Source organism: Agromyces sp. GXQ0307 (genome assembly GCF_044769845.1).
In the GTDB taxonomy this organism is placed as follows: Bacteria; Actinomycetota; Actinomycetes; order Actinomycetales; family Microbacteriaceae; genus Agromyces.
Window position 1 is genome coordinate 398267 of the sequence record NZ_JBIZVY010000001.1, and the last position, 56186, is coordinate 454452.

The following is a 56186-nucleotide window of genomic DNA, read 5'->3' on the forward strand; positions in this document are numbered from 1 at the left end:
CCAGCGCGCCGCGGACGGTCTCGGTCATCGCCGCACCCGCGATGAGGGGGAGCCAGCCGAGCGCATCGGGCGCGAGCGGCGCCCCGCCGAGCTCGCCGGGGCGGATGAGGACGGAGATCGCGAGGGTCTTCCCCGTCGGCGCGAGCCAGGTCCGCCCGAGCCGCCCGCGACCGCGCGTCTGGTCGTCGGTCACGACGGTCGAACCGTGGCGCCATCCCGCGGCATCCGGACCGGTGACCCCCTCGCGGACGACGTCGTTCGTCGACCCGACGGAATCGAGCCACTCGAACCTCGGCACCGCCCGGCGCGATCGCTCCCAGTCCATCCGACCTCTCCCCTCGTCGAGGATCAGGGTAGTGTCCGGCGTGTCCGCGGCGGTGGCGATCACCACCATCCGCCGACGGCTTTTTGTGGGAATCCGTCAACGAACCGGCCCGGATGGGCGCCGGTAGAGTGAACGGCGTGACCGAATCGACGAACGACGGCCCCGACCTCTCCACCACCGCGGGCAAGCTCGCCGACCTCAAGCAGCGCTACCACGAAGCCGTGACGGCCTCGGGCGAGGCGGCCATCGAGAAGCAGCACGCCAAGGGCAAGATGACCGCGCGCGAGCGCATCGACGAGCTCCTCGACCCGGGCTCGTTCGTCGAGCTCGACGAGTTCGTGCGGCACCGCACCCACGCGTTCGGCATGGAGGCCAAGCGCCCCTACGGCGACGCCGTCGTCACCGGCCTCGGCACGATCCACGGTCGACCGGTCGCCGTGTACTCGCAGGACTTCACGATCTTCGGCGGCTCGCTCGGCGAGGTGGCCGGCGAGAAGATCATCAAGGTCATGGAGCACGCGCTGAAGACCGGCGTGCCGATCATCGGCATCCTCGACTCCGGCGGCGCGCGCATCCAGGAGGGCGTCGTCGCACTCGGCAAGTACGGCGAGATCTTCCGCCGCAACACGGCGGCCTCCGGCGTCATCCCGCAGATCTCGATCGTGTGCGGGCCGGCCGCGGGCGGTGCGGTGTACTCGCCCGCCCTCACCGACTTCGTCATCATGGTCGACAAGACCAGCCAGATGTTCGTCACCGGCCCCGACGTGATCAAGACGGTCACCGGTGAAGACGTCGGCATGGAGGAGCTCGGCGGCGCGCTCACGCACAACACGATCTCGGGGGTCGCGCACTACCTCGCGAGCGACGAGTCCGATGCGCTCGACTACGCGCGCACCCTCGTGTCGTTCCTGCCGGACAACAACATGTCCGAGGCGCCGGTCTACGAGTCCGAGGTCGAGCTCGAGATCACCGACGACGACCGCAAGCTGAACGCGATCATCCCCGATTCGCCGAACCAGCCCTACGACATGCACTCGATCATCGAGGGCATCGTCGACCACGGCGACTTCCTCGAGGTCCAGCCGCTGTTCGCCCCGAACATCGTCGTCGGCTTCGCCCGTGTCGAGGGCCGATCGGTCGGCATCATCGCGAACCAGCCGAGCCAGATGGCCGGCACGCTGAACATCGCCGCGGGCGAGAAGGCGTCGCGCTTCGTGCGGTTCTGCGACGCGTTCTCGATCCCGATCCTGACCCTCGTGGACGTGCCCGGCTACCTTCCCGGCACCGACCAGGAGTGGACCGGTGTCATCCGGCGCGGCGCGAAGCTGCTCTACGCGTACGCGGAGGCGACCGTGCCGCTCGTCACGGTCATCACGCGCAAGGCCTACGGCGGCGCGTACATCGTCATGGGCTCCAAGCAACTCGGTGCCGACATCAACCTGGCCTGGCCGACCGCCGAGATCGCGGTCATGGGCGGCCAGGGCGCGGTGAACATCCTCTACCGCGGCGAGATCAAGCGCGCCGAGGAGGCCGGCGAGGACGTCGCGGCCGTGCGCACCAAGCTCGCGAACGAGTACACCTACAACGTGGCCTCCCCCTTCCTCGCCGCGGAGCGCGGCGAGCTGGACGGCGTGATCGAGCCCGCGGCGACACGCGTCTCGGTCACGAAGGCGCTGCGCGCGCTCCGCACCAAGCGGGCGAGCCTGCCGCCGAAGAAGCACGGCAACATCCCGCTCTAGGAGGCACGATGACCAGCGCATCCCCCGAGGGCGACGGTGAGGCCCTCGACCTCAGGTTCCTCACGCGCGACGTGACGGCCGAGCAGGCCGCCGCCGTGACCGCGGTGCTCGCCGCAACCGTCCGCGAGGCGCACGGCGACCACGAGCCGACCCCGCGCAGCGACTGGTCGCACCCGCGCAACGCCCTGCGCCCGCGCATCGAGGTCGGTCCGGGCCGCTGGACCTCGTCGGCACGCTGAGCGGCGCCCACGCCCGATCGGGGTCGACGTCCCCCACATTCCGCTCCGGATGGCTTCGGAGGCCGCTGCTCGCGCCCCTCGTGTCCCCCATGTCCCCCGAAATGCTGACTTCGCACGGCGCGCCGGATCCGTACGATGGGTCGTACGCACTCCATCGGAGTCGTATCCGTCACCGGCTGGGTAACCGGTGACGCTCTGGGGGCGAGTCAGGGCGATATTCGGGTTGTCGCCGTGACTCGGGCTTGCTGGGGGGTCGGTAGGGGCCGACCCCCCGCTTCCATGTCCGGAGGCACTCACCCGCCCGCGGCGGCGAGCCGCTCGCATCGTCGGTCGGGGTTCAGCCTCCGCGCGGGATCTCCAGCCAGAGCTCGACTTCCGCGTCCTCGGACTCGACCGTCTCACCGTTCCCACCGCTCAACCCGACGACCGTGACGGCGACCGGCGACCCCTCGGCGGCCGTGCGGGCGATGATCCGCTCCGCCCGCGTCGTCTCGACCACGTCGGCCAGTTCCGACAGGATCCGGTCTCGCTCGGCCTCGTCGAGCTCGTCGATCCCGCCCTCGTCGAGGAGCGTCACCGTGGCCCCCCGATCGCGCGCGTGCCGCACCGCCGCGCGAACGGCGTCGGTCAGCAGCATCCGCCCTCGGATCTCGTCGCGGATCGCCGCCTCGAGTGTTCGGCACTCCGCGCGTTCGGCATCGCTCAGCGCGTGGCTCGCGTCGGCGATGCGGCGCAGCATGGGTGCGGCGAGCCGCTGCGTCTGCGCGAGTCGCATGCGACCCTCGAAGAGGTGGGCGTCCTGTGCGGCCTGCCAGGCGGCCGCCTCGCGTTCGGCCTGCGCGTACCGCCTGGTCGCACGCGCGGCGCTCGCGAGCGCGGCCGAGAGCATGTGGGCGATGGCGACCCAGACGAGGCTGCCGATGACGCCGAGCTGGCCGAGCGCGAGCGGGCCGGCCCACAGCACGGTCTGCACGGCGAGCACGATGACCCCCGCCCACGCCACGACCAGCTGGCGTCGAGCGGCCGCGATGGTCATCAGGGTCCCGACCGCCGCGACGTACCAGGTCGCGTAGCCGTTGTCGCGCGACGGATCGAGCTGGCTCGTGACGAGCACCGGGAGCACGATCCCGACGGCCAGGTCGAGTGCGGCGAGCCAGTCCGGCATGCGCGCCCGTCGCGCAGGCCACAGGCTGAGGACCGTCGCGACCGCGTAGAGGACGAGCGCGACGATGATCGGCCACGGCGAGGCCGCCACATCGGTGGACAGGGAGGAGGCGCCGAGCACCACGTGGTAGCCCGAGAACATCGCCGCGAGCGCCATCAGCAGCCAGCGGGGCACCGAGATCATGCGGCGCTCACCTCCACACCCGCGGGCCAGGCGAGCGTGACGGTCGTCCCCTCTCCCGGCACGGAGTCGACCCTCGCCGAGCCGCCCTCGTTCACCATGCGCTCCTCGATCGAGACCCGGAGCCCGAGACGGCTCGGCGGCACGGCGGCGGGGTCGAAGCCCGAACCGTTGTCGATGACGCGGATGACGCATCCGCCCGCCCCGACCCCGCGGACCTCGAGCTCCCGACGGACCCGCCCGATCGGGCCGTCCGCGTGCTGCACGCTGTTCACCATCGCCTGCATCGCGGCCGACGACAGCGCGTCGATCGCCTCGACCGGCAGCTCGACGCCATCGGTGCCATCGACGCGGACGATGAACGGCGCGGAGAAGCCGGCGACGCCGGCTCGCAGGCGGCGAGTGAGCACGGTGAGGGCGACGCGGTCGTCGACACCCGGGACCTCCACGGCGGCCTCGTCGAGCCGGCGCACGGCATCCCCGGCCATACGTGCAGCGAGGGCTCGCTCGGCCGGCGAGCGGGCGGCCGCGGCGGAGAGCAGCGTGGTCAGCACGCTGTCGTGCACGAGGGCGTCGACCTTCACGCGCTCGATCTCCGTCGCGTGCCGTCGCGCCACCGCGTCGTAGCGTTCCAGCGCGGCCTCCTGCGCGGCGTCCACCGCGATCGCGGCCTGCCGGAGCATCGTGATGATCACGAGCACGACGATGCCCAGGATCACGGCGTACATGGTGTCGAGCACCGCCAGCAGTGGACCGGCACCGCCGCCGGACGGGCTCAGTCGCACGACGCCGTAGATCGCCGGAACCGCGCTCGTGTACGCGGCGGCCGGCGCGACCGGGAGCGCGAGCACCGCCGCCGTCGTCGCGACGGTGCACAGGTAGTAGAGCCACGGAGTCTGCCCGGCCATGCCGGCGGTGTCGACCATCAGGAACGGCCACGCCAGGAGCGCGATGACGTAGATCGTCGCGAACGCGAGCGCGGCCGCGCGCACCGCGACGCGGGTGAACGTCGCCGCCGCGAGCGCGGCGATCGCGCCGTAGACGACCGCCATCATCGCCACGCCCGCGCCGTCCGCCATGAGCGGCGCCTGGTCGATCGCCGTCGGCACCGTCTGCGCGCCGAACACGAGCCCGAACGCGCCCAACGCGCGACCGGCGACCGTCTCGACCTGGGCACGGCTCACCGCCGCGCGGCGCGGGACGAGCCGACTCGTCCGCCAGTCAGCGGCGGGCATCCCCGGCCTCGGCATCGAGCCCCGGGAGGATGCCGTCCTCGACCGCGCGCCTCAACAGGTCGACCTTCGTCGGCGCGGGGCGGCCGACCTCGACGTACTTCGCGCGGATGCGGTCGAGGTACTCGCGGGCCGTCGAATGCGCGATGCCGAGCTGCTGCGCCACGAGCTTCAGCGGGAGTCCCGACGCGTACAGGTGGAGCACGTCGCGCTCCCGGCGCCCGAGCTGGGCCTTCGCGAAGTCGCGATCGGCCTCGATGGCGCTCGCCCACTCCACGTTGTTCAGCGCATCGCCGCGTGCGACCGTGGCGATCGCCGAGATCACCGAGGCCGTCGGCGATGACTTCGGGATCACGCCGGCCGCGCCCGCCGCGAGCGCCTCGCGCACCGCGGCGACCCGGTCGGCGATGCTGTGCACGAGCACCTGGCTTCCCGTCGCGAGCACCGCTCGCACGTTGTCGGTCACGTTCGATCCGTCGCCCAGCGAGAGGTCGAGCAGCACGACGCGTGGCGGCTCCACGGCGGGGTCGTCAAACGCGGCGAGCAGCGTCGGAACGTCGGCGGTATCGGCGACGACCTCGTAGCCCGCGTCCCGACACGCGGCGCGGAGCCCGAGCCGCACGGCCTCGTGGTCGTCGACGATCGCCACCGTCGTCGTGGCCGTCGCCTCCGCCGCGTCGGTCTCCGTCGTCACGCGCACTCCCCCGTCACGCCGTCCTCCTGTCGTGGCGGCCTCTCGCGCAGCTCGACCACGCGCTACCCGCCGTCCTCACACGATAGCGGCGAAGCGGGCGACAGCCTCGACGTGATGGGTGTTCGGGAAGAGGTCGAAGGCGTCGAGGGTCTCGAGCTCGTACCCGTGCGTCCGGAAGGTCGCCACGTCGCGCGCCAGCGCGACGGGGTCGCACGCGACGTAGACGACCTGCGCCGGTCGCAGCTCGGCGAGCCGGTCGACCACCGCACGCCCAGCGCCCGCGCGCGGAGGGTCGAGCACCACGGTGGCGCCGCGGAGTCCCCGTGTCGCGGCATCGGGCGCCGCGGCGATCCGGTCGAGGTAGCGGTCCACGCGTTCGGAGACCGCGCGTGCGCCGATCCAGTCTGCGAGGTTCGAGCCCGCGTGCTCGGTGGCGCGCGCGTCGGCCTCGACGGTCGTGATGCGCGTCGACGGGCCGAATCGATCGCCGACCGCGGCGGCGAGCAGGCCGACACCGCCGTAGAGGTCTTGGTTCTCGGCGTCCGGGTCGAAGCGATCCGCGTCGATCGCCGCCTGAACGGCGAGGGTGAGCGTCCACGCGGCGCCCCGGTGCACCTGCCAGAAGCCGCCGCGGTCGAGGGTGAACTTCCGGTCGCCGACACGTTCGACGACCGTGGGTGGATGCGTCGGGCGGCGGTCGTGCGGAGCGTGCACCACGAGTTCGGCTCGACCGACCGATGGGGCGAGGAGGTCGATGGAGGACGCATCGGCGCCCGCTCCCGCGCGCGGGGCTCCTCCGCTCAACGGAGCGATCTCCTCGAGCTCAGCGACCGCGAGCGGCAGCGACGCGACGGGAACGACGCGGTGGCTGCGCGCCGCGTAGGGACCGACCGCACCGTCGGGGTCGACGTGCAGACGCACGCGCGTGCGCCATCCCGTTCCCGCCTCGACGTCGACGCCGGGCGCCAGCGCGGGATCGACCGCCCGCACCTCGACGTCCCGTTCGACGCCTCCCATGCGAGCGAGGGCGTCCCGGAGCACCTCGGCCTTCAGCTCGCGCTGACGCGGCATGGCGATGTGGCCGAACTCCGCACCCCCGGCCCGATCCTCGGGGGCCCGGTCGACCGACGCTTCGGCCCAGACGTGCGCGCGGCGGTCGGGCGAGGCGTCGAGCACCTCGAGCGTCTCGGCGCGCCAGAATCGGTCGCGCGCGGCATCCGTCACCTGCGCGCGAACGCGTTCGCCCGGTATCGCATCGGCGACGAAGACGACTCGGCCGTCGTGGCGGGCCACCGCCACGCCGCCGTGGGCGATGCGCTCGACCTCCAGTTCGAGCACCGGGCCGGGCTCGGCCGGGCGCTGCGGCGCAGCACGCCGCCGGACCTCGGGCGCCGGGCGGCGCGACGGACGACGACGGGAGCTGGCCATCGTCCGAGCATCCCACATCGACCCGAATGCGGGCCGGGAGCGGCACCGGCAGGATGGACGCATGCGCCTCTACCTCGCGTCGACCTCCCCCGCCCGCCGCCAGCTGCTCCGCCAGGCGGGGATCGAACCGGTCCTCGTGGCGCCGGGCGTCGACGAGGAGGCCGCGGTCGCCGCTCACGAGGCCGCGCACGGCCCGCTCGCGCCCGACCAGCTCGTTCAGCTGCTCGCGCAGCGGAAGGCCGAGGCGATCATCGGACGCGACGTCGACGGCGCGCCGATCGACGGGCTGATCCTCGGCGGCGACTCGGCCTTCCTCGTCGACGGCGTGCTGCACGGCAAGCCGCACCGCCCCGAGGTCGCCCGGGACCGTTGGGCCGGGCAGAACGGACGCTCGGGCGTGCTCTGGTCGGGCCACTGGGTCATCGACCACCGCGGCGGCTCGGCGCGCGCCGCCGTCGGCCGTGCCGCCTCCGCCGTCGTCGAGTTCGCCCAACTCGACGACGACGAGATCGACGCCTACATCGCGACCGGCGAACCGCTGGCCGTCGCCGGCGCGTTCACGGTCGACAGCCTCGGCGGGCCGTTCATCCGCTCCGTGTCCGGCGACCCGTCGACCGTCGTCGGACTCTCGTTGTCGACGATGCGCGACCTCGTGCGCGAACTCGGCGTGGCATGGATCGACCTCTGGGACCTCGGCGGGTGAGTCGCCTGCACCCGGCCCGGTCGGGCCCGGCGTCGACCGCGCCATCCGTTCGTTGTCGGTCACCGAAACACCTGCAGGGCTTTTTTGTGGGCACCGCCCAAAGGCGGCTGGGAATCCGCCAATAGGCTTGGTCATCATGCGTCGCATCTCCAAGGTCCTCATCGCCAACCGCGGCGAGATCGCCGTCCGCGTCATCCGCGCCGCCCGCGACTCCGGGCTCGCCTCCGTCGCCGTCTACGCCGACCAGGACCGCGACGCGCGTCACGTCAGGCTCGCCGACGAGGCGTACGCCCTCGACGGATCGACGAGCGCCGAGACCTACCTCGTGATCGACAAGCTGCTCTCGGTCGCCCGCCGCTCGGGCGCCGACGCCGTGCACCCCGGCTACGGCTTCCTCGCCGAGAACTCCGACTTCGCCCGCGCCGTCATCGACGCCGGGCTGATCTGGATCGGCCCGTCGCCCGAGGCCATCGAGCGACTCGGCGACAAGGTCTCGGCCCGGCACGTCGCCGAGAAGGTCGGCGCGCCGCTCGCGCCCGGCACCCTGAACCCCGTCGCCGACGCCGCGGAGGTCCTCGAGTTCGTCGACGAGCACGGGCTGCCCGTCGCGATCAAGGCCGCGTTCGGCGGCGGCGGCCGCGGGCTCAAGGTCGCGCGCACGCGTGACGAGGTGCCCGAGCTGTTCGAGTCGGCCACCCGCGAGGCCGTGGCCGCGTTCGGCCGCGGCGAGTGCTTCGTCGAGAAGTACCTCGACAAGCCGCGTCACGTCGAGACCCAGTGCCTCGCGGACGAGCACGGCAACGTCGTCGTGGTCTCGACGCGCGACTGCTCGCTGCAGCGGCGCCACCAGAAGCTCGTGGAGGAGGCGCCGGCGCCGTTCCTGACGGAGGAGCAGAACCGCCTGCTGTACGAATCGTCGAAGGCGATCCTCAAGGAGGTCGGCTACTTCGGCGCGGGGACCTGCGAGTTCCTCATCGGCCAGGACGGCACCGTCTCGTTCCTCGAGGTGAACACCCGACTCCAGGTCGAGCACCCCGTGTCCGAGGAGGTCACCGGCCTCGACCTCGTGCGCGAGCAGTTCCGGCTCGCCGAGGGCGGGGTCCTCGACTACCCCGACCCCGTGACGACGGGTCACTCGTTCGAGTTCCGCATCAACGGCGAGGACCCGGGCCGCAACTTCCTGCCCGCGCCCGGTCCGATCCACCAGCTGCGCTTCCCGGGCGGCCCCGGCGTGCGCGTCGACTCCGGCGTCACGAGCGGCGACGAGATCTCGGGCGCGTTCGACTCGCTGCTGGCCAAGCTCATCGTCACCGGCGCGACCCGGAAGGACGCGCTCGAGCGCGCGCGGCGCGCCCTCGACGAGTTCGACGTGGCCGGCCTGCCCACGGTGCTCCCCTTCCACCGCGACATCGTCCGCAACGCCGCCTTCGCGCCGGACGGCGACGAGCCGTTCTCCGTGTACACGCGTTGGATCGAGACCGAGTACGACAACCGCCTCGAGCCGTGGACCGGTGAGCTCGCCGAGACCAAGGGCCCCGGTGCCCGCACGGCGCTCGTGGTCGAGGTCGACGGACGACGCATCGAGGTCTCCCTCCCGAAGCGCCTCGCGGGCGCACCGTCGACGAACGGCACGCGCGGCCCGGCACCGCGCCGCCGCGCCGCGCACCACTCCGTCGACACGTCGACGGGCGACGCGGTGACCGCCCCGATGCAGGCGACGGTCGTCAAGGTCGCCGTCGCCGAGGGCGACAAGGTCGTCAAGGGCGACCTGGTGCTGGTGCTCGAGGCGATGAAGATGGAGCAGCCCATCGTCGCCCACAAGGACGGCGTCGTCGGCCTGGTGAACGCCGAGCCCGGCTCCACGGTCTCGAGCGGCCACCTGCTCCTCTCCATCGCCGACGCCTGACCGGGTGGTGCTGCTTTTCTCAGGAGTTTTTCGGCGTGTCGCGGCTTTCTGCGGCGTGTCTTCCTGAGAAGCGCGTGGTTGCGGGTCGGGTTCCTGAGAACGGTGCAGGCCGATGCCCGCCGGGCGCTGCCGAGCCGGTCCGGCCCTGCTGAGTACACGGGCGAGCGGATGCCGCGGGGTCGGCAGATCAGTCCAGCGCGGCGAGCGCCTGGACCACGCGCAGCGCCGCCGCCTTCGGGTCGGCGAGGACGTCGCTCGCCGCGAGCCGCAGGGTCGGAATGCCTCGGCGCAGCAGCTCCTCGTCGCGACGCCGGTCGCGGACGAACGCCTCACGGTCTCCGTGGTGGGCGAATCCGTCGGTCTCGACGGCGAGCCGGCCAGCCACGAGGAAGTCGACGAATCCGACCCCGTCGAAGGGCACCTGCTGGATGAACGGGACGCCGAGCTCCCGCAGTTCGGTCGCGAGCAGCGTCTCGATTCCCGACCCGTCGCGACCGCTGAGCCCGAGCGGCCGGATCCGCTCCGGTGCCGCGTCGTCGAGGAAGCGCTGGGCGGCGCCGATCTCCAGGAATCCGAGCGTCACCGCGGATTCGAACGCGGCGGCGACCTCGGATCGCGGTCGGCAGCGCGCGACGTCGGCGAGCGCCCGCTCGACCGGAACGCGCCAGACATCCTCGGCGTCACGTGCGCCGAACGCGATGTCGCTCCAGTGGAGGCGAACCTCGGTCAGGTGACGGTCCGGAGTGAGCGGCTCCTCGCTCGGGACGAGCACCCGGTTGGTGCGGAGCCGGGCCGCGTTCGCCGGGAGCGCGACGTGCACCGTCGGCGTCCGCTCGGTCCAGATCCCGTAGCTGGCGGCCGCACTCACGCAGCCGAGCCGACCGCCGACTCGAACCGCGCTCACGGCTGCTGCGGATGCCTCGGGCCCGGCGTAGTGCGCACGTCGGACCCGCGCGAGCTCGCCTGCCCGCACGGCTCGCAAGAGGTCGACGCCGCGCACGCCGGCGGCGAGGATCAGGTCGCGTGTGGCGATGCCGCCGTGCGAGGCGACGACGTGGGCGGGCGATGCGGTCACGCGGTCGAGTGTCGCGCCGTCCTCCCCGGTCGAGCGGCGACAGGCGACGACGCCGTCACCCGAGCACGGTCGGTGAGCCTGTGGAGGACGGCTGGCGTCGAGGCGGCGCACCGCGACATCCGCTCGCCGACCGCAGGATGCAGATCAGCGCGCGGCGCTCCGGACCCGCCGACCGGCTCGGCACCCTCGCACACACCCCCGCGCCGCCGATCCCGTTCTCAGGAACGCGGCGCGCGCCATCCTCGCTTCTCAGGAAGACACGCCGCCGAAAACGCCGACACGCCGAAAAACTCCTGAGAAAAGCAAGAGCAGCGGGGGTCAGCGGACGACGTGCATGGCGCGCGCGGCGTCGGTGAGCGAGCCGGTGAGCGAGGGGTAGACCGGGAACGCCTCGGCGAACTGGTCGACCGTGAGCCGATGCTCGACGGCGAGCGCGAGCGGGAAGATCAGCTCGGACGCCTTGGGCGCCACGATGACGCCGCCGATGATCGCGCCCGACCCGGCCGAGGCGAACAGCTTCACGAAGCCGTCGCGGATGCCCATCATCTTCGCTCGCGGGTTCGACGCCAGCGGGAGCTTGTACACGGTTCCCGGCACGACGCCCTCGTCGATCTCCTTCTCGGTCCAGCCGACGGTGGCGATCTCGGGCTGGGTGAAGATGTTCGAGGTGATGTTGCGGTTCTCGGGTGGGTTCACGATGTCGCCCATCGCGTGGAACACGGCCGTCCGGCCCTGCATCGAGGCGACCGAGGCGAGCGGCAGGAACGTCGTGCAGTCGCCCGCCGCGTAGATGTTCGGCATCGACGTGCGCGCGACCCGGTTGACGCGGATGTGCCCCGACTCGGCGAGCTGCACGCCGGCCTCCTCGAGCCCGAGGTCGGCCGTGTTCGGCACCGAGCCGACCGCCATGAGGCAGTGCGAGCCGCGCACCTCGCGACCGTCGGAGAGCGTGGCGAGCACGCCGTCGCCGTCCACCACGACCGAGTCGGCTCGGGACTTCGAGAGCACCTTCATGCCGTTGCGCTTGAACACCTTCTCGATGACGGCGGCCGCGTCCGCGTCCTCGCCGGGCAGCACGTGCTCACGGCTCGAGATCAGCGTCACCTTCGCGCCGAGCGCACGATACGCCGACGCGAACTCGGCCCCGGTCACCCCGGAGCCGACGACGATGAGGTGCTCGGGCACCTGCTTCAGCGCGTAGAGCTCGGTCCACGTCAGGATCCGCTCGCCGTCCGGCACCGCCGACGGGAGCACGCGTGGGGTCGCACCGGTCGAGATGACGAGCGTGTCGGCATCGATGCGATCGAAGTCGGTGCCGCCCTTCGCGGTCGCCACGATGATCGCGTTCGGGCCGTCGAGCCGGCCCTCGCCCTGCACGAGTCGCACCCCGGCGTCGAGCAGGTTCGTGCGCATGTCCTCCGACTGCTGCGCGGCGAGGCCGAGCAGGCGCTTGTTCACGGCCTGCAGGTTGATCGCGACATCCGGCTTGACCGCCTTCTCGGACCCGTCGCGTGCGAAGAACTGCACGCCGAGGTCGGCAGCCTCCTTCACGGCGTTCGAGGCCTCGGCCGTCGCGATGAGCGACTTCGAGGGCACCACGTCGGTGAGCACGGCCGATCCGCCGACGCCCGCGCGCTCGATGAGGGTGACCTCTGCCCCGAGCTGCGCGGCGGCGAGGGCGGCCTCGTACCCGCCGGGACCACCTCCGAGTACGGCGATCCTCTGGGTGCGCTCGAAGGTGGTGTGCATGGCGACCATTCTCGCGCACGCCCGGGCGAGCGCGCGAACGCGGGAGGTCGAGCGGATGCCGCGCGCAGGCGAGCACACCCGCGCGCACCCGTGCCGCGACATCCGCCGCGTGCGTACGATGAGGGGATGCAGCAGCAGAATCCGCTCGACGACCCAGCCGCAGACCCGTTCGCCGTCGCACGCGACGCGGCCGCGCGCATCGCGGAACTCACGGGCGTGGAACGCCATGACGTCGCGCTCACCCTCGGCTCGGGCTGGGGGGCCGCCGCCGACCTCATCGGCGAGACCACGCACACGATCGCCGCGAGCGAGGTCCCCGGGTTCTCGAAGCCGGCGCTCGAGGGCCACGTCGGCACGCTCCGTTCGGTCGCTCTGCCCGACGGCAGGCGAGCGCTCGTGATCGGTGCGCGCACGCACTACTACGAGGGCCACGGCGTGCGCCGGGTCGTCCACTCGGTCCGCACCGCGGCGGCCGCGGGTGCGACGACGATGATCCTGACCAACGGTGCCGGGGGCATCAAGGAGCACTGGTCGCCGGGGAGCCCCGTCCTGATCAGCGACCACATCAACCTCACCGCCGACTCGCCGCTCGAGGGCGCGACGTTCGTCGACCTCACCGACCTGTACTCCGCACGCCTGCGCGACATCGCGAAGGGCATCGACTCATCGCTCGACGAGGGCGTCTACGTGCAGTTCCGCGGCCCGCACTACGAGACGCCGGCCGAGGTGCAGATGGCGAAGGCCATCGGCGGGCACATCGTCGGCATGTCGACCGCGCTCGAGGCGATCGCGGCACGGCAGGCCGGCATGGAGATCCTCGGCATGTCGCTCATCACGAACCTCGCGGCGGGCATCCAGACCACTCCGCTCAGCCACGAGGAGGTCATCGAGGCCGGCCGCGCCGCCGAGTCGAGGATCTCCGACCTGCTCGCGAAGGTCGTCGCGGCCATCTAGCACGGCACCCGACGTCCGCAGAACCGAACACCGGAACATCCCCGCGGCGGACCGCAGCCCGCCGCAACCGAGAGAGAAGGCAACGGATGCCAGAGCTCACCGACGCCGACCGCATCGCCCGCGCCGAGGCGTGGATCGCACAGGATCCCGACCCCGAGACGCGCGAGGAGCTCGCCGCGATCGTCGCGCGCGTCCGCGAGGGGGATGCCGCGGCATCCGCCGACCTGGCGAGCCGATTCGACGCCCGGCTCGCCTTCGGCACCGCGGGCCTTCGCGGTGAGATCGCCGCGGGACCGAACCGGATGAACCGAGTGCTCGTATCGCAGGGCGCGGCGGGCCTCGCCGCCCACCTGCTCGAGCGGGCGACGGATGCCGCGGCCGCGAGCGTCGTCGTCGGCTACGACGGCCGGCGCAACTCCGAGGCGTTCGCGCGCGACGTCGCCGAGGTCATGGCGGGTGCGGGGGTGCGCGCCATCCTGCTTCCCCGACTCCTGCCGACGCCGGTGCTGGCGTTCGCCGTCCGACACCTCGACACGAGCGCGGGCGTGATGATCACGGCGTCGCACAACCCGCCGAACGACAACGGCATGAAGGTCTACCTCGGCGGAGCCGACCACGGCTCGCAGATCGTCGCACCGGCCGACGCCGAGATCGCCGCGCAGATCGACCGGGTCGCCGCGTCGACGACCGTCCACGAGCTCCCGCGCGGGGAGTTCGAGACGGCGGACGAGTCCGTCGTCGACGCGTACGTCGCGGCGACGGCGGCCGTGGCGGCCACCCCGGCCGCGCAGCCCCGCGTCGTCTACACGGCCATGCACGGCGTCGGGTGGGAGACGATGCGCCGCGTCCTCGAGACCGCCGGATTCGATGCGCCCACGCTCGTGACGGAGCAGATCGAGCCCGACGGCCGTTTTCCGACCGTCTCGTTCCCGAACCCCGAGGAGCCGGGGGCGATGGACCTGTCGTTCGCAGCGGCACGCGCCGCGCGCGCCGACCTCGTCGTCGCGAACGACCCCGACGCCGACCGCCTCGCGGTCGCGATCCCCGATCCCGATGCATCCGAGGAGTACCGACGCCTCACGGGCAACGAGGTCGGGCTGCTGCTCGGCTGGCAGGTCGCCGAACGGGTGGCGGCCGAGGTGGAGCGCCGCGATCCGACGGATGCCGCGGGCGCACGCGGCACGCTCGCATGCTCGATCGTCTCCTCCCCCGGTCTCGAGGCGGTGGCACGGGCTCACGGCCTCGACTTCCGCGCGACGCTCACCGGCTTCAAGTGGATCTCCCGGGCGCCGGAGCTGAGGTTCGGCTTCGAGGAGGCGCTCGGGTACCTCGTGAACCCCGAGACGGTCCGCGACAAGGACGGCATCTCCGCCGCGGTCGCCTTCCTCTCCCTCGCTGCCCGGCTCGCAGCAGAGGGCCGCACGATCGCCGATCACCTGGACGAGTTCGCCATGCGCTTCGGGTGCTTCGACTCGACCCAGGTGTCGATCCGCGTGACCGAGCTCGCCCGCATCGCGGAGGTCATGGCGCGGCTGCGCGCCGAACCGCCGGTCGAGGTCGGCGGCATCCGAGTCGAGCGCATCGACGACCTCGCGGACGGTGTCGACGGGTATCCGCCGTCCGACGTGCTCCGGCTCGTGCTCGAGGGCGGTGCGCGCGTGATGGTCCGCCCGAGCGGCACGGAACCGAAGCTCAAGGTCTACATCGATGCGGCGGCAGTCGAGGGGACCCTCGCGGAGCGTCGCGCCGCCGCGTCCGACACCGTGAAGCGGCTCGAGACGGGGATGCGCGCACTCGTCGCCTGACTCGAGACGAGCCGGCGTCGATCAGCCGAGCGACGCGTCGAGCTTGCGCCCGATCTCCTCGACGTCGAAGTAGTTCTCGACCTCGATGATCTCCGCCCAGGTGCGACCGAGCGCCTCGCGGACGCGGTCGGCGAGCTCCGTGGAGGTCAGTACCACCTGGGCGTCGGCCGCCGCCTCGCGAACGCCCGCGAGGTCGCTCGCCGTCACGTCGGCCGCGAGCCCGAGCCGGTCGAGGGCGCGCTCGGCATTGCCCTTCAGGATGGCCGAGGTGCCCACGCCGACGCCGCAGACCGCCACGATCCTCATGAGGGCGCCCCCGCGGCATCCGTCGCCGGACGCCCCTCGCCGGCGACCCGCAGGACCCGTCGCACCTCGTCGGGGGTCGCGGCGTCGGCGATCCGATCGGTGGCGTCGCGCTCGTTGAACACGTTCGCCAGGTCGGCGACGCTGGCGACGTGCTCCTCGGCGCTCGAGACCGCCAGGCCGAGGACGACCCGCACCGGATCGTTGTGCGGATGGCCGAACGCCACCGGCTCGGCGAGCGTCACGACCGACAGGCCGCTCCGGCGCACGTCAGGACCCGGGCGCGCGTGCGCGAGTGCGAGCCCGGGAGCGATCACGATGTACGCGCCGAACTCCTCCAGCACCTCGATCATCCGATCGGAGTACCCCGGCAGCGTGGCGCCCGACCGGGTCAGCGCGTTCCCTGCGGCACGGACGGCGTCTCGCCAGTCGGCGACCTCGGCGCGCAGCAGGATCGCGTCGTCGGGGAGCGGAGGGAGGGTCATCGAAGTCCGTTCGGCGGGTGGTTCTGGTGGTCCGGGGTTCGTCGCGAACCCTCTGGGAGGTCGGGCGGCCCGATCGGTCTCTCGAACGACGAGGGCGGCCCGGCCGACCCGGGATCAGGCTTCGTCGAAGCCGTCCTGGATCTGCTCGACGAGGTCCTCTCGCTCGTCGAGCGGGAGGAACGCCGCCGCTGCGGCGTTGAGCTGGAACACCTCGAAGTCGTCCAGGTCGTAGCCGAACGCGTCGGACAGCAGCGCGAGCTCGCGCGTGAGCGACGTGCCCGACTGCAGCCGGTTGTCGGTGTTGACGGTGACCCGGAATCCGAGCTGGTACAGCAGGTCGAACGGGTGGTCGACCAGCTCGTCGCCCCACGCCGCGATCGCGCCCGTCTGCAGGTTCGAGGACGGGCTCGTCTCGAGCGCGATCTCGCGATCGCGCACCCACTGCGCGATCGGGCCGAGCGAGACGTAGGTGTTCTCGTCGTCCTGACGCTCGATCGTGAGGTCCTCGGCGAGACGCACGCCGTGGCCGAGTCGGAGGGCCCGGCCGTCGAACAGGGCACTCCGGATCGAGTCGAGCCCGTCGGCCTCGCCGGCATGCACGGTCACGGGCATGTAGCGGGTCGCGAGGAAGTCGAACGCCGTGCGGTGGCGGCTCGGCGGGAACCCGGCCTCGGCGCCCGCGATGTCGAACCCCACGACCCCGCGGTCGCGGTGGCGCACCGCGAGCTCGGCGATCTCGAGTCCGCGGTCGGCGTGCCGCATCGCGGTGATGAGCTGACCGACCCGGATGCGGCCGCCCTGCCGGCGCACATCGTCGAGACCCTCCTCGAGGCCCGCCTGGACGGCCTCGACGGCCTCGTCGAGCGAGAGCCCACGGCTCAGGTGCTGTTCGGGCGCCCAGCGGACCTCGCCGTAGATCACGCCGTCCTCGGCGAGGTCGTTGACGAACTCACGCGCGACGCGCGCGAGACCGTCACGGGTCTGCATGACCGCCGTGGTGACGTCGAACGTCTTGAGGTACTCCACGAGCGAGCCGGAGTCGGACTGATCGGCGAACCATCGGCCGAGATCGTCGGCTTCGGTCGCGGGGAGCTCGAGCCCGATCTCGTCGGCGAGCTCGATGACGGTCTGCGGCCGCAGTCCGCCGTCGAGGTGATCGTGCAGCGAGATCTTCGGCAGCGACCGGATGTCGGTGCCGTCCCCCTCGATCCGGTATTCGGTCGCGTGCGTGTCCACCCCACCACGATAGCGGCGCGGCCCCTCGCCGAGGCAGGGAAATCCCTGCGTACGACGGCGTGCGACGCAACGGACGTGCGCGGCGACCCGGCTAGCGTCCGATGCGCTCCGCGATGAGGGGTCCGCCGTCCTGCACGGCGGAACCGGCGTCACCGATCTCCCACGCGCCCTCGACGGCCTCGAGCGCGCGGGCGAACCGGGCGGGCTCATCGGCGTGGAGGGTGAAGAGCGCCTGGCCGGCGCGCACGACGTCTCCGGGCTTGGCGTGCAGGTCGATGCCCGCCGCGTGCTGCACCGGGTCCTCCTTTCGTGCACGGCCTGCGCCGAGCCGCCACGCGCCGATCCCGAACGGCAGCGCCTCCTGGCGGACGAGCACGCCGTCGCGGTCGGCGGTGACGACGTGCTGCTCCTTCGCGACCGGAAGCGGGGCGTCGGGGTCGCCGCCCTGCGCACGGATCGACGCTCGCCACGTGTCCATCGCCCGGCCGTCGTCGAGCGCGGCCTCGATGTCGGCGTCCGTGACGCCGGCGAGTTCGAGCATCTCGCGGGCGAGGGCGACGGTGAGCTCGCGGATGTCGGCGGGGCCGCCGCCGGCGAGCACCTCGACGGATTCGCGGACCTCGTTCGCATTGCCGATCGTGAGCCCGAGCGGGACGTTCATGTTCGTCAGCAGCGCGGAGGTCGCGACGCCCGCGTCCTCACCGAGTTCGACCATCGTGCGCGCCAGCTCGCGCGAGCGCTCGATGTCCTGGAGGAACGCTCCCGAGCCGAACTTCACGTCGAGGACGAGTGCGCCGGTGCCCTCCGCGATCTTCTTCGACATGATCGAGGACGCGATGAGCGGGATCGCCTCGACGGTCCCGGTGATGTCGCGCAGCGCATAGAGCTTCTTGTCGGCCGGAGCGAGCCCTGCCCCCGCCGCGCAGATCACGCCTCCAACGTCGCGCAGCTGCGCGAACATCTCCTCGTTCGAGAGCTCGGCGCGCCACCCGGGAATCGACTCGAGCTTGTCGAGCGTGCCGCCGGTGTGGCCGAGGCCGCGCCCGGAGAGCTGGGGCACGGCGACGCCGAACGACGCGACGAGCGGCATGAGCGGGAGCGTGATCTTGTCTCCGACCCCGCCGGTCGAGTGCTTGTCGGTCGTGGGCTTTCCGAGCCCGGAGAAGTCCATCCGCTCGCCCGATGCGATCATCGCCATCGTCATGTCGCGGACCTCGCGACGCGTCATCCCGTTCAGGAAGATCGCCATGGTCATCGCCGACATCTGCTCGTCGGCCACGTACCCGCGGGTGTAGGCGTCGACCAGCCAGCCGATCTGGTCGGTGGTGAGCTCGCCGCGATCCCGCTTGGTGCGGATCAGGTCGACGGCGTCGAAGGCTTCGACGGCGTTCATTCGGTCTCCCCCCGGTACTCGGCGAGTTGGCGCGGACCGAACGCATCGGGCAGCACCTCGTCGATGGTCTTCAGGCCCGACACGGTCTCGAGGACCATCCCCTCCGCCGAGTGCTCGTAGAGCAACTGCCGGCAGCGGCCGCACGGCATGAGCACGTTGCCGTGCCCGTCGACGCACGTGAACGCGACGAGCCTGCCGCCGCCGGACATCACCAGCGCCGACACGAGCGAGCACTCGGCGCAGAGGGTGACGCCGTACGAGGCGTTCTCCACGTTGCATCCACTCACCACGCGACCGTCGTCGGCGATGGCCGCCGCGCCCACGGGGAACTGCGAATACGGGGCATAGGCCTTCGCCATCGCCTCACGGGCGATCTCGCGAAGGTGGTCCCAGTCGATCGACTGCTGGTCGGTCATCGGGCCTCCTCGATCAGGACTTGATGTAGGGCTTGCCGGCTGCGGCGGGCCCGCGGACCTTGCCGACGAACCCGGCGACGGCGAGGATCGTGACGACGTACGGCAGCATGAGCATGAACTCGCTCGGGACCGGGGCGCCGATCACGGAGAGCGTGTTCTGCAGGTTGGATGCGAAGCCGAACAGCAGGGCTGCGAGGGTGGCCTTGATCGGGTCCCACTGTCCGAAGATGACGGCGGCGAGGGCGATGAAGCCGGCTCCGGCGGTCATCTCCTTGTTGAACGCGCCGACGGCGCCGAGGGTGAAGAACGCGCCGCCCAGGCCCGCGATCGCGCCGGCGAGGGAGACGTTCCAGAACCGGGTGCGCGCGACGTTGATGCCGACGGTGTCGGCCGCCGTCGGGTGCTCGCCCACCGAGCGGAGCCGCAGGCCCCAGCGGGTGTGGAAGAGCCCGATGTACACGGCGGCGACGATGACGTACATCACGTAGATGATCAGCGTCTGGCGGAAGAACATCGGCCCGATCAGGGGGATCTCGGAGAGGATCGGGATCGGCAGGCGCGGCAGGCGCGGCGGCGAGTTCAGCAGGGCCGCGTTCGGGGCGAGGACCTGGGAGAACAGGAAGCTGGTCAGGCCGATCACGAGCACGTTGAGCACGACGCCGACGATGACCTGGTCGACGAAGTACTTGATCGCGAACGCGGCGAGCACGAAGGCGACGAGCACACCCGAGATCGCGGCGGCGGCCAGGCCGACGATCGGACCGAGCCACTGCTGGCCGATGATCGAGGCGACGACGGCGGAGGTGAACGCACCGGCGAGCAGCTGGCCCTCGATGGCGATGTTGATCACGCCGACCCGCTCGCTGATGACGCCGCACAGGGCGCCGAAGATCAGCGGGACGGACAGGCTGAGCGCGCCGGCGAGCAGGCCGGGCAGCGGGATCACCGGGGTGCGGGCGCCCGCGGCGGCCCAGGTCAGGAACGCGACCAGGCCGATCACGGCGAAGATCACGACCAGCCAGAGCGGGACCCGGCGCTTGGCGCGCACCATCGCCGCGGAGACGACCGTGATCGCCGTCAGCAGGACGATGCACGTCCAGGTGGTGACCGGGCCGCTGAGGGTGATCTCGGGGATCTGGATGAGGTCGTTGCCCGACGAGAGCCGGAAGGTCGCGTCGCCGGAGTGCCGTGTCGCGAGGAACAGCACGGCGAGCAGCGCGGTGATCACCGCGAAGGAGATGGGCGCCTTCCAGCTGACGACGACGGTCGTGTCGAGCGTCTCGGTCGGGGCCGCGGCGGCGTGGTGCTGGCTGGGAGCGGTCACTTCGCCGCCACCTCCTCCTTGCGGGTCGTGCGGGTTCGCTTCTTGGGCTTCGAGCCCGGTTGCGGGAGCCGGAAGATCGCGCGCACGAGCGGCGGCGCCGCGATGAACAGGACGATCAGGGACTGGACGACGAGGACGATGTCGATCGGCACGCCCTCGGCGGCCTGCATCGCGAACCCGCCGGCCTTGAACGCGCCGAACAGGACGCCGGCCGCGAGGATGCCCCACGGGTTGGACCCGCCGAGCAGGGCGACCGTGATCGCGTCGAAGCCGATGCCGGCGTCGATGCCGGACGAGAAGCCGGTCGTCACGGTGCCGAGCACCTGGTCGACGCCGGCCAGGCCGACGAGCGCGCCGGAGATCAGCATCGCGTAGACGTACATCGAGTTGACGTTGATGCCGGCCACCCGGGCGGCCTTCGGGTTCAGGCCCACGGCGCGGAAGCGGAAGCCGAGGCTCGACCGGTCGAGGATCCACCACACCAGCACGACGCAGCCGAGCGACAGCAGGAAACCGAGGTGCAGGTTGAACCCGGACCCGAGGAGGTCGGGGAAGATCGCGGTGTCCTTCATCGGCGGCGTCTTCGGGTTGTTCGTGCCCGGCGCCTGCAGCAGGCCCTGGGTGCGCAGCATCCACGAGACCAGGTAGAGCGCGACGTAGTTCAGCATGATCGTCACGATCACCTCGTGGGCGCCGGTGCGGGCCTTCAGCAGGCCCGCGATTCCGGCCCACAGGGCGCCGGCGACGATGCCCGCGATCACGGCGATGATCATGTGCAGCGGGAACGGCAGGTCGAACGAGAACGCCACCCACCCGGCGGCGGATGCCGCGAGCAGCATCTGGCCGCGACCACCGATGTTGAACATGCCGACCTTGAAGGCGAGGCCGACACCCAGGCCGGCCGCGATCAGCGGGGTCGCGAAGTTCAGCGTCTCCGTCAGTGGTCGGATCCCGGACGCGAAGTCGGGTCGGCGGAAGTTGTAGACCGCGCCCTGGAAGAGCGCCGAGTACGCGCCCGCGACCGAGTCCCAGATCGCGGCGAACGTGTCGCCCGGGCGGGCGAAGAAGTACCCGGATGCCGCCTGCACGCGCTCGTCGGTGAACGCGATCATGACGGCGCCCACGACGAGGGCAAGCAGGACGGCCAGCACCGAGATGATCGCGTTGCCGGTGGCGATCTGGCGCAGCGCCTGCTGCCAGCGCGAGCCCTCGGGCTCCGGCTCCGGCTCGATGACCGGTTCGTCGGGCTGGACCTCGTCGTTCGTCTCGAGCGCGACGTCGGGGTCGTTGCGGTCGCTCATGCGGCGGCTCCTTCGGGGGTCGGGGCGTCACCGGACGCTCCGGGGCTCTCACCGGCCATCATCAGGCCGAGGACCTCGCGGGGGGTGTCGCCGGGAACGATGCCCACGACCTTGCCCCGGTACATCACCATGATCCGGTCGGCGAGGGCGGTGACCTCGTCGAGCTCGGTCGAGACCACCACGACGGGCACGCCCGCGTCACGGGTCTCGATGATGCGCTTGTGGATGAACTCGATCGACCCCACGTCGACGCCGCGCGTCGGCTGGGCCGCTACGAGCAACCGCAGGTCGCGGCTGAGCTCGCGGGCGAGCACGACCTTCTGCTGGTTGCCGCCCGAGAGCCTGCCCGCCTTGGTGTCGATGCCCGGGGTCCGGACGTCGAACTCGGCGACCTTCTCCGCGGCGAACTCCGCCAGGAACCCGCGCTGCACGTTGCCTGCTCGGACGAACGGCATGCCGCCGGATCGATCCAGCATGAGATTCTCCGCGACCGAGAACTCGCCGACCAGGCCGTCCTCGGTGCGGTCCTCGGGCACGAAGCCGACGCCCGCTTCGAGGATCCGCCGCACCGAGTGCCGCGTGATCTCCTCGCCGTCGAGCCGGACACTGCCCTCGACCCGCGGCTGCAGGCCCATCAGCGCCTCGGTCAGCTCGGTCTGCCCGTTGCCCTGCACGCCCGCCACGGCGAGCACCTCGCCCCGGCGCACCGCGAAGCTCACGTCGTTGACCACGAGCTGGCCGATCGGGTCGACGACCTTGAGGTGATCGACCTGCAGGGCCTCCTCGCCGAGCGTCGGCTCCTCCTTCCGGACGGTCAGCTCGACCGCGCGGCCGACCATCAGCGAGGCCAGTTCGGCGTTCGACGCCGACGGGTCGGCCTCGCCGACGACCTTGCCCAGCCGCACCACCGTGATCCGGTCGGCGACCTCGCGGACCTCGCGGAGCTTGTGCGTGATGAACACGATCGACGCACCCGACTCCTTCAGCTGGCGCATGATCGACATCAGCTCGTCGGTCTCCTGCGGCGTGAGGACCGCGGTCGGCTCGTCGAACACCAGCACCCGCGCATCGCGCGAGAGCGCCTTGATGATCTCCACGCGCTGCTGCACGCCCACCGGCAGGTCGTCGACCAGCGCGTCGGGATCGACGTCGAACCCGAACCGGTCGCTGATCTCCCGAACCCGCTGCCGCGCCGCGGCGATGTCGAGCAGCCCGGCCGTCCTGGTCTGCTCGTGGCCGAGCATGACGTTCTCGGCGACCGTGAACACCGGGATCAGCATGAAGTGCTGGTGCACCATGCCGATGCCCGCGCGCATCGCGTCGCCCGGCCCCGAGAAGTGCTGTACCTGGTCGTCGAGGAGGATCTCGCCCTCATCCGCCTGGTACAGGCCGTACAGGACGTTCATCAGCGTCGACTTGCCGGCCCCGTTCTCTCCGAGGAGGCAGTGGATCTCCCCCGCCTCGACAGTGAGGTCGATGTGGTCGTTCGCCACCAGGGAACCGAACTTCTTCGTGATTCCTCGGAGTTCGAGTTTCATGCCACCGATCCTAATGATCGCGCCGGGTTTCGCAGCGGTCGTGCGCCGAAGTGCGCCGATGAGCGTCCCGAACTGCTCAGATGTTGGCGGGCGTGCGCAGCAGCGCCCGGAAATGCCGGAAGGGAGGCCGGTGCAGCACCGGCCTCCCTCCGCGAACGGGCTCGGCTCAGCCGGCCAGGTAGGACTCGACGGTGATGTCGCCGTCGATGATCATCTGCTGGAGCTCGTCGAGCTTCGAGGCCAGGTCGGCCGGAACCGCGTCCTCGAAGTCGTGGAACGGCGCGAGGCCGACGCCCTCGTTCTCGAGCGTGCCGATGAACGGCGCCGGGTCGAACTCGCCGTTGCCGGCCGAGACGATCGCGTCCTCGACACCGACGTCGATGCCCTTGCGGATCGAGGTCAGGAGCAGGTCGCCGACCGACGGGTCGGTCTCGTACACGTCGGCGTCGACGCCGAGCAGCATGATGTCACGGCCGGAGTCGCGGATCGCCGCGGCGCCCGACTGGTAGATCGGGCCGCCGACGGGCAGCAGCACGTCGATGTTCTGGTCGATGAGACCCTGGGCGACCTGGCGGGCGGTGTCGTTCGCCTCGAAGCCGCCGGTGAACGAGCCGTCCTGCGCCTCGCGGTCCCAACCGAGCACCTTGACGTCGGTGCCGTTCTCGTCGTTGTAGTACTCGACGCCCTGGGCGAAGCCGTCCATGAAGATCGACACGGTCGGGATGTTGATGCCGCCGTACGTGCCGACGGCACCGGTCTCGCTCATGCCGGCCGACAGGTAGCCCGCGAGGAACGCCGCCTGCGCCGTGTCGAAGATGATCGGCTTGATGTTCGGCGCGTCGGTCTCGCCGTTGAAGTCCTGGTCGACGGTGTCGTCGATCGAGACGTACTCGAGGTCGGGGTTCGCGGTCGCCGACTCGAGGGCCGCCGGCGCGAGCAGGAAGCCGACCGTCACGATCGTGTTGCAGCCCTGGTCGACGAGGCTCTGAAGGTTCGAGGCGTAGTCGGTCTCGGCCGCGGACTCGACCTTCTTGGCCTCCACGCCGAGCTCCTCGGCCGCGCGGTCCAGGCCCTCGGCTCCGAGCTGGTTGAACGACTTGTCGTCGAAGCCACCGGCGTCGGAGACCATGCAGGGCAGGTAGTCGAGCGCCTCGCCGCCGCCGCCGTCGGTCTCCTCGGGAGCCGACGCGCAACCTGCGAGCAGTGCGACCGCGCCGATGGTCGCGAGGCCGCCGACGGCGGCCTTCTTGAACGTGAACGTCACAGTGTCCTCCAAAAGACAGTGCACCCCGAACGATCGCGGGGACCGTGAGGTCACGTTACCCAATGTTTCGATCGGCGCCATCGGCCCTCCGACCCGGATCGGGCAAAGGTTATGAACCCGCGACATTCTGCTCATATGAGCACTCGCGAGGCACCCCCGAGCAGGGGTCGCTCACGGCGCCGACGGCGAGTCCACCACCAGTTCCCCCGCGATGATCGCCTGGCGCAGCCCCTCGATCTCGCCCTGCAGGTCGGGCGTGACGAGCGACTCGAGATCGTGGTACGGCGCGATCTCGACGCCGCCGTTCTCGAGCGTGCCGACGTACGGTTCGCTCGTGAAGGCGCCGTCCTGGACGGCGCCGACGATCTCGACCATCGCCTGCTGCGTGTTCTTCAGCACGCTCGTCAGGATCACGGGCCGGAACTCCGCGGGCAGCGTCTCGTAGCCGTCGCTGTCGACCCAGATGACCGACGTCGACCCGTGCTCGACCGCGGCGGCCGCCGCGCCCTCGCCCACCTGTCCCGCGACCGGGAGGATGACGTCGGCGCCCTGGTCGATGAACCCCTCGGCGAGCACCTTGCCCTTGTTGATGTCCTCGAAGTCCCCCGTGAACGAGCCGTCCTGCTCGTCCGTGTTCCAGCCCAGCGCCCGCACGCTCGTGCCGTGCACCTCGTTGTACCTGGCGACGCCGTCGACGAACCCGTCCATGAAGAGGGTCACCGGCGGCTGGTTCCCGCCCCCGAAGGTGGCGACGACCCCGGTCTTCGACACCCCCGCCGCGAGGTAGCCGGCGAGGAAGGACGCCTGCGCGGTGTCGAAGACCACGGGCTTGACGTTCTCGGCGTCCACCGTCTCGTCGACGATCGCGAACGAGACCTCGGGGTTCGACTCGGCCTCCGCGAGCGTCGCCTCGGCGAGTTCCCACCCCACGGTGACGACGAGGGCGCACCCGGAATCGACCGCCTGGCGGACGTTCGGTGCGAGGTCGGTCTCGCTCGTCGACACGAGGGCCTCCGCCTCCACGCCGAGCTCGTCCTCGGCCTGCTGGAGGCCCTCCCAGCTCGACTGGTTGAACGAGCGGTCCTCGAGTCCGCCGGAGTTCGTGACCATGCGCACGCACCCCGCGGCATCATCGACGCCTCCGACCTCGGGTGCCGGCGCGCAGCCGGCGAGCAGTGCGGATGCCGCGACCAGTGCGGCCCCGAACGTGACGACCCGTCGCAGCGACATCCGCCCGACCACCCTTTCCGTGCCTACAGCACGTCGCTCGACCCGCCGAGGCGCAGCGCGTCCACGACGGCCTTCACCCGCTGCGCGTGCTCGCTCGTCGTCACGAGCAGTGCGTCGGGCGTGTCCACGACGACGATATCCTTGACACCGATCAGGCTGATGACCCGGTCGGCGCGGCTGACGACGATCCCGCTGGACGCGTCCGAGAGGACCCGCGCGTGCTCTCCGAGGATCGCGAGCTCGCCGGAACGTCCTGCGGTGTTCAGCTTCGCCAGCGAGGCGAAGTCGCCGACGTCGTCCCACTGGAAGTGGGCGCGCACGACCGCGAGGCGACCGCGGGCCGCGGCCGGCTCGGCCACCGAGTAGTCGATCGCGATCTTCGCGAGCGTCGGCCAGATGCGGTCGACCGCCGGGCCACGCGCCTCGGGGTCGTCCCACGCCTCCGCCAGCTCGACGAGGCCCGCGTGGAGCTCGGGCTCGGTGCGCGCGAGCTCTTCGAGCAGCCGGTCGGCGCGGGCGATGAACATGCCGGCGTTCCAGAGGTGGCGTCCGCCCTCGAGATAGGCGCGCGCGGTCTCGAGGTCGGGCTTCTCGACGAAGCTCGACACCGACGTGACCTCGCCCGCGCCCGGGACGTCCAGCGGATCGCCGCACTCGATGTACCCGAACCCGACGGCGGGCTCGGTCGGCGTGATGCCGATGGTGGTGATGTAGCCCGCATCGGCGGCGGCGACCGCCGAGGTGACCGCATCGCGGAAGAGCGCGGAACCGGAGATGACGTGGTCGGCGGCGAACGAGCCGACGATCACGCCCGGCTCGCGTCGTTCGAGGATCGCCGCGGCCAGGCCGATCGCCGCAGTGGAGTCGCGAGGTTCGCTCTCGAGCACGATGTTCTCGTCGGCGAGCTCGGGCAGCTGCGCCTCGACCGCCGCGCGATGGGCTCGGCCCGTCACGATCATGATCCGCTGATCACCCGAGAGCGGCACCAGCCGGTCCCACGTGTCGCGGAGCAGCGTCTGCCCGGAACCGGTGAGGTCGTGCAGGAACTTCGGCGCGTCGGCCCGCGAGAGCGGCCAGAGCCTGGACCCCACGCCGCCGGCGGGGATGACGCTGTAGAAGCGGTCGAGTGGAGCCTGTCGCATCCGATCAGGATAGCCGCGGGCCACCCCGGACAACCGTCCGCGGTTCCCTCGCCACGACGGCGAACCGGAGCACGTCCGCGGGCGCACTAGACTCGGACCCGGGCCATCGGTCCCGTCATGCCCGCAGTCGGGCGACGCACACCGCCAGGAGGGACGTCCATGTCAGCAACGACGACACGGACCCCGATCGCACCCGAGAAGCCGGCGAAGCAGAAGCCGGGCGGCACGCTCTATCGCGGCCGCGAGGGCATGTGGTCGTGGGTGCTGCACCGCATCACCGGGGTGGCGATCTTCTTCTTCCTCCTGGTGCACATCCTCGACACCGCGCTCGTGCGCTTGAGCCCCGAGGCCTACAACGCCGTCATCGGCACGTACCAGACGCCGATCATGGGCCTCGGCGAGGTCGCACTCGTCGGTGCGATCGTGTTCCACGCGTTCAACGGCCTGCGCGTCATCCTCGTCGACTTCTGGTCGTGGGCGACCCGCAACCAGAAGGTCCTCTTCTACGTCGTGATCGCGCTCTGGGTCGTCACGATGCTCGGCTTCGTGCCCCGGCACCTCATGAACGTCTTCAGCCACTAGGAGCGCAGAGATGACCGTCATCGAATCCCCGCGCACCCCCGCTCGCCCCGCGTCCAAGCGCGGCGTCAACCTCGAGAAGTGGGGCTGGATCTACATGCGCGCCTCCGGCGTCGTGCTGATCGTCCTCGTCTTCGGCCACCTCTTCGTCAACCTCATGGTCGGCGAGGGTGTGAAGGCTATCGACTTCGGCTTCGTCGGCGGCAAGTGGGCCGACCCGTTCTGGCAGTGGTGGGACGTGCTGATGCTCTGGCTCGCGCTGATCCACGGCGCGAACGGCATGCGGACCATCGTCAGCGACTACACGAACCCGGGCACCGTTCAGCGCATCCTGAAGGGCGCGCTGCTCCTCTCCACGATCGTGCTGCTCGTCCTCGGCACGCTCGTGGTCTTCACCTTCGACCCGTGCCCCGCAGGCTCGCCCGCCGAGCTGCTCCCCTCGTTCTGCCCCGCCGCATAGGAGACACGTGACCAGCGAGAACCACGTCGAGACGACGGTCGTCGACGGCGTCCACTACCACCAGTACGACATCGTCATCGTCGGCGCCGGCGGCGCGGGCATGCGGGCGGCGATCGAGGCCGGGCCCGGCGCCAAGACGGCCGTCATCTCGAAGCTCTACCCGACGCGGTCCCACACGGGCGCGGCGCAGGGCGGCATGGCCGCGGCGCTCGCGAACGTCGAGGAGGACAGCTGGGAGTGGCACACCTTCGACACGATCAAGGGCGGCGACTACCTGGTCGACCAGGACGCCGCGGAGATCCTGGCGAAGGAGGCCATCGACGCGGTCATCGACCTCGAGAACATGGGCCTGCCCTTCAACCGGACGCCCGACGGCAAGATCGACCAGCGACGGTTCGGCGGGCACACGCGCGACCACGGCAAGGCGCCCGTGCGTCGCGCCTGCTACGCGGCCGACCGGACCGGCCACATGATCCTGCAGACGCTGTTCCAGAACTGCGTGAAGCTCGGCATCGAGTTCTACAACGAGTACTACGCGCTCGACCTCGTCATGACCGAGGTCGACGGCGTTCAGAAGCCGTCGGGCGTCGTCGCGTACGAGCTCGCAACGGGCGAGCTCCACGTCTTCCAGGCGAAGGCCGTGATCTTCGCGACCGGCGGATTCGGCAAGATCTACAAGACGACCTCGAACGCGCACACGCTGACCGGCGACGGCGTCGGCATCATCTGGCGCAAGGGCCTCCCGCTGGAGGACATGGAGTTCTTCCAGTTCCACCCGACCGGCCTCGCTGGCCTCGGCATCCTGCTCACGGAAGGCGCCCGCGGCGAGGGCGCCATCCTCCGCAACGCCTCCGGCGAGCGGTTCATGGAGCGGTACGCACCGACCATCAAGGACCTCGCGCCTCGCGACATCGTGGCGCGGTGCATGGTGCAGGAGGTCGCGGAGGGCCGCGGCGCCGGCCCCGACAAGGACTACGTCCTGCTCGACTGCACGCACCTCGGCGCGGAGGTCCTCGAGACGAAGCTCCCCGACATCACGGAGTTCGCACGCACGTACCTGGGCGTCGACCCGGTGTACGAGCCCGTGCCGGTCATGCCGACGGCGCACTATGCGATGGGCGGCATCCCGACGAACGTGAACGCCGAGGTCCTGAGCGACAACACGACGGTCGTCCCCGGCCTCTACGCCGCGGGCGAGTGCGCGTGCGTCTCGGTGCACGGTTCGAACCGCCTCGGCACGAACTCGCTGCTCGACATCAACGTCTTCGGCAAGCGCGCCGGCCGCAACGCGGTCGAGTACGTCAACTCGGGCGTCGACTTCACTCCCCTGCCCGACGACCCGGCCGCCGGCGTGCGCCGCCTGCTCGAGACGCTCCGCGACTCGAACGGCACCGAGCGGATCGCCGCGATCCGCAAGGAGCTCCAGGACGAGATGGACAAGGGCGCGCAGGTGTTCCGCACGAGCGAGTCGCTCGACCACGTCGCCGAGGTCATCGCGGGCCTCCGCGACCGCTACCGGAACATCGCCGTGCAAGACAAGGGGAAGCGCTTCAACACCGACCTCCTCGAGGCGGTCGAGCTCGGCTTCCTCCTCGACCTCGCCGAGGTCGTCGTCGCCTCCGCCCGCAACCGCGAGGAGAGCCGCGGGGGCCACATGCGCGACGACTTCCCGAACCGCGACGACGAGAAGTTCATGCAGCACACGATGGCCTACCTGTCGGGCGACGCCCACTCGTCGGTCGCCTCCGACCACATCCGGCTCGACTGGAAGCCGGTGACGATCACCCGATACCAGCCGATGGAGAGGAAGTACTGACGTGACGACCGCCACGCTCGAGACGACGTCGACGGATGCCGCGACGAAGTCGTTCACCGTCACCTTCCTGATCCGCCGCTTCGACCCCGAGGTCGACGCCGAGCCGCGCTGGCAGGACTTCGACGTCGAGATGTACGCCACCGACCGCGTGCTCGACGCCCTCCACAAGATCAAGTGGGAGCAGGACGGCTCGCTGACCTTCCGCCGTTCGTGCGCTCACGGCATCTGCGGGTCCGACGCGATGCGCATCAACGGCCGCAACCGGCTCGCGTGCAAGACGCTCATCAAGGACCTCGACATCACGAAGCCCATCTACGTCGAGGCGATCAAGGGCCTTCCGCTCGAGAAGGACCTCGTCGTCGACATGGAGCCGTTCTTCGCGAGCTACCGCGAGGTGCAGCCGTTCCTCCAGGCCGGCTCAGCCCCCGCCGCGGGCAAGGAGCGCGTGCAGTCGGTCGCCGAACGCGCCCGCTTCGACGACACCACGAAGTGCATCCTCTGCGCCGCGTGCACCTCGTCGTGCCCGGTGTTCTGGACCGACGGCCAGTACTTCGGCCCGGCGGCGATCGTGAACGCGCACCGCTTCATCTTCGACTCGCGCGACGAGGAGGCGAAGGTGCGCCTCGACATCCTGAATGACAAGGAGGGCGTCTGGCGCTGCCGTACGACCTTCAACTGCACCGACGCGTGCCCCCGCGGCATCGAGGTGACCAAGGCGATCGCCGAGGTCAAGCAGGCCATCATGCGCGGCAAGCCCTGACAGGGGGCCGTGAGGCGGAGGGGCCGGTGCGCGAGCGCCGGCCCCTCCGCCGTCCCGGTGCGGATTCCGCGGCGGCGCGCCGGATTCGGCGCCGACGCACCGACTCGCGGCGCGGCATCCGGTCGCTAGGGTGAGCGTGTGAGCGATCGCGATCGGGGGCGCGGCACCGCGTCGGCGCGCACGGACGTCGCATCGGTGGCCGACGGGCCGTCCGTGCCCGAATCGACGGCGACGGCGCGCGTGCGCGAGCGGTTCGAGGCAGCGAGCGCACCGCTGCGCGAACGGTTCGACGAGCCGATCACGCGCATGGAACGGCTCACCCAGCGCACGATGGCGCTCTTCCCCGTGCGCGTGTGGCGGCACTTCCTCGCCCGCAACGGCTTCCTGTTGACGGCGGGGATGAGCTACCAGTCGCTCTTCGCCGTGTTCGCGGCGGTGTACATCGTCTTCGCCGTCGCGGGCATCTGGTTGCTCGGGAACACGGAGACGCTGAATGCGCTGCTGCTGCTCATCAACACCTACGCGCCCGGCCTCGTCGGCCCCGACGGGGTCATCAGCACCGAGGACCTCCAGGCGGCGGCGACCGCGAGCACGAGCCTGTTCGGCTGGACGGGCGCGGTCGCGCTCGGCGGCCTGATCTGGACGGCCATCGGCTGGGTGACCTACGCCCGCATGGCCGTGCGCAGCATCTTCCTGCTGCCCAAGGACGACCGGGCGTACCTGTACCTGAAGGCGCGGGACTTCGCCGCGGCGTTCATGTTCGGCGTCGCCATCCTCGTCGCGGCGGTCCTCTCCATCGTCGCCACCGGATTCCTCGACTGGATCTTCGGCCTGCTGGGCATCGACCTCACGACGGAGTCGCCGGCGGTCCGGGTCGGGCTCCAGTTCGGTGCGATCGTCATCGTGTTCGTCATCGACACGCTCGCGCTCGCGGTGATGTTCCGCTTCCTGTCGGGCGCCGAGATGCCGTGGCGTCGGATGTGGACCGGCTCGCTGCTCGGTTCCGCCGCGCTCAGCGTGCTGCAGATGCTCGGCGGGTGGGTGCTGTCGTGGGCCGGCAGCAACCCGCTGCTCGCGACCTTCACGGTGATCGTGGCGCTGCTGCTGTGGTTCCGCATCGCGAGCATCATCATCCTGGTCGCCGCCGCCTGGATCGCCGTCGAGGCCGCGGACCGGAACGAGTCGTTGCGTCGGGTGACCGCCGCACAGCTCGAGGCGGAGCGTCGCCAGCGCGAGTACGAGGCGCTCCTCACCGCGGCGCGGGTGCGCGTCCGGCAGTCGCTCGCGGCGGCCGAGTCGGCGCGCTGGTTCGAACGGATGCCTGCCGGCCGCCGCCTGGCGAAGGCTCGGCGCGACCTCGACGAGCTCGAGGCATCCGCCCCGCCCCTGCCGCCGACGAAGCCGCACCCCTGGCTGAGCGGGAACGGCCGTGGGGGTGGCAGCACCTAGGATCGTAGGCATGCCCTCGCCCTCCCCGCTCCGGATCGTCAGCGCCAATGTGAACGGGGTCCGGGCGGCGTTCCGCCGCGGCATGGGCGCCTGGCTGGCCGCGCGCGACGTCGACATCCTCGCGATGCAGGAGGTGCGGGCGTCGACCGACGACCTCGCGGCGCTGCTCGGCGACGAGTGGAGCATCCTGCACGACCCCGCGACCGCGAAGGGCCGCGCGGGCGTCGCGATCGCGAGCCGTGCGGGTGCGAGCATCCACCGCGTCGAGCTCGGCGCGGAGGACCACGACACCGCCGGCCGTTGGCTCGAGGCCGACTACGAGGTGAACGACCGGATCGTCACCGTGGTCAGCTGCTACGTGCCGTCCGGCGAGGCCGAGACCGAGAAGCAGGTCGAGAAGTACCGGTTCCTCGATGCGATGAGCGAGCGGATGTCGGAGCTCGCGACGCACGAGCTGGCCGTGGTCGTCGGCGACCTGAACGTGGGCCACCGCACGCTCGACATCAAGAACTGGAAGGGCAACGTCAAGCGCGCCGGGTTCCTCCCCGAGGAGCGCGCGTACTTCGACCGGTTCATGGGCGCCGAGGGCGAGGAGGGCTACAACGCCGGCGCCGGGTTCGGCTGGGTCGACCTCGGCCGCCGCGCCGCGGGTGAGGTGCCCGGGCCGTACACGTGGTGGTCGTGGCGCGGCAAGGCGTTCGACAACGACACCGGATGGCGCATCGACTACCAACTCGCGACCCCGGCGCTCGCCTCCGCGATGGTCTCGTACGCCGTCGACCGGGCCGACGCGTACGACGAGCGATGGTCCGACCACGCTCCCGTCGTCGTCGACTACGCCATCTGAGACCGAAGGACCTCAACACCACGATGAACACCGCACGCCCCGTCGTCTTCTCCGGCATGCAGCCGTCCGGCGAGTCGCTCCACCTCGGCAACTACCTCGGCGCCCTGGTGAACTGGGTCGCGCTGCAGGAGGACCACGACCCGATCTACTGCGTCGTCGACCTGCACGCGATCACGGTGACGCAGGACCCTGCGACGCTGCGCGAGGCCACCCGCCGCACCGCCGCCCAGTACCTGGCGGCGGGCGTCGACCCGGCACGGTCGACGCTGTTCGTGCAGTCGCACGTGCCCGCCCACACCGAGCTCGCGTGGGTGCTCGGCAGCCTCACGGGCTTCGGCGAGGCGAGCCGCATGACGCAGTTCAAGGACAAGTCGGCGCGCTACGGGGCCGAGTCGACCACGGTCGGGCTCTTCACCTACCCGGTGCTCATGGCCGCCGACATCCTGCTCTACGGCACGCACCTGGTGCCCGTGGGCGACGACCAGCGCCAGCACCTCGAGCTCACGCGCGACCTCGCCGGTCGCTTCAACTCGCGGTACGGCGACACGTTCGTCGTGCCCGAGGCGATGATCCCGAAGGAGTCGGCTCGCATCTACGACCTCCAGGAGCCCACCTCCAAGATGTCGAAGTCGGCCGTGAGCCCCAACGGACTCATCAACCTCATGGACGACCCGAAGGTGATCGCCAAGCGCATCCGGAGCGCGGTGACCGACACCGAGCGCGAGATCCGCTACGACCCGAAGGCCAAGCCCGGCATCGCGAACCTCCTCGACATCTACGCGACGGTCACGGGCCGCTCGATCCCCGAGCTCGAGGCCGAGTACGACGGCAAGGGCTACGGCGACCTGAAGAAGGACCTCGCCGACGTCGTGGTCGAGCGCGTCGCCCCGATCCGGGAACGCACGCTGGAGCTCATGCAGGACCCGGCCGAACTCGACCGGCTGCTCGCGATCGGCGCCGGGAAGGCGTCGGAGCGCGCCGAGCGCACGCTCGCGACCGTCTACGACCGGGTCGGATTCCTGCGCCGGGCGTGACGGCCGTGGAGCGTCACGAGGCGGTCGCCGGTCGCCCGGTCGTGCTGTTCGACCTCGACGACACGCTCATGGCGCACCGCGAGGCGGTCGCCGCGGGCATCGTGCTGCACCTGCGGGAACGCGGCTACCCGGCGGACGCGGACGGCGTCGTCGCCGCGCAGGCGCTGTGGCACGAGCTCGAGGAGCGCCACTATCACGCGTACCTCGCGGGCGAGCTGACGTTCGAGGGGCAACGGCGGGCGCGCGCGGCCGAATTCGCGCTCGCGCACGGCGACCCGCTCGACGACGAGTCGGCCGGCGCCTGGTTCACTCGCTACTTCGAGCGGTACCGCGAGTCCTGGGCCCTGCACGATGACGTCCTGCCCGCGTTCGACGCGATCGAGGCCGCGCTGCCCGGCGTGCGGTTCGGCATCATCACGAACGGCGAACCCGACTTCCAGCTCGCCAAGCTCGTGCGGCTCGGGCTCGAGGTCGGACATCCGGGCCGGATCGAGCACCTCGTGGCATCCGGTGCCGAGGGAGTGACCAAGCCCGACCGGCGCATCTTCGAGGTCGCGGTCGCGCGCTTCGCGGCCGACGCCGCCGTCTCGCGGGCGGCGTACATCGGCGACCGTCTCCGCACGGATGCGATCGGCGCGGCGGAGGCAGGGCTCGTCGGCGTCTGGATCAACCGGTCGGGCGAGCGACCGGACGAACCGGAGGCGACGGATGCCACGGCGGCGGGCGTGCTCGAGATCCGCACGCTCGCCGAGCTCGCGCCCCTGCTCGCGGAACGGCTGGCGGTCGAGTAGCCCCGAGCACGGAAGCGGGCCGGGCGCCGTCCCGCGCGCCCGGCCCGTGTCATCCCGCTCGCGTCAACGCACGTCGTCGTCGACCCAGTCGAGGGTTTTCGTGACGGCCTTCTTCCAGTTGCGCACGAGGCGCCCCTGCTCGGCCTCGTCCATCGCCGGCTCCCAGCGACGGTCCTCCTGCCAGTTCTTCGCGAGGTCGTCGAGGTCGGCCCAGAAGCCGACCGCGAGTCCCGCGGCGTAGGCCGCGCCGAGCGCGGTCGTCTCGGCGACGACCGGGCGCACGACGGGCACGCCGAGGATGTCGGCCTGGAACTGCAGCAGCGTGTCGTTGGCCGTCGCGCCGCCGTCCACGCGCAGCTCCGTGAGATCGATCCCCGCATCGGCGTTCACGGCTTCCACGACGTCGCGCGTCTGGAACGCGATGGCCTCGAGCGCCGCCCGCGCGATGTGCCCCTTGTTCACGTAGCGGGTCAGGCCCACGAGCGCACCGCGCGCGTCCGGACGCCAGTACGGGGCGAAGAGCCCCGAGAACGCCGGCACGAAGTACGCGCCGCCGTTGTCCTCGACGGACTTCGCGAGCTCCTCGACCTCGGGGGCGGAGGAGATGATGCCGAGGTTGTCGCGCAGCCACTGCACGAGCGACCCGGTCACGGCGATCGAGCCCTCGAGGGCGTAGTGCACGGGCTGGTCGCCGAGCTTATAGCCGACGGTCGTGAGCAGGCCGTTCTTCGAGTGGACGATCTCCTCGCCCGTGTTGAAGATCAGGAAGTTGCCCGTGCCGTACGTGTTCTTCGCCTCGCCGGCCGCGAAGGCGGCCTGTCCGAACGTCGCGGCCTGCTGGTCGCCGAGGATGCCGGCGATGGGCGTCTCCCGGAGGAGGCTCGACGACTCGACGGCGCCGTAGACCTCGGAGGAGGACTTGATCTCGGGGAGCATCGAACGCGGCACACCGAAGATCCCGAGGATCTCGTCGTCCCACTCGAGGGTCTCGAGGTCCATGAAGAGCGTGCGGCTCGCGTTGGTGACATCCGTTGCGTGCACGCCGCCGTCGACGCCGCCGGTGAGGTTCCACAGCACCCATGTGTCGGTGGTGCCGAAGATCAGGTCGCCCGCCTCGGCCTTCTCGCGAGCGCCCGGCACGTTCTCGAGGATCCAGACGATCTTCGTGCCCGAGAAGTACGTCGCGAGCGGCAGGCCGACCTTCGCCTTGAAGCGCTCGACCCCGCCGTCGGCCGCGAGACGGTCGACGATGTCCTGGGTACGCGTGTCCTGCCAGACGATCGCGTTGTAGACCGGCTCGCCGGTCGTGCGGTCCCACACGACGGCGGTCTCGCGCTGGTTGGTGATGCCGACCGCGGCGATGTCGTGGCGGGTCAGGTCGGCCTTGCCGAGTGCCTGCCCGATCACCTCGCGGGTGTTGGCCCAGATCTCCTTGGGGTCGTGCTCGACCCATCCGGCCTTCGGGAAGATCTGCTCGTGCTCGAGCTGCCCGGTCGAGACGATCGAGCCGGACTTGTCGAAGATGATCGCGCGCGACGAGGTCGTGCCCTGGTCGATCGCGAGGACGTAGTCAGCCATCTGAGAACTCCGTTGCTGTCAGTGTGGTGGGTGGTGGTGAGCTGGCCGGATGCCGCGGCTCAGCCGAGGACCGGGAGCGCGACGAGCGCCGCCCGGCCGGCGAGCACGCCGCCGATGATCGGGCCGACGATCGGGACCCAGGAGTAGCCCCAGTCGCTGCGGCCCTTGCCGGCGATCGGGAGGATGGCGTGCGCGATGCGCGGACCCAGGTCGCGGGCCGGGTTGATCGCGTATCCGGTCGGGCCGCCGAGGGAGGCGCCGATACCGATGACCAGCAGGGCCACGGGCAGTGCGCCGAGCGCCGCGAGGCCGGACGCGTCGCCGTTGCGGCCGAAGCCGATGACGACGAAGACCAGCACGAAGGTGCCGATGATCTCGGTCACGAGGTTCCACCCGTACGAGCGGATGGCGGGACCGGTCGAGAAGACCGCGAGCTTCGTCGCGCTCTCCGGCTCGGCGTCGAAGTGCTGCTTGTATCCGAGCCAGACGATGATGGCACCGAGGATCGCGCCGATCAGCTGCGCGCCGATGAACGTCAGGACGCTGACGATCGTGACGGGCACGGTGGTTCCGAACGCCGGGTTGCCGAACTCGGTCGCGCCGTTGGCGACGAGCCCGAGGGTGACGGCGGGGTTGATGTGCGCGCCCGATGCGTAGGCGACGATGACGCCGGCGAAGACCGCGAGGCCCCAGCCGATGTTCACCATGAGGAACCCGCCGTTGAAGCCCTTGTTCTTCGCCAGGGCGACGTTCGCCACGACGCCGCAGCCGAGCAGCACGAGCATGGCGGTTCCGACGAGTTCCGAGAGGAACAGCACTCCGAGATTGTCCACGTTGACCTTTCTGGGTAGGGCCGGGCGGCCCGGGGGCGGGTCGCCCGGGTGGGCCGCAACGGAGCGGCCCGGATGAAACGTACCCGCGGAATCCGCCGATCATCGGCGGATCCGCGTGCACATCCGTGCAGATTTCAGCGGGCGGCGAGCTCCCCCAGTCGGACGCCGTGACGCTCGACGAGCACGGTCCGCGCGTCGCGGACCTCGGCGGCGCGGGTCGCGGCATCCCAGCCGAGGACACCGCCGACGACGTCGGCGAGCTCGTCGAGCAGCGGCCCGGTCACTGCGCCCGTGAACGCCAGGCTCGTGCGGCGGAGCACCACGTCGATGAGGTGCACGACGCGCTCGTTCGCGGCGAGCCAGGCGATCTCCTCGCGTGAGTACCCGGGCGCGTCCGCGAGCGGCGTCTCGGCGGCATCCTCGATCGCCTCGATGATCCGCTCCGCGCGGGTGCCGTAGCGCTCCAGCAGTTGCTCGGCCCGCTCCCGCCCCACGCCGTCGCCGTGTCCGACGATCCACACCAGCCGCGCGGCATCCGTCGTCGGGTACCCGGCGCCGCCGCCGATCGGCAGGCCCTTCGTCGACCGGACGCGATCACGGCCGACGAGTTCGAGCACGTCGTCCGCGAGGTGCTCGGCGAGCGCGCGGAACGTGGTCCACTTGCCGCCGACGAGGCTCAGCAGGACCGTGCCCGGGCGCTCGGGGACATCCGCCCGTTCGATGCGGTAGTCGCGGCTGACGAAGCCGGGCTGGGTGTCGTCGTGGCGCGGCAGCGGCCGCACCCCGGAGAACCGGAACACGATCTGCGAGCGGTCGACCCGGATGCCTGGGAAAACGTGCGCGACGAGGTCGAAGAAGTAGTCGACCTCCTCCTCGGTGCACACGGCCGGCGTCCGCATGTCGTGCTCGAGGTCGGTCGTGCCCACCATGACCCGGCCCTTCAGCGGGTAGATGAGCACGATGCGGCCGTCCTCGTGCTCGAAGAAGATCTCGCGGCCGCCGGTGGCGGCGAGGAGCTCGTCGTTCTCGAGCACGATGTGCGAACCCTTGGTTCCGCCCATGAAGCGCGTGTCGCGGCCGAGCTGCGCGTTGGTGAGGTCGGTCCAGGGGCCGGACGTGTTGACGACGACGTCAGCGGCGATGTCGAACTCCTCGCCCGTGAGCCCGTCCCGCACGCGGACGCCGCCGGCGCCGAGCCCGACCGCCTCGAGCGCGTTCGCAGCCCGTGCGTGCGGGCCGGCGGCGAGCCCGTCGTGCAGCACGTCGAGGGCCAGGCGCTCAGGATCGTGCATGCTCGCGTCGTAGTAGGTGGCGGTGTACTTCAGGCCCGGATTCAGCGCGGGCAGTTCGCCGAGCGACTTCTTCGCACCGAGGAAGCGGTGCCGCGGCACCGAACCGCCGTCACGGGAGAACGCGTCGTAGATCGTGAGGCCGGCCTTGATGAGCGCGGCGCCGCGTTCCGTGGGCGCGCCCTGCTTATGGGTGAGGAAGCGCAGCGGCGCCGAGAGGATCCCGGAGAAGGTCGAGAAGATCGGGACGGTCGTGCGGAGCGGCTTGACGTAGTGCGGGGCGATGCGGAGCAGGCCGTTGCGCTCCTGGACGGATTCCTGCACGAGACGGAACTCGCCGTTCTCGAGGTAGCGGATGCCGCCGTGGATCATGTGGCTCGACGCCGAGGATGCGCCCGACACGAAGTCGTCGCGCTCGACGAGCACGACGTCGACGCCCTGGAGGGCGAGGTCGCGGAACGTGGCGATGCCGTTGATGCCGCCGCCGATGATCACGACCTCGGCGGTGGGTCGGGCGCGCAGCGCGGAGATCTCCGCACGAGTGCCGGGAGCGGGCGTGGGGCGGTTCGTCGTCGGCGACGTGGTGGGCGACATCGCTGTCCTTTCGAGCTGGTCACGCCGGGTTGCGTGGAGTCCCCGGCTGTGGATGAATACATCGTGGCAGCGATGAACATGTTTGCAAGCCACATGAACAAACGTGCAAGAGGAGACGAGATGGTCGTGACGGATGCCGCAGGCCCGACGACGGGGCACGAACTGCCGACCGGGAAGACGCGGGACGCGCTGCGCGCGGCCCACCTGTACTACCTGCAGGACCTCACGATGGACGCCATCGCGAAGGAGCTGCACACCTCGCGATCCTCGGTCTCGCGCCTGCTGAGCCACGCCCGCGCGACCGGGCTCGTGGAGATCTCGATCCACTCGCCGCTCGACCTGCCGAGCCGTCTCGAGCAGGAGATCCTCGAGCGGCACGAGGTCTCGGCGCACGTCGTGCCCGTGCCCGATCACGCGAGCGACGTCGATCGGCTCGAGCGCGTCGCCCTCTCGGCTGCACGGATTCTCAGCCGGTTCATCGACTCGAACCAGACGATCGGCGTCGCGTGGGGCTCCACCATGAGCGCGATGAGCCGCCACCTCGCCCCGAAGGCGACCCACAACTCCGAGATCGTGCAGCTGAACGGCGCCGGCAACCTCCGGACGACCGGCATCCTGTACGCCTCGGAACTGCTGCGCCGCTTCGGCGACGCGTTCGGCGCGCGCGTCCAGCAGTTCCCGGTACCGGCGTTCTTCGACGACCCCGACACGAAGGAGGCCTTCTGGCGCGAACGCAGCACGCGTCGACTGCTCGACCTGCAGGCGTCGATGGACGTGGCGATCTTCGGCATCGGCTCGCCCTTCGCCGAGGTGCCGAGCCACGTCTACCAGGGGGGCTACCTCGAGCGCGCCGACTACGAGGCCCTCTCGCGCGACGGCGTCGTCGGCGACGTGGCCACGGTCTTCTACCGAGCGGATGGCTCCACCGACGGCATCGCGCTGAACTCCCGCGCGACGGGGCCCGACTTCGGTACGCTCCGCCGCGCCCCGAGGCGGATCTGCGTGGTCTCGGGCCGAGCGAAGCTGCCCGGACTCACGGGGGCGCTCGCGGCGGGGCTCATCACCGACCTCATCGTCGACGAGGGCACGGCGCGTCGACTGGTCGAGGGGGTCGCCGGGATGGAATCGTGATCCCGCGCTCGCACTCGTCGCGGTAGGTTTGCCCTCGTGCCCGCCGGCGCGGGCGGGCGAGGAGACCTGATGCACGACCCCGACCAGACGACGACGCCCGGACCGGCCGTGCTCGCCGAGTCGCCGGTCGAGTTCGTCAGGGTCCCGACCCCGCCGATGGCGCCCCGTACGCCCCGCCGAGTCGGCGGGCTCGCCGGAGCGATCATCATCGCGGCCGTCGTCGCCGGGTGGGCGGTCGGTCACCAGCTCATCGCGAGCGCCGTCCACGCCGAGGCGTGGCCCGCCTGGGTCGCCGCCGACGCCGCGTTCGACGAGGCCGCGACCGACTACCGCGAGACCGCCGAGCGCGCGGAGAGCGCGATCGACCGCGGCGACGCCCTGGTCGGCATCGCCGTCGGCGACCTCGTCGCCGAGGAGGATCGCGCGAGTCTCCAGGCGAGCATCGACGAGGCCCGGGAGGTCATCGCCGACCGGCCTGCGAGCCCGGGAATCGCCGCGCTGGGCGACCCGGCGTCGTTCGCACCGGCCTGGGAGCGCTACGCCGACCTCGTGAGCATGCTCGAACTCGTTCCCTCGCGAGAGGCGGCCGCCGCTCGATATGCCGACGCGCGCGACCTCGTCGCCGAGGGCAGCCTCGCGATCGCCGACGCCACCGAGGCGCTCATCGCCGGAACCGAGGCGCGCGCCGCGAGCGCCGTCGAGGAGAACCCCTCGGCGACCGTCGCCTCGCGCGTCGCCGTCGAGGAGGCGATCGCCGCACTCCGTCATTCGCCGACGATCTCGTCGGGCGACTCGAGCCGCTACGCCGACCTCACCGCCGCGGTCGACGAGATGCGCGCCTCGCACGCCGCCGAGGTGGCACGGCTGGCCGAGTTCCCGATCCGGAGCGAGATCGAGGCGTTCGCGAGGTCGATCGCGTTCGGCGTGCCGTTCGACGTCGAATGGGCGGAGGAGGTCGGCGGCTACTCCAGCGACGGGTACTACTCCGGCACGGCGGAGTTCTTCCAGGACGTGGACGGCGACGGATGGGGGCTCATCTCGCTGACCCACAGCATCGAGGACGCGTGGTCGTTCGACGAGAACGCCGAGGCCGTCGTCGTCCACGAGGTCGGCCACCTGCAGGTCCTTCGCGAGGCGTGCGCGACGATCTTCGACGGGCCCGAGTTCTCGGGCGACCACGAGGTCTGGGCCACCGCCTGGGCCATCGGCATGGGCTACGACCTGCCCGGTGCCGGCATCGAGGCGTACGGCCGGCCGAGCGACGCGCAGATCCAGGCCTCGACCGCCTGTCGCTGACGCCCCGGCGCACCGCGGCCGGTGCACGGGACGCGGGGAATATCCGCCGCACTCGGGCGTTGACCTACAATCGAACACGTAACGTGCTCCGGGGTCGGTGCAAGTCCGAACCGGCGGTGAAAGTCCGCGAGCCGCGAGTGCGTGACCAGCCGGTCGCGCGCGAACGGTTGATCCGGTGGAATTCCGGTACCGACGGTGAAAGTCCGGATGGGAGGCAGCACGTGTCGGCGACGCCATGCGCGTGGTCGACCGGTCCGGCGATGCCCGGGCGCCCCGGAGCCTGGAAGGCAGGCGACAGGCGATGACCACGGCCACGCACGCGGCGACGGATGCCGCGATCATGCGTCGTGCGCTGGAGCTCGCGGAACGCGGCCCGGCGAAGGGCGTGAACCCGCGGGTCGGCTGCGTCATCCTCTCGCCCGACGGCGACGTGCTGGCCGAGGGGTGGCATCGCGGGGCGGGCACGGCCCACGCCGAGGTCGATGCGCTGTCGAAGCTCGCCCCCGGGGTCGCGCGTGGCGCGACCGCCGTCGTCACGCTGGAGCCGTGCAACCACGTCGGCCGCACCGGGCCGTGCGCGCAGGCGCTCGTCGACGCCGGCGTCGCACGTGTCGTCTACGCCGTCGACGACCCGGGCCGGCATTCCGCCGGCGGGGCGCGCACGCTCGAACAGGCCGGCGTCGAGGTCTCGGGCGGCGTGCTCGTCGACGAGGTCGAGGCGTTCCTCGAGGACTGGCTCTTCGCGACCCGTGAACGGCGCCCGCGCGTGACGCTGAAATGGGCGTCGAGCCTCGACGGCCGGGTCGCCGCCGCCGACGGCACGAGCCGCTGGATCACGGGCCCTGAGGCGCGGGCCGACGTGCACCGTCGCCGGGCGAGCGCCGACGCGATCGCGGTGGGCACGGGCACGCTGCTCACCGACGACCCCGCCCTGACGGCGCGCGACGACGACGGTGCCCTGCTCGACGACCAGCCGGTCCCCGTCGTCTTCGGCCGGCGCACCATCCCCGCCGATGCGGCCGTGCTGCGGCATCCGATCGAGCCGATCACGCTGGCGGGCGCCGACCTCGCCGACGACCTCGAGCAGCTGCAGCGACGCGGCATCCGCTCGCTCTTCGTCGAGGGCGGGCCGACGCTCGCGAGCGCCTTCCTCGCAGCGGGACTGGCCGACGAGCTCCTCGTCTACCTCGCGCCCGCCGTCATCGGCGGACCGCGCACCGCGATCGGCGCCGTCGGCGTCGGCACGATCGCCGAGGCGCTGCGTTTCGACTTCACCGATCTCGTGCGGCTCGGCGACGACCTCCTCGTCGTCGCCCGGCCGGGCACGGAGCATCCCGACACCACCCGAGAGAGGGTCTGACATGTTCACCGGAATCATCGAGGAGCTCGGCGAGGTCACGCGCGTCGAGCCGGCGGCCGACGTCATGCGCGTGACCGTCCGCGGCCCGAGGGTCGTGGAGGGCGTCCGGCACGGCGACTCGATCGCGGTCTCGGGCGTGTGCCTCACCGTCGTCGACGCCGATGCCGAGACCTTCACGGCCGACGTCATGGCGCAGACGCTCGCGATGTCGACGCTCGACACCGTCGAGGCCGGCCGCCGCGTCAACCTCGAGCGCGCGGCGCTCGTCGGCGACCGGCTCGGCGGCCACATCGTGCAGGGCCACATCGACGGCACGGCCGAGGTGCTCCAGGTCACGCCCGGCGAGGCGTGGCGCGTCGTCCGGTTCTCGCTGCCGACGTCGCTCGCCTCGCTCGTGGTCGACAAGGGATCGATCGCCGTCGACGGCGTCTCGCTCACGGTCAGCGGCGTGCGCGACGATCCCGACGGGTCGTGGTTCGAGGTCTCGCTCATCCCCGAGACCCTCGCGGCGACGACGCTCGGTGCGCTCGAGCCCGGCGACCGGGTGAACCTGGAGACCGACGTGCTCGCACGCCACGTGCAGCGGATGCTGCGCCTCGACGCCCACCGCGCCCTGCCGTCCTCGCTCGCCGAACCGGGCGGTTCCGGGTGGTCGGTGCGCGCCGACGACCCGGCCTCCTCCTCGATCGGAGGCGACCGATGAGCCTCGCCACGATCCCCGAGGTGCTCGACGCACTCCGCGCCGGCAAGCCGGTCATCGTCGCCGACGACGAGGCGCGCGAGAACGAGGGCGACGCCATCATGGCCGCCGAGTTCGCGACCCGCGAGTGGATCGCGTGGATGGTGCGCAACACGAGCGGCTACCTCTGCGCGCCCATGCCGAACTCGTTCGCCGACCGGCTCGGCCTGCCGCTCATGGTCGAGCGCAACGAGGATGTTCGCGGCACCGCGTACACCGTCTCCGTCGACGCCGCCGACCGCACCTCGACCGGCATCTCGGCCTCCGACCGCGCGCACACCCTGCGCGTGCTCGCCGATCCCGACTCGACCCCCGACACGCTGATCCGGCCGGGTCACATCCTGCCGCTCCGCGCGGTCGACGGTGGCGTGCGCGAACGCGCGGGTCACACCGAGGCCGCCGTCGACCTCATGCGCCTCGCGGGGCTCTCGCCCGTCGGCGTGATCGGCGAGCTCGTCGCCGACGACGGCGAGATGATGCGCCTGCCCGGACTCATCGAGCTCGGCGAACGGGAGGGCCTGCCGGTGACGACGGTCGCGGCCCTCGTCGACTGGCTCCGCGACCGCCACAGCGGACAGGACCTCGCTGCGGGCGAGACGCCCGCCGCGATCGACGAGTCGCCCCGGGTGCAGTTCGAGGTCGAGACGAACCTCCCGACCATGCACGGCACGTTCCGCGTCCGCGCCTACCGTGACCGCAACACCGGGGCCGACCATCTCGCGATCATCGCGGGCGACCCGTCGGCCGATCCTGCGGGCGCGATCGCGCGCGTGCACTCGGAGTGCCTGACGGGCGAGGCGATCGGCTCGTTGAAGTGCGAGTGCGGGCCGCAGCTCGACGCGGCGCTCTCCACGATCGCGGACCGCGGCGGCGTCGTCATCTACCTCCGAGGCCACGAGGGTCGCGGCATCGGACTCATCAACAAGCTCCGGGCGTACCGGCTCCAGGAGGGCGGCCTCGACACCCTCGACGCCAACGTCGCGCTCGGTCTCCCCATCGACGCGCGCGACTACACCGCCGCGAGCGCGATCCTCGCCGACCTCGGCATCGAGCGCGTGCGCCTGCTCACCAACAACCCCGAGAAGGTGCACCAGCTCGAGGCGCACGGCATCCGGATCGCCGACCGCCTCCCCCTCGTGGTGGGCGTCGGTGCGGTGAACGCCGGCTACCTCGAGACCAAGCGCACCCGCATGGGACACGCCATCGACGACCGGCAGCTGACCGAGGCTGCGGCGGAGGAACTGCTGAAGGGACACGCATCATGAGCGGAGCCGGATCACCTGAACTCGACGTCGACGGCGAGGGCCTGAACGTCGTGATCGTCGCCGGGAGCTGGCACGACGAGATCTCCGACGGCCTCATCGCGGGCGCGACGCGCGCGCTCGAGGCGGCGGGTGCGTCGTTCGAGCTGGTCCGCGTGCCGGGCAGCTTCGAGCTGCCCGTCGTGTCGAAGGCCGCCCTGGAGGCCGGCGCCGACGCGGTCGTGGCGCTCGGCGTCATCATCCGCGGCGGCACGCCGCACTTCGAGTACGTCTCGTCGGCCGCGACCGACGGGCTGACGCGGGTCGCGCTCGACACCGGCAAGCCCGTCGGCTTCGGCGTGCTCACCCTCGACGACGAGCAGCAGGGCCTCGACCGGGCCGGTCTCCCCGGCTCGAAGGAGGACAAGGGCCGCGAGGCGGCCGAGGCTGCGATCGCGACGGCGAACACGCTGCGCGCCATCCGCGGCTGAGCGCCCCGCGGCCTCACGCCGCGGCGCGGGTCCGCTGCCGTCGACGGCGGCCGAGCCATCCGGTCGCCCGACCCCACGCCCACCAGGCGGCGAGGCCGACGGCGAACGAGGCGACGATCGCGAGCGGCGGCGACCACTCCTCGATGGGCGGATAGACCTGCCAGTGGGTCAGGTAGACGAACATCGAGGCGGATGCCGCGGTGCCGACGGCTCCGGCGAGTGCAGCGGGGACGGGCAGGCTCGTCACCCAGATGAGCAGGCCCAGCCCGCCGATCACGATGCCCTCGCGCACCGGGTCGCCGAAGAAGCCCGGCACCGTCGCGAGCGCGACGGCGCTCGTCGCCGCCCTGCGCGTCAGCGTCGTCGAGCGCGCGACGAGCCAGCCGAGGGCGATGAGCCACGCGATGGCGGGCAGTGCGTAGCGCATCGGCGACGGGGGCGTGATTCCGCCCGAGACCACGTAGCGCACGACGAGCGCGATCGCCAGCACGGCGAGGGCGGACGCATACGGGTACCGCCGCTCGAGTCGCGTGACGCCCGGGACGGCGAACAGCACGGCGAGCCCGACGATCGACCAGATGAGCGCCTCGAGGAACCAGAACTGCCACTGCTCGCTCCATGCGGTCGCGCCGGGGACCATCCAGTTCGACAGCAGCACCGTCGCGGGGTCGTAGGTGCGCGCGACGAGCGCGACGCCGCCGATCCACAGCACCGCGGGCACGGCGATGAGCGCCGCACTGCGGAGGAGTCCGCGCACGCGCCTGCGGCGTTCGTGACGCTCCTCGGCGGCGCTCACGGCCGGGCCCGAGAACCGGAACCGGGCGAGGTTGAACCCGGCGACCGCGAGGAGCAGGTGCGCACCGCCCTTGAGCTGCACGACGTCGGCGTGCGTGGCGACGATGAGCACGATCGCGACGGCGCGCAGCACCACGGACGTCTCGAGCCGGGCGATCCGTCGACGCGGAAGCGCCCCGACGGTGTCGGCGGCGCGCCGCGCGCGGGTGCGGGTCCGTCCGCCCTGCGGCGAGGCGTCGTGGGCCTCGTCGCTCGGCTCGCCGGGTGGGGTGCGCGACGCCGCCGGGGCGAGTGAGCGGATGCTGCGGCTCGGCCAATCTGCGGGCAGCGCGCCGATCCGCTCCTCGAGTCGGAGCGCGACCTCGACGTAGTTGAGCGAGTCGCCGTCGAGCGAGGCGAAGCTGTCGTCCACGGTCGCGTCGGGTCGGCCGAGGAGTTCGGCGTAGAGGTCTCGGAGGTCCTCGGCGGAGGGGATGAGGACCGGCGAGTCGCCGGCGGCGGCGTCCGCATCCCACCTGCGAGTGGCATCCGTCGCCCGCAGCAGCTCCGCGTGCGCGCGGAGCGCGGCGTGGTCGGGCTTGCCGTTCGCGGTGCGCGGGAACTCGGCGATCGCACGCACGTCGAACGCGTGGGCGGGCAGGCCCGTGTGCCGCCCGATGGCGGCGCGCGCGGCATCAGCGAGCCGGTCGTTCAGGACGAATGCGATGAGCCGCTCGCCCTGCGCGACCGTGCGCGCCTCGAGGCCGTCGTCGGCGAGCAGCCGCTCGATGCGGTCGAGGTCGAGGCGCAGCCCGAAGCTCTTCACGAAGCGGCTCAGGCGTCCGGTGATCTCGATCAGCCCGTCCTCGCGGCGGCGGGCGAGGTCGCCCGTGCGCAGCTCGGCGAGTTCGGGTCCGCGTTCGAGGTCGGCCGACGTCTCGGCGTAGCCCATCATCACGTTCGGGCCCGAGTAGACGAGCTCGCCCTCCCCTGGTGCGCCGCCGCCGACGCGTTCGTCGATGCGGAACGAGCCGCCGGGGATCGGCACGCCGATCGCGCCGGCGGCCGTCTCGGCGAGCGCGGGCGGCAGGTACGCCATGCGCGCCGTCGCCTCGGTCTGGCCGTACATGACGACGACGTCGAAGCCGCGCTCGCGCCCGAGTCGCGCGAGCGCGCGGACCCGCTCCGGCGCGAGGCGGCCGCCCGCCTGCGTCACGTACCGAAGGTCGGGCAGGTCGCGCGCGGCGAAGTCGGTCGTCTCGAGCAGTTCGAACGTGTACGGGACACCCGCGAAGGAGGTCGCGCCGACTGCGGCGAACTCGCTCCAGAACTCCGGCTCGACGATCGACCGGTCGGTGAGCGACACGCTGGCACCCGATCGGAGGTGGCTGTTCACGACCGAGAGGCCGTAGCAGTACCCGAGCGGCAGCGTCGTCGCGGCACGATCGTCCGGTGCGAGCCCGAGGTACTCCGAGATGCTTGCCGCGTTCGAGCGCACGTTCGTCCGCGAGAGCCGGACGAGCTTGGGCGAGCCGGTCGAGCCGGAGGTGCTCGCGAGCAGCGTGAGCTCGGGGTGGAAGTCGTGCGGCGCTCCGCCGGAGACGTCCGTCAGCTCGAACCCGGTCGAGTCGCTGCGGACCACCACGTCGGGCGCGTACCGGCCGACGAGCGGCTCGAGCGCCGCGCCGTCGATGCCGGGCGGCAGGAGCAGCACCGGGTGGCCGCCCGCGAGCGCGGCCAGGTAGGTGACGACGGCCTCGACGGTGTTGCCGCCCGACAGGAAGACGAGCCGCCGGCCTGCGCCGAGTGCCGCCCGGCGGTCGTCGATCCGGTCGTGCAGCTCGGCGTAGTCGATGCGGGTCGTGGGCGTCACGAGCGCCGGGGCGCCGGGGTCGCCGCGGAGCAGGTCGAGCGCGGGCTCGGTCCTGGTCAGCAGCGTGGGCATGGCACCTGTCCGGTTCGGGAGGGCTGAACCGCCGGATCGGCGGAAAGGTAAGGCTTACCTTACGCGACGCGTGCGGAGCCCCGAAATCGGTGACGAGACGTGACGCGCGAGCGCGCGGCATCCGGCACCGACCGGCGCCTCGCACCGGCGCCACCGCTCGTCGCACGAGCGCCACCGCTCGTCGCATCCGGTTCGTCCCGTCGGAGACCGCCCGCGTAGGTTATGCAGGTTGCCACAAGCAGCGGATCCACCCGACCCGCGCGGTGCGGCGCCCGATCGACGCGCCCCGCGAGGGCCTCGCACTCCATCGGAAGTTCCCGCACCGCAATGACCGCAACCCAGTCCCCCGCCGACGCCTCGGCCACCGCCCCCGCCACGCCCGTGAACTCGCGCGGCCGGGTCATCCTCGCCAGCCTGGTCGGCACGACGATCGAGTTCTACGACTTCTACGCGTACGCGACGGCCGCCGTCCTCGTCTTCCCGATCCTCTTCTTCCCGACCGGCAACCAGACCACGGCCCTCCTCGCCTCGTTCGGCGTCTTCGGCGCAGCGATGATCGCGCGCCCGATCGGCGCGATCGTCTTCGGCCACTTCGGCGACACGCACGGCCGCAAGGCGACGCTCGTCGCGTCGCTGCTCGTCATGGGCATCGCGACGTTCCTCATCGGACTGCTGCCCACGTACGGGCAGATCGGCTGGTTCGCCGCGCTCCTGCTGCTCGTCCTGCGACTCGCGCAGGGCTTCGCGCTCGGTGGCGAGTGGTCGGGCGCCGCGCTCGTCGCGACCGAGAACGCCCCGGCCGGCAAGCGCGCCTGGTACGGCACGTTCCCGCAGCTCGGCGCCCCGCTCGGCTTCATCATCGCCAACGGACTGTTTCTCGCCATCAACCTCGCCGCGCCGTCGCGCGAATGGTTCTTCGAGTGGGGATGGCGCGTGCCGTTCCTCTTCTCGGCCGTCATGGTCGTCGTCGGCCTCTGGGTGCGCCTCCGGCTCGTCGAGTCGAGCGCGTTCACGAAGGCGAGCGAGACGGGTGCGATCCGCAAGCTGCCGCTCGGCACGGTGTTCCGCCACAACTGGCGCGAGCTCGTCCTCGGCACGTTCTTCATGCTCGCGACCTACGTGCTGTTCTACCTGATGACGAACTTCACGCTCTCGTACGGCACGAAGGCCGCCGACCTCGAGACCGCGAGCGCCGCCGCGCAGGCCGCGGCCGAGGCATCCGGGACCGACTTCGACGCGAGCGCCTTCGCCGCGCAGTTCTACCCCGGCCTCGGATTCGGCTACGCGGACTTCGTGACGATGCAGATCATCGGCGTCGTGTTCTTCGGCGTCTTCACGCTGTTGTCCGGTCCCATCGCCGACGCGATCGGCCGCCGGCGCCTGCTCATCTGGGTCACCTCGGCGATCATCGTGTTCGGCCTGACGTTCAACCTGTTCCTGCTGCCGCAGCTCGACCCGAAGTTCACCGGTGCGCTCACGCAGGCGTTCCTCGTGTTCGGGTTCATGCTCATGGGCGCGACCTTCGGCCCGATGGGCGCCCTGCTGCCCGAGCTCTTCCCGACGAACGTCCGCTACACGGGCTCGGCGATCGCGTACAACGTCGCGTCGATCCTCGGCGCCGCCGTCGCACCGCTCATCGCCGTCGCACTCTGGGCCGCGGCCGGCGGCGAACCGTGGCCGGTCGGCATCTACCTCTCCGCCATGGGGGTGCTGACCCTCGTCGCGCTGCTCGTCTCGAAGGAGACCAAGGACGTCGACTACGAGGCCGCCGGGGTTCCGGCCGACGGCCGCCTCGCCGAGGGCGAGGCCGAGGCCGCGTCGCTCTAGCAGCGCCCGTCGCGCACCACCGACGGGGCGGATGCCGCGGGCTCGAGCGGCACGCGGCATCCGCCCTGTTGCAGGCTCGTGACGGCCGGCTCGACTCCCTTCTCGGCGCGGGGCGCGCGGCGTAGCATTCGGCTCGACAGGGTCGCCGGGTCCCAACGCCGGCACCACCGGCACCCGGCTCCCTGGGACGGCGAGGTGCGGGATGAACATGACGATGGACATGATGAAGGGCGCCATGTCGGCGTCGGACATGCCCATGCAGGACATGGACATGTCGATGATGCAGGAGTGCATCGAGGCCCTCTCCGCGTGCATGCAGGCGTGCGTCATGTGCGCCGATGCCGACGCGGGCGAGGGCATGGGGCGGTGCGCGGCGATGTGCGCGAACTGCGCCGACGTCTGCGACACGATGATGCGCATGATGCTCCGCACCACCGGCTACGACCTGCAGGTCATGATGTCGATGATGGAGGCCTGCGTCACGATGTGCCGCGCCTGCTCGGCCGAGTGCATGATGCACGCCGAGATGAGCGAGCACTGCCGCATGTGCGCCATGGCCTGCGACCAGTCCGCCATGGCCATGGAGAAGATGATGGGCGCGATGAAGGAGATGATGCCGGCGAGCTGACGGCGCGTCTCAGACCGCGGCGACGCTGAACCGCTCGTCGCCGCGAGCGAGCACGCCGTACACCGGGTGCAACGCGACCGGGTCGCCGACCGCGATCTCGCCGCGCAGCGCCCCGTGGTGCCAGACGCGGTGCACGCCGCCGTCGAGGTCGAGCAGCTCGACGAAGCCGTCGGCGCCCGACGCGGTCACGACCGCGTCGAGCCATCGGCTCGCGACGATCCGCGAGAGCCGGTCCTGGATGGCGTTCAGGCCGTGACCCGGCCGGTCGCTGGAGCACGCCTCGCCCTCGACGCAGCCGCGCATGCCCATCGCGAGGCCCGTGCGGGACTCGGCGGCGGCGTGCGGCTCGTACGGCGACATGGCGGGCTCCTCGATGGGCGGGATCGGTCGGTTCGGTGGAGGCGACGATACGCCGGGGCGTGGCGGATGTCGCCGCCCGTCGTCACACGCGGACACACGTGGCATCGAGCGCCCGCCGGGCCGGCCGGCGACGCACCGGCGCGACGCCGCGACCGCCGCATACGATGAGGCGCATGCAGCCCGACCGCTCCCCCGCCCTGCGCGTGGCCGATCGCGTGCGCGACGCCGTCGCCGCCGGGCGGCCCGTCCTCGCACTCGAGTCGACGATCCTCACGCACGGGCTGCCGCGGCCTCGGAACCTCGAGGTCGGGCTCGCGACCGAGGCGCTCGTGCGTGATGCCGGAGTCGAGCCCGCGACGATCGGCGTGGTCGACGGCGCGGCGGTGGTCGGGCTCGACGAGGCCGAGATCGAGCGACTCTGCACGGCGGAGGGCGTGGTCAAGGCCAGCACCCGCGACCTTCCCGTCGCCCGCGCCGCGGGCCTCGACGCGGGCACGACGGTCGCGGCGACGGCGTGGCTCGCGCACCGCGCCGGCATCCGCGTGTTCTCGACGGGTGGCCTCGGCGGCGTGCATCGCGGGGCGAGCGACACGTTCGACGAGTCGACCGACCTGCCCGCGCTCGCCGCGACGCCCATCGTCGTCGTGAGCGCGGGGGTGAAGTCGATCCTCGACGTGGGTGCGACGCTCGAACGCCTCGAGACGCTCGGGATCACCGTGCTGGGGTTCCGGACCGACCGTTTCCCCGGCTTCTACGTCGCCGACTCGGGCTTCCCGGTGCCGGCGCGCGTCGAGTCCGCATCGGAGGCCGCCGCGGTCGCGCGCGGACGCGACGAGCTCGGCCTGGCCTCGTCGGTCCTCGTCGCGAACCCCGTCGCCGAGGCCGACCAGCTCGACCCCGAGGTCCACACTCGCGTGCTCGCCGAGGCGCTGAGGGCGGCGGAGGCCGCGGGCGTGAGCGGCCGCGACACGACCCCGTTCCTGCTCGACTTCGTCCAGCGCGCGACCGGTGGCCGGAGCCTCGAGGCGAACCTCGCCGTCTACCGAGGCAACGCCCGCCTCGGTGCGGAGATCGCACGTGAGCTCGCCGGCTGAGTCGTCACGCCCGGATGACGCGGGAGGCGCGTCACCGCCGGGCGTCCTCGTGGTCGCCGGCGACCTGCTCGAGGACGTCGTCGTCTGGGCGACCGAGCCGATCCGCGCCGCGACGGACTCGGCGGCGCGGGTGTTCCGCTCGCGCGGCGGCAGCGCCGCGAACGTGGCCGCGCACGCGGCCGCGCGCATCACGACTCGCTTCATCGGACGGGTCGGCGACGACGGCGCGGGTCGCACGCTGGTCTCGGCCCTCGAGGCGAGCGGCGTCGACGTGCGCGTACAGCAGGCGGGGCGGACCGGCGCGGTCGTCCTCATCGTGGCGCCGGACGGCGAGCGCACGATGTTCCCCGATCGCGCCGCGGCCGCCGAGCTCGCGGCCGTCGACCCCGCATGGCTCGACGGCATCGCGTGGCTGCACGTGCCGAGCTACGGATTCGAGCACGAGCCGATGCGGAGCGAGGTTCGTCGCCTGGTCGCGCTCGCGCGCGAGCGCGGCGCACGGGTCTCGATCGACGCGTCGTCGACCGGGCTGCTCGAGACGCTCGGCGTCGAGCGCGTGCGCCGGTGGCTCGCCGAGGTGCGGCCCGACGTGCTGTTCGCGAACGAGACGGAGGCCCTGCTGCTCCGCATCGCCGACGGTGCGACCGCGGCCTCCGTCGCCGACCGCGTCGTCGTCAAGCACGGACCTCGGCCGACCGAGGTGTTCGGCGACGGCGCGCGTCTGGCACGCGTTCCGGTCGCCCCGGTCGCCGACGTGCGCGACCTGACCGGGGCGGGCGACGCGTTCGCAGCCGGGTACCTGGCCGCCGCGATGGGCGGAGCGGATGCCACGGCGTGCTGCCTCGCCGGGCACGCCGCCGCGGCATCCGTCATCGCCTCACCCGGCGGCGACGCCGTCAACCCTGGTTGACGCCATCCCGCACGTCAACTACGGTTGACGACATGGACGACGGCACCCTGAAGACCGCCATCGCCGCCGCCGACGGCGACGACCCGTATCGCGCGCTCCGCGACATCCGCACCGCACGCGTCGCACTCAACCTCGAGCTCGACCGCGCCGAGGCGCTCGCCGTCCGACGCGCCCGAGCCGCCGGGTCGAGTTGGCAGCTCATCGCGCTGGCACTCGAGGTCAGCAAGCAGGCTGTCCACAAGAAGTACGGACGGGCCTGATCTCCCAGCCGGGCGACGTATGCTGCAAGGCGGCCCGCGCATCCCCGACGGGGGATGCCGCCGCGCGCCGCGAAGGACACCTCATGAGCGACACCGAGATCACACCAGGCACCCGAGCCGCCGCGCGCGCCGCCGAGCGCGCGGCCGAACGAGCGGCCCGCACCGGCAGCATTCCACTCGTCGGCCGACGCGACGCCGCCGGCCGTCGGCCCGACCGCGGCACCGACGCGGGTACGACGGCGTCCGCAGCGAACGCCCCCGAACCCACGCGGCCCGTACGCCGCAGCCCGTTCGGCCGCCGCGGCGAGACCCCTCCCGGCCCGCGCGCGACGTTCCGCCAGCTGCTGCCGTTCCTGTTCGAGCACCGGCCCGTGCTGATCCTCGTCGCGGCGCTCTCCATCGTCGGCGCGATCACGAGCCTCGCCCAGCCCCTCCTCGTCGGTCGGGTGATCACCATCGTCGAGGCCGGGGATCCGCTCGACGGCATCGTCTGGCTGCTCGTCGCGCTCGTCGTCGTCAGTGCGATCATCACCGGCTACCAGCACTACCTGCTGCAGCGCACCGGCGAGGGCGTCGTGCTCTCGAGCCGGCGCCGGCTCATCGCGAAGATCCTGCACCTGCCGATCGCCGAGTTCGACACGCGGCGCACGGGCGACCTCGTCTCCCGGGTCGGCAGCGACACGACCATGCTCCGCGCCGTGCTCACGCAGGGCCTCGTCGAGGCGGTCGGCGGCGCGGTCACGTTCATCGGCGCGATCATCGCGATGCTGATCATCGACCCGGTCCTCCTCGGCCTCACGGTGCTCGTCATCGCGGTCGCGATCACGACCGTGACGCTGCTCTCCGCGCGCGTGCGCGAGGCGTCGCACGCGGCCCAGGCGAAGGTGGGCGACGTCGCGGCATCCGTCGAGCGGGCGATCACCTCGGTGCGCACCATCCGCGCCGCGGGCGCGACCGACCGCGAGGTGCGCGACGTCGGAGCGGAGGCCGAGGGCGCATGGGAGATGGGCGTGAAGGTCGCGAAGATCTCGGCGCTGATCGTCCCGATCGCCGGCATCGCGATGCAGGTCTCGTTCCTCGTCGTGCTCGGCGTCGGCGGCTTCCGCGTCGCGTCCGGCGCGATCTCGATCGCCGACCTGGTCACCTTCATCCTGTTCCTCTTCATGATGATCCTGCCGCTCGGCCAGGCGTTCGGCGCGATCACGTCCGTCAACCAGGCGCTCGGCGCCCTCGGCCGCATCCAGGAGATCCTCGACCTGCCCGACGAGGACGCGCACGACCGGCAGCTCGCCGCGCGCGCCGTCATGGTCGGGCCCGCCAACGAGGGCCTGCTTCCGGACGCCGCGGCCGTCGAGTTCGATGACGTCCACTTCGCGTACGCGCTCACGCGTCCGTCCGACCCGGCCGATCCCGGCAACGACTCGCCCGACGAGCACCTGCCCGAGCCCGACGTGACCGACCGTCAGCCGGTGCTGCGCGGGGTCTCCTTCCGCGTGCCACGAGGACAGCGCATCGCCCTCGTCGGCCCGTCCGGGGCCGGCAAGTCGACGATCCTCGCACTCATCGAGCGGTTCTACGACCCGAGCGTCGGCACCGTGCGCCTCGGCGGACTCGACCTCCGGTCGCTCGACCGCACGGAGCTCCGCGCGCAGATCGGCTACGTCGAACAGGACGCACCCGTGCTCGCCGGAACGATCCGCGACAACCTCAAGCTCGGCAGCCCCGATGCGACCGACCTGGAGTGCGAGCACGTGCTCCACGCCGTCAACCTCGGCTCGGTGCTCGAGCGCGACCCCGCCGGCCTCGACGCGCAGGTGGGCGAGAACGGCATCACGCTCTCCGGCGGTGAGCGCCAGCGGCTCGCGATCGCGCGCGCCCTGCTCGCCGCACCGCCGATCCTGCTGCTCGACGAATCGACCTCCTCGCTCGACGGCGTGAACGAGCGGATGATGCGCGAGGCGATCGACGCGGTCGCCGCGGGGCGCACGCTCATCGTGATCGCGCACCGCCTCTCGACGGTCGTCGACTCCGACCGCATCGTGGTGGTCGAGCAGGGCCGCGTCATCGGCGAGGGCACCCACCGGGAACTCGTCGAGACGGTGCCGCTCTATCGTGAGCTCGCCGAGCACCAGCTCCTGGTCTGAGCCGCGGCACCCCCCGCCACGTTTCAGGGTTCTCCCCCACCCCGCCCCGGGGGCAGCGCGGATGCCGCCGGGGCTCGCCCGTCCATAACGTGACCTCCATCGGATTCCCGGCGCGTCCGCGCCATCCACCCCGGAGGACCATCATGACCTTGCTCGACGCCCCCAGGACCGCTGCTCGCGGCGCGACCACCGTGCGCGACCTCGCCGCGGTCCTGTCCGCCCCCGCCTCCACGGACGACGCGCCCGCCTCGCCCGAGCCCTCGTTCGACGCGCTCCGCGCCCGCCTGCAGTCGTGGCTGCGCGAGTGGGACACCCAGCGCCTGCCCGCATTCGAGCAGGCGCGCTCCATCGCCCCCGTCGGCGACCGGCCGACCTCGCTCCGGTCCGCACCCACGCGTACCGACGGTGCCGTGCGACTCACCGCGAGCCTCTACGACCCGCCGAGCCGCGGCGGCGAGCCGCTCGCGTGGACCCGGAACTGGGTCACAGCCGTCGTGCTTCCGACAGCGCCGGCCGACGGCCGCGTGTTCTACCGCTTCCGCGTCGGGAGCCGGCTCGTGCTCGACGGACGCGCCGAGACGGCGCTCGTCTCGACGAGCGTGCACGTCGGGGTCGTTGCGGATGCCGCGTCCGGCAGCCCGTTCGACGTGCCGGGCTTCGCGACCCCGACGGTGCGGCCCCTGGTCGGAGTCGCGGCCCGCGAGGATGTCGACGCGCAGGCCGAGCAGGACATCGAGGGCTCGATCGCGGTCCGCGCGGGCGACTCGCCCGTGATCGGCATCGTCGTCGGTGCGGACATCGTGTTCCGCGACGGCTGGATGCGCGTGCACGAGGGCTCCGGGCTGTGGGTCGGCAGCGCCGACCGCGGGCCGACGGGCTCGGTCGAGGTGCGCTTCGCGCCCGACGCGCTGCTCGACCTCTTCGGCGAGGCCGGCGTCTGAATCCGGCGGCGCCCCGTGCGGCGTACGCTCGCCGCATGGGACGCTTCGCCATCGTGCTGCCGATCGACCCGCTCGCCGCCGGCGACTCGTTCCCCGTCTCGTCGTGGCCGCTGCACGTCACGGTCGTCGAACCGTTCGACACCCGGCACGACGCCGAACGGGTCGGCGACCTCATGGGACCGGTGCTCC

At 71.7% G+C, this 56186-nt stretch carries 52 protein-coding genes and 1 riboswitch (2 of these 53 running past the window's edge); of the genes, 28 read left to right on the forward strand and 24 right to left on the reverse strand.

Going from position 1 to position 56186, the window contains the following annotated elements; genetic code table 11:
- A protein-coding gene (locus ACIQH8_RS01845; RefSeq protein ID WP_400994053.1) for a biotin--[acetyl-CoA-carboxylase] ligase crosses the window boundary here: on the reverse strand, window positions 1-325 show its 5' portion. It extends 515 nt beyond the left edge of the window; only the first 325 of its 840 coding nucleotides appear in the window; it begins with the start codon at window positions 323-325; its stop codon lies beyond the left edge, outside the window.
- A gap of 113 nt (window positions 326-438) precedes the next feature.
- On the opposite strand from ACIQH8_RS01845, the gene ACIQH8_RS01850 reads away from it, so the two are divergent.
- Complete coding sequence (locus ACIQH8_RS01850; protein ID WP_155051965.1) at window positions 439-2064, forward strand: acyl-CoA carboxylase subunit beta; 1626 nt, start codon at window positions 439-441, stop codon at window positions 2062-2064.
- A gap of 8 nt (window positions 2065-2072) precedes the next feature.
- Window positions 2073-2303 (forward strand): acyl-CoA carboxylase epsilon subunit, encoded by a 231-nt coding sequence (locus ACIQH8_RS01855; protein WP_400994055.1) that lies wholly within the window; start codon window positions 2073-2075, stop codon window positions 2301-2303.
- 337 nt (window positions 2304-2640) lie between these two features.
- On the opposite strand, the gene ACIQH8_RS01860 is transcribed toward ACIQH8_RS01855, so the two are convergent.
- The 4 genes from ACIQH8_RS01860 to ACIQH8_RS01875 form a co-directional block, all read right to left on the reverse strand.
- Entirely contained in the window at window positions 2641-3651 is a 1011-nt protein-coding gene (locus ACIQH8_RS01860) for a hypothetical protein (RefSeq protein WP_400994057.1), read from the reverse strand.
- On the reverse strand, window positions 3648-4883 hold the full coding sequence (locus ACIQH8_RS01865; protein WP_400994059.1) for a sensor histidine kinase: 1236 nt from the start codon (window positions 4881-4883) through the stop codon (window positions 3648-3650). Before ACIQH8_RS01865 ends, ACIQH8_RS01860 begins: the two co-directional genes overlap by 4 nt.
- Complete coding sequence (locus ACIQH8_RS01870) at window positions 4870-5574, reverse strand: response regulator (protein ID WP_400994061.1); 705 nt, start codon at window positions 5572-5574, stop codon at window positions 4870-4872. Before ACIQH8_RS01870 ends, ACIQH8_RS01865 begins: the two co-directional genes overlap by 14 nt.
- A gap of 75 nt (window positions 5575-5649) precedes the next feature.
- Window positions 5650-7002 carry a class I SAM-dependent RNA methyltransferase gene (locus ACIQH8_RS01875; protein WP_400994064.1) on the reverse strand — a complete coding sequence of 451 codons (1353 nt, stop codon included), beginning with the start codon at window positions 7000-7002 and terminating at the stop codon, window positions 5650-5652.
- 61 nt (window positions 7003-7063) lie between these two features.
- Here ACIQH8_RS01875 and ACIQH8_RS01880 point away from each other — a divergent pair, with 61 nt between their 5' ends.
- Together ACIQH8_RS01880 and ACIQH8_RS01885 are read left to right on the forward strand one after the other, a co-directional pair.
- Window positions 7064-7705, forward strand: a complete 642-nt coding sequence (locus ACIQH8_RS01880) for a Maf family protein (RefSeq protein WP_400994066.1) — start codon at window positions 7064-7066, stop codon at window positions 7703-7705.
- Window positions 7706-7841: 136 nt separating this feature from the next.
- Window positions 7842-9611, forward strand: coding sequence for an acetyl/propionyl/methylcrotonyl-CoA carboxylase subunit alpha (locus ACIQH8_RS01885; protein WP_400994069.1), 1770 nt, complete (start codon window positions 7842-7844; stop codon window positions 9609-9611).
- A 187-nt stretch (window positions 9612-9798) separates the two neighbouring features.
- Here the strand turns inward: ACIQH8_RS01885 and ACIQH8_RS01890 are convergent, their stop codons facing one another.
- Together ACIQH8_RS01890 and ACIQH8_RS01895 are read right to left on the reverse strand one after the other, a co-directional pair.
- On the reverse strand, window positions 9799-10686 hold the full coding sequence (locus tag ACIQH8_RS01890; protein ID WP_400994071.1) for a DUF559 domain-containing protein: 888 nt from the start codon (window positions 10684-10686) through the stop codon (window positions 9799-9801).
- 318 nt (window positions 10687-11004) lie between these two features.
- Window positions 11005-12435 carry an NAD(P)H-quinone dehydrogenase gene (locus tag ACIQH8_RS01895; RefSeq protein ID WP_400994073.1) on the reverse strand — a complete coding sequence of 477 codons (1431 nt, stop codon included), beginning with the start codon at window positions 12433-12435 and terminating at the stop codon, window positions 11005-11007.
- A gap of 126 nt (window positions 12436-12561) precedes the next feature.
- On the opposite strand from ACIQH8_RS01895, the gene ACIQH8_RS01900 reads away from it, so the two are divergent.
- Together ACIQH8_RS01900 and ACIQH8_RS01905 are read left to right on the forward strand one after the other, a co-directional pair.
- Window positions 12562-13389, forward strand: a complete 828-nt coding sequence (locus tag ACIQH8_RS01900) for a purine-nucleoside phosphorylase (RefSeq protein ID WP_400994075.1) — start codon at window positions 12562-12564, stop codon at window positions 13387-13389.
- Between the two features lie 86 nt (window positions 13390-13475).
- Window positions 13476-15194 (forward strand): phospho-sugar mutase, encoded by a 1719-nt coding sequence (locus ACIQH8_RS01905; protein ID WP_400994077.1) that lies wholly within the window; start codon window positions 13476-13478, stop codon window positions 15192-15194.
- A 21-nt stretch (window positions 15195-15215) separates the two neighbouring features.
- On the opposite strand, the gene ACIQH8_RS01910 is transcribed toward ACIQH8_RS01905, so the two are convergent.
- The 11 genes from ACIQH8_RS01910 to ACIQH8_RS01960 form a co-directional block, all read right to left on the reverse strand.
- Window positions 15216-15500, reverse strand: coding sequence for a PTS sugar transporter subunit IIB (locus tag ACIQH8_RS01910; RefSeq protein ID WP_400994079.1), 285 nt, complete (start codon window positions 15498-15500; stop codon window positions 15216-15218).
- Window positions 15497-15982, reverse strand: a complete 486-nt coding sequence (locus tag ACIQH8_RS01915) for a PTS sugar transporter subunit IIA (RefSeq protein WP_400994081.1) — start codon at window positions 15980-15982, stop codon at window positions 15497-15499. The genes ACIQH8_RS01910 and ACIQH8_RS01915 overlap by 4 nt, the downstream gene beginning before the upstream one ends.
- Window positions 15983-16096: 114 nt before the next feature.
- The gene (locus ACIQH8_RS01920; RefSeq protein ID WP_400994084.1) at window positions 16097-17218 is read right to left on the reverse strand and encodes an adenosine deaminase; all 1122 of its coding nucleotides are present in this window, start codon (window positions 17216-17218) and stop codon (window positions 16097-16099) included.
- A gap of 91 nt (window positions 17219-17309) precedes the next feature.
- Window positions 17310-18611 (reverse strand): thymidine phosphorylase, encoded by a 1302-nt coding sequence (locus tag ACIQH8_RS01925; protein ID WP_400994087.1) that lies wholly within the window; start codon window positions 18609-18611, stop codon window positions 17310-17312.
- On the reverse strand, window positions 18608-19027 hold the full coding sequence (locus ACIQH8_RS01930) for a cytidine deaminase (protein ID WP_400994090.1): 420 nt from the start codon (window positions 19025-19027) through the stop codon (window positions 18608-18610). Before ACIQH8_RS01930 ends, ACIQH8_RS01925 begins: the two co-directional genes overlap by 4 nt.
- A 13-nt stretch (window positions 19028-19040) precedes the next feature.
- Window positions 19041-20351, reverse strand: coding sequence for an ABC transporter permease (locus ACIQH8_RS01935; protein WP_400994093.1), 1311 nt, complete (start codon window positions 20349-20351; stop codon window positions 19041-19043).
- Window positions 20348-21652, reverse strand: a complete 1305-nt coding sequence (locus ACIQH8_RS01940) for an ABC transporter permease (RefSeq protein ID WP_400994096.1) — start codon at window positions 21650-21652, stop codon at window positions 20348-20350. Before ACIQH8_RS01940 ends, ACIQH8_RS01935 begins: the two co-directional genes overlap by 4 nt.
- A complete protein-coding gene (locus ACIQH8_RS01945) occupies window positions 21649-23190 on the reverse strand; it encodes an ABC transporter ATP-binding protein (RefSeq protein ID WP_400994099.1) in 1542 nt (513 codons plus the stop codon). Before ACIQH8_RS01945 ends, ACIQH8_RS01940 begins: the two co-directional genes overlap by 4 nt.
- Window positions 23191-23356: 166 nt before the next feature.
- Window positions 23357-24454 (reverse strand): BMP family protein, encoded by a 1098-nt coding sequence (locus ACIQH8_RS01950; protein WP_400994102.1) that lies wholly within the window; start codon window positions 24452-24454, stop codon window positions 23357-23359.
- Window positions 24455-24625: 171 nt separating this feature from the next.
- The gene (locus tag ACIQH8_RS01955; RefSeq protein WP_400994105.1) at window positions 24626-25684 is read right to left on the reverse strand and encodes a BMP family protein; all 1059 of its coding nucleotides are present in this window, start codon (window positions 25682-25684) and stop codon (window positions 24626-24628) included.
- Window positions 25685-25707: 23 nt separating this feature from the next.
- Window positions 25708-26826 (reverse strand): mannose-1-phosphate guanylyltransferase, encoded by a 1119-nt coding sequence (locus tag ACIQH8_RS01960; RefSeq protein WP_400994108.1) that lies wholly within the window; start codon window positions 26824-26826, stop codon window positions 25708-25710.
- Window positions 26827-26985: 159 nt separating this feature from the next.
- Between ACIQH8_RS01960 and sdhC the strand changes: the two genes are divergently transcribed.
- The 8 genes from sdhC (at window position 26986) to ACIQH8_RS02000 (ending at window position 34562) form a co-directional block, all read left to right on the forward strand.
- The gene (gene sdhC, locus ACIQH8_RS01965) at window positions 26986-27408 is read left to right on the forward strand and encodes a succinate dehydrogenase, cytochrome b556 subunit (RefSeq protein WP_400994111.1); all 423 of its coding nucleotides are present in this window, start codon (window positions 26986-26988) and stop codon (window positions 27406-27408) included.
- A gap of 10 nt (window positions 27409-27418) precedes the next feature.
- Window positions 27419-27865 (forward strand): succinate dehydrogenase hydrophobic membrane anchor subunit, encoded by a 447-nt coding sequence (locus tag ACIQH8_RS01970; RefSeq protein ID WP_400994114.1) that lies wholly within the window; start codon window positions 27419-27421, stop codon window positions 27863-27865.
- 7 nt (window positions 27866-27872) lie between these two features.
- Complete coding sequence (sdhA, locus tag ACIQH8_RS01975; RefSeq protein ID WP_400994117.1) at window positions 27873-29681, forward strand: succinate dehydrogenase flavoprotein subunit; 1809 nt, start codon at window positions 27873-27875, stop codon at window positions 29679-29681.
- A gap of 1 nt (window position 29682) precedes the next feature.
- On the forward strand, window positions 29683-30441 hold the full coding sequence (locus tag ACIQH8_RS01980) for a succinate dehydrogenase iron-sulfur subunit (protein ID WP_400994120.1): 759 nt from the start codon (window positions 29683-29685) through the stop codon (window positions 30439-30441).
- 138 nt (window positions 30442-30579) lie between these two features.
- Window positions 30580-31890, forward strand: a complete 1311-nt coding sequence (locus tag ACIQH8_RS01985) for a YhjD/YihY/BrkB family envelope integrity protein (RefSeq protein ID WP_400994123.1) — start codon at window positions 30580-30582, stop codon at window positions 31888-31890.
- A 10-nt stretch (window positions 31891-31900) separates the two neighbouring features.
- On the forward strand, window positions 31901-32737 hold the full coding sequence (locus ACIQH8_RS01990; RefSeq protein WP_400994126.1) for an exodeoxyribonuclease III: 837 nt from the start codon (window positions 31901-31903) through the stop codon (window positions 32735-32737).
- A gap of 23 nt (window positions 32738-32760) precedes the next feature.
- Window positions 32761-33771, forward strand: a complete 1011-nt coding sequence (gene trpS / locus ACIQH8_RS01995; RefSeq protein WP_400994129.1) for a tryptophan--tRNA ligase — start codon at window positions 32761-32763, stop codon at window positions 33769-33771.
- Window positions 33768-34562: an HAD family hydrolase gene (locus ACIQH8_RS02000; protein WP_400994132.1), complete on the forward strand. Its 795-nt coding sequence runs from the start codon at window positions 33768-33770 to the stop codon at window positions 34560-34562. Before trpS ends, ACIQH8_RS02000 begins: the two co-directional genes overlap by 4 nt.
- Before the next feature lie 63 nt (window positions 34563-34625).
- On the opposite strand, the gene glpK is transcribed toward ACIQH8_RS02000, so the two are convergent.
- The 3 genes from glpK to ACIQH8_RS02015 form a co-directional block, all read right to left on the reverse strand.
- A complete protein-coding gene (glpK, locus tag ACIQH8_RS02005) occupies window positions 34626-36140 on the reverse strand; it encodes a glycerol kinase GlpK (RefSeq protein ID WP_400994135.1) in 1515 nt (504 codons plus the stop codon).
- Window positions 36141-36199: 59 nt separating this feature from the next.
- Window positions 36200-36973: an MIP/aquaporin family protein gene (locus ACIQH8_RS02010; protein WP_400994138.1), complete on the reverse strand. Its 774-nt coding sequence runs from the start codon at window positions 36971-36973 to the stop codon at window positions 36200-36202.
- Between the two features lie 134 nt (window positions 36974-37107).
- Window positions 37108-38856 carry a glycerol-3-phosphate dehydrogenase/oxidase gene (locus tag ACIQH8_RS02015; protein WP_400994141.1) on the reverse strand — a complete coding sequence of 583 codons (1749 nt, stop codon included), beginning with the start codon at window positions 38854-38856 and terminating at the stop codon, window positions 37108-37110.
- 120 nt (window positions 38857-38976) lie between these two features.
- On the opposite strand from ACIQH8_RS02015, the gene ACIQH8_RS02020 reads away from it, so the two are divergent.
- From ACIQH8_RS02020 to ribH, 6 genes are all read left to right on the forward strand, one after another.
- Window positions 38977-39987, forward strand: a complete 1011-nt coding sequence (locus ACIQH8_RS02020) for a sugar-binding transcriptional regulator (RefSeq protein ID WP_400995676.1) — start codon at window positions 38977-38979, stop codon at window positions 39985-39987.
- Window positions 39988-40056: 69 nt separating this feature from the next.
- A complete protein-coding gene (locus ACIQH8_RS02025) occupies window positions 40057-41283 on the forward strand; it encodes a hypothetical protein (RefSeq protein ID WP_400994144.1) in 1227 nt (408 codons plus the stop codon).
- Window positions 41284-41362: 79 nt separating this feature from the next.
- Window positions 41363-41508: riboswitch (FMN riboswitch) on the forward strand.
- Window positions 41509-41584: 76 nt separating this feature from the next.
- A complete protein-coding gene (gene ribD / locus ACIQH8_RS02030) occupies window positions 41585-42643 on the forward strand; it encodes a bifunctional diaminohydroxyphosphoribosylaminopyrimidine deaminase/5-amino-6-(5-phosphoribosylamino)uracil reductase RibD (RefSeq protein ID WP_400994146.1) in 1059 nt (352 codons plus the stop codon).
- A gap of 1 nt (window position 42644) precedes the next feature.
- Window positions 42645-43346: a riboflavin synthase gene (locus tag ACIQH8_RS02035; protein ID WP_400994149.1), complete on the forward strand. Its 702-nt coding sequence runs from the start codon at window positions 42645-42647 to the stop codon at window positions 43344-43346.
- The gene (ribA, locus tag ACIQH8_RS02040) at window positions 43343-44647 is read left to right on the forward strand and encodes a GTP cyclohydrolase II (protein ID WP_400994152.1); all 1305 of its coding nucleotides are present in this window, start codon (window positions 43343-43345) and stop codon (window positions 44645-44647) included. Before ACIQH8_RS02035 ends, ribA begins: the two co-directional genes overlap by 4 nt.
- On the forward strand, window positions 44644-45114 hold the full coding sequence (ribH, locus tag ACIQH8_RS02045) for a 6,7-dimethyl-8-ribityllumazine synthase (RefSeq protein WP_400994154.1): 471 nt from the start codon (window positions 44644-44646) through the stop codon (window positions 45112-45114). Before ribA ends, ribH begins: the two co-directional genes overlap by 4 nt.
- Before the next feature lie 13 nt (window positions 45115-45127).
- Here the strand turns inward: ribH and ACIQH8_RS02050 are convergent, their stop codons facing one another.
- Entirely contained in the window at window positions 45128-47833 is a 2706-nt protein-coding gene (locus ACIQH8_RS02050) for an AMP-binding protein (protein ID WP_400994156.1), read from the reverse strand.
- Between the two features lie 327 nt (window positions 47834-48160).
- On the opposite strand from ACIQH8_RS02050, the gene ACIQH8_RS02055 reads away from it, so the two are divergent.
- Window positions 48161-49660: an MFS transporter gene (locus tag ACIQH8_RS02055; RefSeq protein WP_400994159.1), complete on the forward strand. Its 1500-nt coding sequence runs from the start codon at window positions 48161-48163 to the stop codon at window positions 49658-49660.
- Here the strand turns inward: ACIQH8_RS02055 and ACIQH8_RS02060 are convergent.
- On the reverse strand, window positions 49657-49788 hold the full coding sequence (locus tag ACIQH8_RS02060; protein ID WP_400994161.1) for a hypothetical protein: 132 nt from the start codon (window positions 49786-49788) through the stop codon (window positions 49657-49659). The genes ACIQH8_RS02055 and ACIQH8_RS02060 overlap by 4 nt on opposite strands.
- A gap of 74 nt (window positions 49789-49862) precedes the next feature.
- Between ACIQH8_RS02060 and ACIQH8_RS02065 the strand changes: the two genes are divergently transcribed.
- Window positions 49863-50288: a hypothetical protein gene (locus ACIQH8_RS02065; RefSeq protein ID WP_400994163.1), complete on the forward strand. Its 426-nt coding sequence runs from the start codon at window positions 49863-49865 to the stop codon at window positions 50286-50288.
- Between the two features lie 9 nt (window positions 50289-50297).
- Here the strand turns inward: ACIQH8_RS02065 and ACIQH8_RS02070 are convergent, their stop codons facing one another.
- Window positions 50298-50648, reverse strand: coding sequence for a hypothetical protein (locus tag ACIQH8_RS02070; protein ID WP_400994166.1), 351 nt, complete (start codon window positions 50646-50648; stop codon window positions 50298-50300).
- 173 nt (window positions 50649-50821) lie between these two features.
- On the opposite strand from ACIQH8_RS02070, the gene ACIQH8_RS02075 reads away from it, so the two are divergent.
- The 6 genes from ACIQH8_RS02075 to ACIQH8_RS02100 form a co-directional block, all read left to right on the forward strand.
- The gene (locus ACIQH8_RS02075) at window positions 50822-51742 is read left to right on the forward strand and encodes a pseudouridine-5'-phosphate glycosidase (RefSeq protein WP_400994168.1); all 921 of its coding nucleotides are present in this window, start codon (window positions 50822-50824) and stop codon (window positions 51740-51742) included.
- On the forward strand, window positions 51726-52652 hold the full coding sequence (locus ACIQH8_RS02080) for a carbohydrate kinase family protein (RefSeq protein WP_400994171.1): 927 nt from the start codon (window positions 51726-51728) through the stop codon (window positions 52650-52652). Before ACIQH8_RS02075 ends, ACIQH8_RS02080 begins: the two co-directional genes overlap by 17 nt.
- A 32-nt stretch (window positions 52653-52684) precedes the next feature.
- Window positions 52685-52912 carry a hypothetical protein gene (locus tag ACIQH8_RS02085; protein ID WP_400994174.1) on the forward strand — a complete coding sequence of 76 codons (228 nt, stop codon included), beginning with the start codon at window positions 52685-52687 and terminating at the stop codon, window positions 52910-52912.
- Window positions 52913-52995: 83 nt separating this feature from the next.
- Window positions 52996-55056: an ABC transporter ATP-binding protein gene (locus ACIQH8_RS02090; RefSeq protein WP_400994176.1), complete on the forward strand. Its 2061-nt coding sequence runs from the start codon at window positions 52996-52998 to the stop codon at window positions 55054-55056.
- A gap of 143 nt (window positions 55057-55199) precedes the next feature.
- Entirely contained in the window at window positions 55200-55997 is a 798-nt protein-coding gene (locus tag ACIQH8_RS02095) for a hypothetical protein (RefSeq protein WP_400994178.1), read from the forward strand.
- A 35-nt stretch (window positions 55998-56032) separates the two neighbouring features.
- Window positions 56033-56186: the 5' end (the start) of a 2'-5' RNA ligase family protein gene (locus ACIQH8_RS02100; RefSeq protein ID WP_400994180.1), read on the forward strand. 320 nt of this gene lie beyond the right edge of the window; 154 of the gene's 474 nt are visible here — the first part of the coding sequence; it begins with the start codon at window positions 56033-56035; its stop codon lies beyond the right edge, outside the window.

Excerpts from the sequence above, each read along its gene's own strand:
- ACIQH8_RS01850 (WP_155051965.1), top strand. The coding sequence starts at position 439 with ATGGGCGCCGGTAGAGTGAACGGCGTGACCGAATCGACGAACGACGGC.
- ACIQH8_RS01855 (WP_400994055.1), top strand. The coding sequence starts at position 2,073 with ATGACCAGCGCATCCCCCGAGGGCGACGGTGAGGCCCTCGACCTCAGG.
- ACIQH8_RS01860 (WP_400994057.1), bottom strand. The coding sequence starts at position 3,651 with ATGATCTCGGTGCCCCGCTGGCTGCTGATGGCGCTCGCGGCGATGTTC.
- ACIQH8_RS01865 (WP_400994059.1), bottom strand. The coding sequence starts at position 4,883 with ATGCCCGCCGCTGACTGGCGGACGAGTCGGCTCGTCCCGCGCCGCGCG.
- ACIQH8_RS01875 (WP_400994064.1), bottom strand. The coding sequence starts at position 7,002 with ATGGCCAGCTCCCGTCGTCGTCCGTCGCGCCGCCCGGCGCCCGAGGTC.
- ACIQH8_RS01880 (WP_400994066.1), top strand. The coding sequence starts at position 7,064 with ATGCGCCTCTACCTCGCGTCGACCTCCCCCGCCCGCCGCCAGCTGCTC.
- ACIQH8_RS01885 (WP_400994069.1), top strand. The coding sequence starts at position 7,842 with ATGCGTCGCATCTCCAAGGTCCTCATCGCCAACCGCGGCGAGATCGCC.
- ACIQH8_RS01895 (WP_400994073.1), bottom strand. The coding sequence starts at position 12,435 with ATGCACACCACCTTCGAGCGCACCCAGAGGATCGCCGTACTCGGAGGT.
- ACIQH8_RS01900 (WP_400994075.1), top strand. The coding sequence starts at position 12,562 with ATGCAGCAGCAGAATCCGCTCGACGACCCAGCCGCAGACCCGTTCGCC.
- ACIQH8_RS01905 (WP_400994077.1), top strand. The coding sequence starts at position 13,476 with ATGCCAGAGCTCACCGACGCCGACCGCATCGCCCGCGCCGAGGCGTGG.
- ACIQH8_RS01910 (WP_400994079.1), bottom strand. The coding sequence starts at position 15,500 with ATGAGGATCGTGGCGGTCTGCGGCGTCGGCGTGGGCACCTCGGCCATC.
- ACIQH8_RS01915 (WP_400994081.1), bottom strand. The coding sequence starts at position 15,982 with ATGACCCTCCCTCCGCTCCCCGACGACGCGATCCTGCTGCGCGCCGAG.
- ACIQH8_RS01925 (WP_400994087.1), bottom strand. The coding sequence starts at position 18,611 with ATGAACGCCGTCGAAGCCTTCGACGCCGTCGACCTGATCCGCACCAAG.
- ACIQH8_RS01930 (WP_400994090.1), bottom strand. The coding sequence starts at position 19,027 with ATGACCGACCAGCAGTCGATCGACTGGGACCACCTTCGCGAGATCGCC.
- ACIQH8_RS01940 (WP_400994096.1), bottom strand. The coding sequence starts at position 21,652 with ATGAGCGACCGCAACGACCCCGACGTCGCGCTCGAGACGAACGACGAG.
- ACIQH8_RS01945 (WP_400994099.1), bottom strand. The coding sequence starts at position 23,190 with ATGAAACTCGAACTCCGAGGAATCACGAAGAAGTTCGGTTCCCTGGTG.
- ACIQH8_RS01955 (WP_400994105.1), bottom strand. The coding sequence starts at position 25,684 with ATGTCGCTGCGACGGGTCGTCACGTTCGGGGCCGCACTGGTCGCGGCA.
- ACIQH8_RS01960 (WP_400994108.1), bottom strand. The coding sequence starts at position 26,826 with ATGCGACAGGCTCCACTCGACCGCTTCTACAGCGTCATCCCCGCCGGC.
- sdhC (WP_400994111.1), top strand. The coding sequence starts at position 26,986 with ATGTCAGCAACGACGACACGGACCCCGATCGCACCCGAGAAGCCGGCG.
- ACIQH8_RS01970 (WP_400994114.1), top strand. The coding sequence starts at position 27,419 with ATGACCGTCATCGAATCCCCGCGCACCCCCGCTCGCCCCGCGTCCAAG.
- ACIQH8_RS01990 (WP_400994126.1), top strand. The coding sequence starts at position 31,901 with ATGCCCTCGCCCTCCCCGCTCCGGATCGTCAGCGCCAATGTGAACGGG.
- trpS (WP_400994129.1), top strand. The coding sequence starts at position 32,761 with ATGAACACCGCACGCCCCGTCGTCTTCTCCGGCATGCAGCCGTCCGGC.
- glpK (WP_400994135.1), bottom strand. The coding sequence starts at position 36,140 with ATGGCTGACTACGTCCTCGCGATCGACCAGGGCACGACCTCGTCGCGC.
- ACIQH8_RS02015 (WP_400994141.1), bottom strand. The coding sequence starts at position 38,856 with ATGTCGCCCACCACGTCGCCGACGACGAACCGCCCCACGCCCGCTCCC.
- ACIQH8_RS02020 (WP_400995676.1), top strand. The coding sequence starts at position 38,977 with ATGGTCGTGACGGATGCCGCAGGCCCGACGACGGGGCACGAACTGCCG.
- ACIQH8_RS02025 (WP_400994144.1), top strand. The coding sequence starts at position 40,057 with ATGCACGACCCCGACCAGACGACGACGCCCGGACCGGCCGTGCTCGCC.
- ribD (WP_400994146.1), top strand. The coding sequence starts at position 41,585 with ATGACCACGGCCACGCACGCGGCGACGGATGCCGCGATCATGCGTCGT.
- ACIQH8_RS02035 (WP_400994149.1), top strand. The coding sequence starts at position 42,645 with ATGTTCACCGGAATCATCGAGGAGCTCGGCGAGGTCACGCGCGTCGAG.
- ribA (WP_400994152.1), top strand. The coding sequence starts at position 43,343 with ATGAGCCTCGCCACGATCCCCGAGGTGCTCGACGCACTCCGCGCCGGC.
- ribH (WP_400994154.1), top strand. The coding sequence starts at position 44,644 with ATGAGCGGAGCCGGATCACCTGAACTCGACGTCGACGGCGAGGGCCTG.
- ACIQH8_RS02050 (WP_400994156.1), bottom strand. The coding sequence starts at position 47,833 with ATGCCCACGCTGCTGACCAGGACCGAGCCCGCGCTCGACCTGCTCCGC.
- ACIQH8_RS02055 (WP_400994159.1), top strand. The coding sequence starts at position 48,161 with ATGACCGCAACCCAGTCCCCCGCCGACGCCTCGGCCACCGCCCCCGCC.
- ACIQH8_RS02060 (WP_400994161.1), bottom strand. The coding sequence starts at position 49,788 with ATGCTACGCCGCGCGCCCCGCGCCGAGAAGGGAGTCGAGCCGGCCGTC.
- ACIQH8_RS02065 (WP_400994163.1), top strand. The coding sequence starts at position 49,863 with ATGAACATGACGATGGACATGATGAAGGGCGCCATGTCGGCGTCGGAC.
- ACIQH8_RS02070 (WP_400994166.1), bottom strand. The coding sequence starts at position 50,648 with ATGTCGCCGTACGAGCCGCACGCCGCCGCCGAGTCCCGCACGGGCCTC.
- ACIQH8_RS02075 (WP_400994168.1), top strand. The coding sequence starts at position 50,822 with ATGCAGCCCGACCGCTCCCCCGCCCTGCGCGTGGCCGATCGCGTGCGC.
- ACIQH8_RS02085 (WP_400994174.1), top strand. The coding sequence starts at position 52,685 with ATGGACGACGGCACCCTGAAGACCGCCATCGCCGCCGCCGACGGCGAC.
- ACIQH8_RS02090 (WP_400994176.1), top strand. The coding sequence starts at position 52,996 with ATGAGCGACACCGAGATCACACCAGGCACCCGAGCCGCCGCGCGCGCC.
- ACIQH8_RS02095 (WP_400994178.1), top strand. The coding sequence starts at position 55,200 with ATGACCTTGCTCGACGCCCCCAGGACCGCTGCTCGCGGCGCGACCACC.